This is a genomic window from Paenisporosarcina sp. (assembly GCF_049671445.1).
GTDB lineage: Bacteria > Bacillota > Bacilli > Bacillales_A > Planococcaceae > Paenisporosarcina.
The window spans coordinates 115,344-173,014 of record NZ_JBATUX010000118.1 but is presented as its reverse complement, the minus strand read 5'-3'; the positions used below and the strand labels follow the sequence as shown (position 1 = coordinate 173,014).

The 57,671-nt window shown below is 37.7% G+C and carries 52 protein-coding genes (2 of these 52 cut by a window edge); 5 read left to right on the top strand and 47 right to left on the bottom strand.

The genetic code is table 11. From position 1 onward, the window contains the following. Both WBG45_RS14830 and WBG45_RS14825 read left to right on the top strand, forming a co-directional pair. On the top strand, window positions 1-459 hold the 3' end of the coding sequence (locus WBG45_RS14830; protein ID WP_424415756.1) for a metal ABC transporter substrate-binding protein. 486 nt of this gene lie to the left of the window's left edge; only the last 459 of its 945 coding nucleotides appear in the window; the start codon falls outside the window, past its left edge; the stop codon is at window positions 457-459. Window positions 460-598: 139 nt separating this feature from the next. Continuing rightward, window positions 599-988 (top strand): SET domain-containing protein, encoded by a 390-nt coding sequence (locus tag WBG45_RS14825; protein WP_024534948.1) that lies wholly within the window; start codon window positions 599-601, stop codon window positions 986-988. Between the two features lie 182 nt (window positions 989-1,170). Here the strand turns inward: WBG45_RS14825 and WBG45_RS14820 are convergent, their stop codons facing one another. Both WBG45_RS14820 and WBG45_RS14815 read right to left on the bottom strand, forming a co-directional pair. Next, window positions 1,171-1,428: a hypothetical protein gene (locus tag WBG45_RS14820; protein ID WP_424415754.1), complete on the bottom strand. Its 258-nt coding sequence runs from the start codon at window positions 1,426-1,428 to the stop codon at window positions 1,171-1,173. A gap of 279 nt (window positions 1,429-1,707) precedes the next feature. After that, complete coding sequence (locus tag WBG45_RS14815) at window positions 1,708-2,016, bottom strand: hypothetical protein (protein WP_424415752.1); 309 nt, start codon at window positions 2,014-2,016, stop codon at window positions 1,708-1,710. Between the two features lie 381 nt (window positions 2,017-2,397). Between WBG45_RS14815 and WBG45_RS14810 the strand changes: the two genes are divergently transcribed. Continuing rightward, on the top strand, window positions 2,398-3,216 hold the full coding sequence (locus tag WBG45_RS14810; protein WP_424415750.1) for a protein-glutamine gamma-glutamyltransferase: 819 nt from the start codon (window positions 2,398-2,400) through the stop codon (window positions 3,214-3,216). A gap of 257 nt (window positions 3,217-3,473) precedes the next feature. Here the strand turns inward: WBG45_RS14810 and mutL are convergent, their stop codons facing one another. The 29 genes from mutL to WBG45_RS14665 all read right to left on the bottom strand — a co-directional run bounded on the left by mutL (window position 3,474) and on the right by WBG45_RS14665 (window position 36,552). After that, on the bottom strand, window positions 3,474-5,264 hold the full coding sequence (mutL, locus tag WBG45_RS14805; RefSeq protein WP_424415748.1) for a DNA mismatch repair endonuclease MutL: 1,791 nt from the start codon (window positions 5,262-5,264) through the stop codon (window positions 3,474-3,476). A 24-nt stretch (window positions 5,265-5,288) separates the two neighbouring features. Further along, window positions 5,289-7,865 carry a DNA mismatch repair protein MutS gene (mutS, locus tag WBG45_RS14800; RefSeq protein ID WP_424415746.1) on the bottom strand — a complete coding sequence of 859 codons (2,577 nt, stop codon included), beginning with the start codon at window positions 7,863-7,865 and terminating at the stop codon, window positions 5,289-5,291. 81 nt (window positions 7,866-7,946) lie between these two features. Next, a complete protein-coding gene (gene cotE, locus WBG45_RS14795) occupies window positions 7,947-8,486 on the bottom strand; it encodes an outer spore coat protein CotE (protein ID WP_424415744.1) in 540 nt (179 codons plus the stop codon). A 430-nt stretch (window positions 8,487-8,916) separates the two neighbouring features. Further along, complete coding sequence (locus WBG45_RS14790; RefSeq protein WP_024534955.1) at window positions 8,917-9,351, bottom strand: RicAFT regulatory complex protein RicA family protein; 435 nt, start codon at window positions 9,349-9,351, stop codon at window positions 8,917-8,919. Then, the gene (gene miaB, locus WBG45_RS14785) at window positions 9,348-10,889 is read right to left on the bottom strand and encodes a tRNA (N6-isopentenyl adenosine(37)-C2)-methylthiotransferase MiaB (protein WP_424415742.1); all 1,542 of its coding nucleotides are present in this window, start codon (window positions 10,887-10,889) and stop codon (window positions 9,348-9,350) included. Before miaB ends, WBG45_RS14790 begins: the two co-directional genes overlap by 4 nt. A 248-nt stretch (window positions 10,890-11,137) precedes the next feature. Next, a complete protein-coding gene (locus tag WBG45_RS14780; RefSeq protein ID WP_024534957.1) occupies window positions 11,138-11,407 on the bottom strand; it encodes a stage V sporulation protein S in 270 nt (89 codons plus the stop codon). Window positions 11,408-11,494: 87 nt separating this feature from the next. Further along, a complete protein-coding gene (locus tag WBG45_RS14775; RefSeq protein ID WP_424415740.1) occupies window positions 11,495-12,292 on the bottom strand; it encodes a TIGR00282 family metallophosphoesterase in 798 nt (265 codons plus the stop codon). 59 nt (window positions 12,293-12,351) lie between these two features. Further along, entirely contained in the window at window positions 12,352-13,911 is a 1,560-nt protein-coding gene (gene rny / locus WBG45_RS14770; protein WP_424415738.1) for a ribonuclease Y, read from the bottom strand. Window positions 13,912-14,117: 206 nt separating this feature from the next. Beyond that, window positions 14,118-15,173: a recombinase RecA gene (gene recA, locus WBG45_RS14765; protein WP_108584704.1), complete on the bottom strand. Its 1,056-nt coding sequence runs from the start codon at window positions 15,171-15,173 to the stop codon at window positions 14,118-14,120. 229 nt (window positions 15,174-15,402) lie between these two features. After that, window positions 15,403-16,653: a competence/damage-inducible protein A gene (locus WBG45_RS14760; RefSeq protein WP_424415736.1), complete on the bottom strand. Its 1,251-nt coding sequence runs from the start codon at window positions 16,651-16,653 to the stop codon at window positions 15,403-15,405. Window positions 16,654-16,667: 14 nt separating this feature from the next. Further along, a complete protein-coding gene (gene pgsA / locus WBG45_RS14755) occupies window positions 16,668-17,246 on the bottom strand; it encodes a CDP-diacylglycerol--glycerol-3-phosphate 3-phosphatidyltransferase (protein WP_024534962.1) in 579 nt (192 codons plus the stop codon). A gap of 49 nt (window positions 17,247-17,295) precedes the next feature. Further along, window positions 17,296-18,177, bottom strand: a complete 882-nt coding sequence (locus WBG45_RS14750; protein WP_424415734.1) for a RodZ domain-containing protein — start codon at window positions 18,175-18,177, stop codon at window positions 17,296-17,298. A gap of 16 nt (window positions 18,178-18,193) precedes the next feature. After that, window positions 18,194-18,991 carry a DUF3388 domain-containing protein gene (locus WBG45_RS14745; RefSeq protein WP_024534964.1) on the bottom strand — a complete coding sequence of 266 codons (798 nt, stop codon included), beginning with the start codon at window positions 18,989-18,991 and terminating at the stop codon, window positions 18,194-18,196. 174 nt (window positions 18,992-19,165) lie between these two features. After that, complete coding sequence (locus WBG45_RS14740) at window positions 19,166-19,423, bottom strand: DUF3243 domain-containing protein (RefSeq protein WP_024534965.1); 258 nt, start codon at window positions 19,421-19,423, stop codon at window positions 19,166-19,168. A 44-nt stretch (window positions 19,424-19,467) separates the two neighbouring features. Beyond that, complete coding sequence (ymfI, locus tag WBG45_RS14735; protein ID WP_424415732.1) at window positions 19,468-20,196, bottom strand: elongation factor P 5-aminopentanone reductase; 729 nt, start codon at window positions 20,194-20,196, stop codon at window positions 19,468-19,470. Further along, window positions 20,193-21,497 (bottom strand): EF-P 5-aminopentanol modification-associated protein YfmH, encoded by a 1,305-nt coding sequence (yfmH, locus tag WBG45_RS14730; protein WP_424415730.1) that lies wholly within the window; start codon window positions 21,495-21,497, stop codon window positions 20,193-20,195. Before yfmH ends, ymfI begins: the two co-directional genes overlap by 4 nt. Continuing rightward, window positions 21,478-22,770: an EF-P 5-aminopentanol modification-associated protein YfmF gene (yfmF, locus tag WBG45_RS14725; RefSeq protein WP_424415728.1), complete on the bottom strand. Its 1,293-nt coding sequence runs from the start codon at window positions 22,768-22,770 to the stop codon at window positions 21,478-21,480. Before yfmF ends, yfmH begins: the two co-directional genes overlap by 20 nt. A 122-nt stretch (window positions 22,771-22,892) precedes the next feature. Next, window positions 22,893-23,852 (bottom strand): ABC transporter permease, encoded by a 960-nt coding sequence (locus WBG45_RS14720; RefSeq protein ID WP_424415726.1) that lies wholly within the window; start codon window positions 23,850-23,852, stop codon window positions 22,893-22,895. 1 nt (window position 23,853) lies between these two features. Beyond that, complete coding sequence (locus WBG45_RS14715; protein ID WP_424415724.1) at window positions 23,854-24,903, bottom strand: ABC transporter permease; 1,050 nt, start codon at window positions 24,901-24,903, stop codon at window positions 23,854-23,856. Next, a complete protein-coding gene (locus tag WBG45_RS14710; protein WP_424415722.1) occupies window positions 24,896-26,452 on the bottom strand; it encodes an ABC transporter ATP-binding protein in 1,557 nt (518 codons plus the stop codon). Before WBG45_RS14710 ends, WBG45_RS14715 begins: the two co-directional genes overlap by 8 nt. A 147-nt stretch (window positions 26,453-26,599) precedes the next feature. After that, window positions 26,600-27,664 (bottom strand): BMP family lipoprotein, encoded by a 1,065-nt coding sequence (locus WBG45_RS14705; protein ID WP_424415720.1) that lies wholly within the window; start codon window positions 27,662-27,664, stop codon window positions 26,600-26,602. Between the two features lie 50 nt (window positions 27,665-27,714). Next, a complete protein-coding gene (locus WBG45_RS14700) occupies window positions 27,715-28,443 on the bottom strand; it encodes a GntR family transcriptional regulator (RefSeq protein ID WP_424415718.1) in 729 nt (242 codons plus the stop codon). Window positions 28,444-28,612: 169 nt separating this feature from the next. Then, window positions 28,613-30,943, bottom strand: coding sequence for a DNA translocase FtsK (locus tag WBG45_RS14695; RefSeq protein ID WP_424415716.1), 2,331 nt, complete (start codon window positions 30,941-30,943; stop codon window positions 28,613-28,615). An 82-nt stretch (window positions 30,944-31,025) separates the two neighbouring features. Continuing rightward, window positions 31,026-32,693, bottom strand: coding sequence for a ribonuclease J (locus tag WBG45_RS14690; protein ID WP_424415714.1), 1,668 nt, complete (start codon window positions 32,691-32,693; stop codon window positions 31,026-31,028). Between the two features lie 158 nt (window positions 32,694-32,851). Further along, entirely contained in the window at window positions 32,852-33,745 is an 894-nt protein-coding gene (dapA, locus tag WBG45_RS14685; protein WP_424415712.1) for a 4-hydroxy-tetrahydrodipicolinate synthase, read from the bottom strand. Window positions 33,746-33,759: 14 nt separating this feature from the next. Continuing rightward, entirely contained in the window at window positions 33,760-34,800 is a 1,041-nt protein-coding gene (locus WBG45_RS14680; RefSeq protein WP_424415710.1) for an aspartate-semialdehyde dehydrogenase, read from the bottom strand. An 87-nt stretch (window positions 34,801-34,887) separates the two neighbouring features. Further along, a complete protein-coding gene (locus WBG45_RS14675; protein ID WP_424415709.1) occupies window positions 34,888-35,472 on the bottom strand; it encodes a dipicolinate synthase subunit B in 585 nt (194 codons plus the stop codon). Between the two features lie 10 nt (window positions 35,473-35,482). Next, window positions 35,483-36,286, bottom strand: coding sequence for a hypothetical protein (locus WBG45_RS14670; protein WP_424415707.1), 804 nt, complete (start codon window positions 36,284-36,286; stop codon window positions 35,483-35,485). After that, window positions 36,283-36,552, bottom strand: a complete 270-nt coding sequence (locus WBG45_RS14665) for a YlmC/YmxH family sporulation protein (protein ID WP_024534980.1) — start codon at window positions 36,550-36,552, stop codon at window positions 36,283-36,285. Before WBG45_RS14665 ends, WBG45_RS14670 begins: the two co-directional genes overlap by 4 nt. Before the next feature lie 690 nt (window positions 36,553-37,242). Here WBG45_RS14665 and WBG45_RS14660 point away from each other — a divergent pair. Together WBG45_RS14660 and WBG45_RS14655 are read left to right on the top strand one after the other, a co-directional pair. Then, a complete protein-coding gene (locus WBG45_RS14660; RefSeq protein WP_424415705.1) occupies window positions 37,243-37,449 on the top strand; it encodes a helix-turn-helix transcriptional regulator in 207 nt (68 codons plus the stop codon). Between the two features lie 29 nt (window positions 37,450-37,478). Then, window positions 37,479-37,898, top strand: a complete 420-nt coding sequence (locus tag WBG45_RS14655) for a hypothetical protein (protein ID WP_424415703.1) — start codon at window positions 37,479-37,481, stop codon at window positions 37,896-37,898. A 358-nt stretch (window positions 37,899-38,256) separates the two neighbouring features. On the opposite strand, the gene WBG45_RS14650 is transcribed toward WBG45_RS14655, so the two are convergent. The 16 genes from WBG45_RS14650 to dxr form a co-directional block, all read right to left on the bottom strand. Beyond that, the gene (locus WBG45_RS14650; protein WP_424415701.1) at window positions 38,257-39,495 is read right to left on the bottom strand and encodes a M16 family metallopeptidase; all 1,239 of its coding nucleotides are present in this window, start codon (window positions 39,493-39,495) and stop codon (window positions 38,257-38,259) included. Between the two features lie 74 nt (window positions 39,496-39,569). Next, complete coding sequence (gene pnp / locus WBG45_RS14645) at window positions 39,570-41,696, bottom strand: polyribonucleotide nucleotidyltransferase (RefSeq protein WP_424415699.1); 2,127 nt, start codon at window positions 41,694-41,696, stop codon at window positions 39,570-39,572. A gap of 187 nt (window positions 41,697-41,883) precedes the next feature. Beyond that, entirely contained in the window at window positions 41,884-42,153 is a 270-nt protein-coding gene (gene rpsO / locus WBG45_RS14640; RefSeq protein WP_024534986.1) for a 30S ribosomal protein S15, read from the bottom strand. A 143-nt stretch (window positions 42,154-42,296) separates the two neighbouring features. Continuing rightward, entirely contained in the window at window positions 42,297-43,238 is a 942-nt protein-coding gene (gene ribF, locus WBG45_RS14635) for a riboflavin biosynthesis protein RibF (RefSeq protein ID WP_424415697.1), read from the bottom strand. Continuing rightward, on the bottom strand, window positions 43,235-44,167 hold the full coding sequence (gene truB / locus WBG45_RS14630) for a tRNA pseudouridine(55) synthase TruB (protein ID WP_424415695.1): 933 nt from the start codon (window positions 44,165-44,167) through the stop codon (window positions 43,235-43,237). Before truB ends, ribF begins: the two co-directional genes overlap by 4 nt. 84 nt (window positions 44,168-44,251) lie before the next feature. Further along, on the bottom strand, window positions 44,252-44,689 hold the full coding sequence (gene rbfA / locus WBG45_RS14625) for a 30S ribosome-binding factor RbfA (RefSeq protein WP_424415693.1): 438 nt from the start codon (window positions 44,687-44,689) through the stop codon (window positions 44,252-44,254). A 22-nt stretch (window positions 44,690-44,711) separates the two neighbouring features. Next, window positions 44,712-44,990 carry a DUF503 domain-containing protein gene (locus tag WBG45_RS14620; RefSeq protein WP_024534990.1) on the bottom strand — a complete coding sequence of 93 codons (279 nt, stop codon included), beginning with the start codon at window positions 44,988-44,990 and terminating at the stop codon, window positions 44,712-44,714. Continuing rightward, a complete protein-coding gene (gene infB / locus WBG45_RS14615) occupies window positions 44,987-47,578 on the bottom strand; it encodes a translation initiation factor IF-2 (RefSeq protein ID WP_424415690.1) in 2,592 nt (863 codons plus the stop codon). Before infB ends, WBG45_RS14620 begins: the two co-directional genes overlap by 4 nt. A 4-nt stretch (window positions 47,579-47,582) precedes the next feature. Next, window positions 47,583-47,903, bottom strand: a complete 321-nt coding sequence (locus WBG45_RS14610) for a YlxQ family RNA-binding protein (RefSeq protein WP_024534992.1) — start codon at window positions 47,901-47,903, stop codon at window positions 47,583-47,585. Beyond that, window positions 47,900-48,178 carry an RNase P modulator RnpM gene (gene rnpM / locus WBG45_RS14605; RefSeq protein ID WP_424415688.1) on the bottom strand — a complete coding sequence of 93 codons (279 nt, stop codon included), beginning with the start codon at window positions 48,176-48,178 and terminating at the stop codon, window positions 47,900-47,902. Before rnpM ends, WBG45_RS14610 begins: the two co-directional genes overlap by 4 nt. A gap of 19 nt (window positions 48,179-48,197) precedes the next feature. Next, window positions 48,198-49,373 (bottom strand): transcription termination factor NusA, encoded by a 1,176-nt coding sequence (nusA, locus tag WBG45_RS14600; RefSeq protein ID WP_424415686.1) that lies wholly within the window; start codon window positions 49,371-49,373, stop codon window positions 48,198-48,200. A gap of 23 nt (window positions 49,374-49,396) precedes the next feature. Beyond that, entirely contained in the window at window positions 49,397-49,873 is a 477-nt protein-coding gene (gene rimP / locus WBG45_RS14595) for a ribosome maturation factor RimP (protein WP_424415684.1), read from the bottom strand. Between the two features lie 134 nt (window positions 49,874-50,007). Continuing rightward, window positions 50,008-54,336: a PolC-type DNA polymerase III gene (locus tag WBG45_RS14590; protein ID WP_424415683.1), complete on the bottom strand. Its 4,329-nt coding sequence runs from the start codon at window positions 54,334-54,336 to the stop codon at window positions 50,008-50,010. A gap of 66 nt (window positions 54,337-54,402) precedes the next feature. After that, window positions 54,403-56,115, bottom strand: a complete 1,713-nt coding sequence (locus WBG45_RS14585; RefSeq protein ID WP_424415681.1) for a proline--tRNA ligase — start codon at window positions 56,113-56,115, stop codon at window positions 54,403-54,405. Window positions 56,116-56,153: 38 nt separating this feature from the next. Continuing rightward, entirely contained in the window at window positions 56,154-57,413 is a 1,260-nt protein-coding gene (gene rseP, locus WBG45_RS14580) for an RIP metalloprotease RseP (protein ID WP_424415679.1), read from the bottom strand. Window positions 57,414-57,459: 46 nt separating this feature from the next. Continuing rightward, window positions 57,460-57,671, bottom strand: partial view of a 1-deoxy-D-xylulose-5-phosphate reductoisomerase gene (gene dxr / locus WBG45_RS14575; RefSeq protein WP_424415677.1) — the 3' end only. The gene runs 937 nt beyond the window's last position; the window shows 212 of its 1,149 coding nt (coding positions 938-1,149); the start codon falls outside the window, past its right edge; the stop codon is at window positions 57,460-57,462.

Below are 57,671 nucleotides of genomic sequence, written 5' to 3'. Positions count from 1 at the left end.
ATTAAAGTTGACCCTGAACATGCAGATGTCTATGAAAAGAACGCTCAAGCATACATTGATAAATTAGAAACTCTTCATGAGGAATCAGTTTCACGTTATAACGAAATTCCAAAAGAACAGCGTCTATTAATTACAAGTGAAGGTGCTTTTAAATATTTCTCAGAAGCTTATGATTTTGAAGCAGCTTATATTTGGGAAATCAACTCAGAAAACCAAGGATCTCCAGAACAGGTAAAATCAGTAGTTGATTTTATTAGAACCAAAAAAGATCCTGTATTATTTGTTGAAACGAGCATCGATCCTCGTAGTATGGAAACGGTCTCTGCTGAAACTGGAGTTCCGATATTCGGTAAAGTATTCACTGACTCAATTGGTAAGCCAGGCGAAGACGGCGACACGTATATCAAAATGATGGAATGGAATATTGATACAATTTTCAATGGTTTAACGAAAAAATAATGAATATGGTCATCTGTTTTCCTTGTAGGATTACGATTTAGATTCCACATGTTATACTTGTGACTTGCTGGATGGTTTAAATGCTATATCATCCTGCAAGTAATAAACAATTAACAAACGAATTGAGAAGGTGAACCTTATGATCGAAATAAAAACATCTACATTAAGTGACGGAGAATTAAATCGTGGCGTATTTGCAAAACGAGATATCAAAAAAGGTGAACTTATTCATGAAGCACCGGTTCTCCCCTATCCAAATGAACAACATGAACATGTTGAGAAGACGCTTTTAGCGGATTATGCTTTTGAGTATGGCATCAACCATACGGCATTGGTTTTAGGATATGGTATGTTATTTAATCATTCATACCAACCTAATGCGATGTATGATATTAATTTTGATAATCATACATTTGATTTCTTTGCTTACAAAGATATTAAAGCTGGAGAAGAAGTGTTGATTAACTATAACGGAGAAGTCGAAAATGATGATCCATTATGGTTTAACGAAGAAAAAGCCAACGATTGATTAGCCTATGCTAGTCCTTCGAAGACATTGAATAAGTACACTTAGTTTATCAAAGGGGCTATCCTAAACGTCATAAAATATGACTAAGGGTAGTTCTCTTTTTTTATTTAGTGTTGTAGATTTCCGTTCCATACGTGAAAGTGGAATAAACGAATGGTAATCACGAGTTGTTTGTATGTATATCATGTATGTATGGCTATTTGGCTTATAATAATAATTAATGTTACAAATATAACACCCGCAACAGCACTAACTTTTGCCTGTTTAATTTCTTTTTCAGTAACGTCTACTCCATCTATCGAGTTGTGCCGCCTCCGCCTTTCAATTGCAGCTTTAGGTTGATAATAGATCCTAAGCAAATTTACATGTCCGCTTACTATTGCTTTCTTTGGATTAAAGAATTGCCATATAAATATTATATATAAAGGAATAAATAACAAATAAACTACTATTTAAATCCCCTCGCAATTAATCAAACTGTACTTTAGTTGAATAACTATTAAGCTTTTTTATTATCAATGTAGTATTACTTCTTAGGTTCGTCTTCTAATTCCTTTTCAATTTCTACATTATTATTCCGCAATATTAAAATAAATGTTATTCAATACAACCTGATTTAGGTATTTCTTCGTCCTCCATTCAATACGAGTCTTTCTGATGTCTCACTTATATCTCTTACCCTACTGTGTAACAAATCACTAAAATCTCATTAATCTTCATTATTCAGTTGAGCTTCCTATATTGGAAGTATCGTCTTCAACAGAAACTAAAGCTAAGTCATTACTTAGTTTTACTTCTAAATAGTATTTCTTATTATTATCATTCTGCACGATTACAGAATAGTTTCCGCGACCAACATCATATCTTGTGCCACCATTAGTGAGATTTCCATTCTCATCATATTGGTTTATGACATATTCTTTTGCAAAATTAAATGCAGTAGCTTCGTTTTTTTTTAGATCTATATATAACCAACTAAAAGAAAATATTACTGTGCAAAGTGCAATTAGAGATATTTTCTTCCACATATTTTTTATCCCCTATACTAGCAATTTTCTATCAAAACACATAATTTACCAATTCGAAGTAAAGCATTTCGTTGAGAACTATATTTAATGTCCATCGATCAATAACCAATCTCGTAGTTGAAGAACATCAATATTAAACATAAATATTGACTCTTTTCTAATTCAACTATTTCCCGTGAACATTTGTTTTGTTGAAGGAAAGAATTACTAATGCAGTAATACTTTTTATGATGCAAATAATGGTTTCTATTGTTCTCATTCTTCTCACTTGTTAAATTCACTTGCTTTTTACCTAACTTCTACCTATTTTTTGTGATAGCTACACATTAAAATGATTTTTGAATATGCTAGGTAAGAATGTAAATTGGAAAGAGGTTTATTATGATTCATCTATCGGGGATGCCCTTTCAACAAGGTGACATGTGGTCGTCTGGTAGTATTGAACGCATGATTATTCAACGGATGATTGAAGATACAGTCGTTTACTCGTATCAATTCATAGGTGAATTATCTTTTGAGCTTAAGTTACGAAAAAATATCATATTAAGTGCAAGAGCTATGAATCAAAGCAATGTGCGGTTTGAAAGGTTTTTAAATTCTCGTTGTAATCCTCAATACTGGCATTTGACGAATACCGGAGGGTTTTTGCTGCGGCATGGAGTAAAACCATCAGACGCGATTCAGGATATCTACATGAACAGTTCACAATATGCGTTTGAATGCGCAACTGCAAAGGTTATTATTTATTACCATGCGGTCCTAAACGTTTTAGGCGAATCCTTATTTAATCAATTCTTTCAAAACATGTATTTATACGGCTGGCATGCTGATCCTGACCTTGGAAAAAATGTAACTTACACAACCCATTTTCTGCCTGGAGATGTCGTCTATTTTGAAAATCCGGACTTCCATCCACAAACCCCTTATTGGAGAGGAGAAAATGCTGTTGTTCTAGGAGATGGTACGTTTTTTGGGCATGGATTAGGAATAATGACAGCTGAACAAATGATTCATGCGCTGAATCAAGCGAGAATGCCAGGGACAAATCAATCAGCCTATCTGACAAATATAGTTGCAAGACCATCTTTTAACCATTTGGCGAAACTTTCGATATCGCAACTTGGTTATTCGGTTCATAAATACCAACATATCGTCCATCATAACGAAAGTTCGGTTCCAATTGACCGATATGTGTTCTAATTGTAATCGCATCGTCCTCGACCCATACCGAATAGGCTGCAAACTGATTTCATATCTTCTAATAAAACAGGGACTACCAATTTGATTGCGAATTGATAGTCCTTTTGTGTTTTGTTTTAAGTTTTTGCACCCCACAAGAGAACCCGTTAACAAGTTCACAGTGCTTTTAGAGTGATATTCGATTGGTTATTTCTTTGATTAAAAACCTACGTTTTGCAGATTTTTTGATTCAAAACTTCATGCTATCGTAAAAAAAGTTACATAACCCGTTTAAACATCTTTTCAATCTCATATATGGAGAAATGAACAATCACAGGTCTTCCGTGTGGACATGTAAATGGATGTTCGGCTTGTCTTAAGTCAAATAAGAGCTTCGTCATATCATCTTTTGTTAAATAATGATTGGCTTTAATCGACCGTTTACAACTCATCATTATGGCTGCATCTTCTCGTAACTTCTTCACGTCCGCTTTTCGATTAGTCAATACTTGTTCTACTAATTCTTTGACTATTTCTTCTTCAAATCCTTTTGGAAACCATACTGGATGATCCCTAACAATGAAAGTTGTAGGTCCAAATTCTTCAAGTGATACTCCGACTTCTTCAAGTTGATCAGCATGTTCTTTTAAACGTAATGCTTCATCTGCTGAATAATGCATCGATAAAGGAATGAGCAAAGACTGTCTCTCCCCCGCTTCAACCTCACCAACTTTGTCACGGAAAAACTCATACTTAATTCGCTCTTGTGCCGCATGCTGATCGATTAAATAAAATCCATCTACACTTTGAGCAACGATATACGTACCGTGAATTTGACCAACGATATCAAGTTCTGGGAATGGCTCTTTTGAAGAAACGGCTTGCATGTTTTCAATAGGAGGAACTAATGGTTCTTGATGTTCTTCCGGTTCTTTTACCATTAATGGTTCAGGTGGTTTATTAAATGTATGCATCGATCGATTTTCCGTATGTGTTGGTTGGACCGGTTTTGACTTCCACAAATCCATTTGTTCACTTGAAACAGCTGCTTTTTTAGGTTTTTCAGCAATTTCTGGTGCTCTCATTACTGAACGAATACTACTTCGAATCGTATCTTCAACCAATTGTTGCAACTCTTTTTCTTTACTTAATCGAATATGTTGTTTAGATGGATGCACGTTGACATCAGTCAAATAAGGATCCCCAACGATATTCATGATGACGAGTGGGTACCGTTCAATGGGTAAGAATGTATGGTACGCATTGACAATTGATTGTTGAACACTGTAATGCTTAACCCAACGGCCATTTACAAAAAGCGTCAGATAATTTTTAGATGCACGTGTGATTTCTGGTAGGGACGCATACCCGTGAATACGATAATCAGATGATTCGCCTTCAAACGGAATCATTTTTTTGGCAATTGCCATTCCATAGATAGCCGCGATTACTTGTTGTAAATCTCCACGGCCATTCGTATGAAGCAACACTTGGTCACCGTGTCTTAATTTAAATGCAATTGATGGATAACAAAGTGCCAATCGATTAATTAAATCGATAATATGTCCTAGTTCTGTTTGAATGGTTTTCATATATTTCAATCGAGCTGGTGTATTGAAAAACAGTTGGGAAACTTTGATATCTGTCCCTTTTCGAAGTGCACCGGCTTGTTGTTTTTTTACATGACTGCCTTCAATTTCAATACTTGTCCCAGTAGTTGAACCATCAGAAGTCCATAATGCCACTTTAGATACCGATGCAATACTGGCAAGTGCTTCTCCCCGAAAACCAAGTGTTCGGATACGGAAAAGATCATGTTCATTGGCAATTTTACTTGTCGCGTGTCTTGAAAAAGATAAAATCGCATCTTCTTCATCCATCCCGCTCCCATTGTCGGTGATTTGGATGGTTTGTAAGCCAGCTTCTTCTAGATATATATCAATTGAAGTACTGCCGGCGTCAATCGCATTTTCCACAAGCTCTTTAACGACAGAAGCAGGTCGTTCTACAACTTCACCCGCAGCGATTTTATTCGATAAGGGTTCGTCCATTAAACGAATATATCCCATAGAATCTACTCCTTTCACACAAGCTTATTTACCGATTTTTTGCTGTAGTTCATATAAAAACTGAAGTGCTTTCATCGGTGTGGTCCCAGATATATCTATATCTCTAATAGAAGATAATAAATCGTCCTGCGCAGGTTCTTTTGCTATTTTCTCGGATTCTTCCTTAGATTCTTGGAAGAACGTTAGTTGTTCGTTAACTGTGGTCGAATGATCGTTGTTTTCCTGTTCTTTCACTGACTCAAGTTCTTCCAAAATATCTCGAGCTCGAGCAAGTATTGGTTCAGGTAGTTGCGCAAGTTCTGCCACATGTATACCGTAACTCTTATCCGCAGGTCCACTTTTCACTTTATGTAAAAAGACGACTTTTCCACTTTGTTCTACAGCGGCTACATGAACATTTCGCAATTTATCTAATTGCTGTTCTAGCTGAGTCAATTCATGATAATGTGTTGAGAACAAAGTATTAGCACGAATTTCTGTATGAATATACTCCATCATCGCTTGTGCAAGTGCCATTCCATCATATGTGGATGTGCCTCGACCAATTTCATCAAACAATAATAAACTTCTTTCTGTTGCGTGAGTGATTGCGTAAGTAGACTCAAGCATTTCAACCATAAATGTACTTTGTCCCGCTGCTAAATCGTCCGCTGCTCCTATGCGAGTAAAAATTTGATCTGTAATAGGCAACAGAGCCTCTTCTGCGGGCACATAGCATCCCATTTGACCCATTATAACGGTAATGGCAACTTGTCGCATATACGTGCTCTTACCAGACATATTTGGGCCAGTAATTAATAACATATTTTCTTTAGCCGTAAGTGCACAGTCATTGGGTACATAATGTTGTTTGTTCATCATTTTTTCAACGACAGGATGACGACCGTTAACTATGTTTAATTCCAAGCCATCATGGAACGTTGGTTTTGTTAAGCGGTAATGGTCTGATACTTCAGCGAAACTCGAATACACATCCAGTTCACTTACTTTTGCGGCCAATTGCTGAACTTGTGGAATATATTGTTTTACTTGCTCACGAATATCTACAAAAAGTGAATACTCTAAAGCTAAACTTTCTTCTTCTGCAGTTAAAATTAATGATTCCTTTTCTTTTAACTCATCTGTAATATAACGTTCAGCATTGGCTAAGGTCTGCTTTCGTTCGTAGCGTGTCAAATCAGCTAAATGAATATTTGACTTAGTAATCTCGATAAAGTATCCAAATATCCGATTATATCCGATTTTGAGCCCTTTAATCCCAGTTCGCTCTCTTTCTTTTAGCTCAAGAGCGGCAATCCAGTCTTTGCCGTTTTTCTTTGCATAACGAAGTTCATCCAAGCGTTCATTAAAACCATCTCTAATGATATCGCCTTCTTTAACAGATAGCGGTGGATGGTCCGAGATTGCCTCTTTTAATAAAGTTAGAAGTTCTACACATTCATCTAATTGCTGCGCAGCTTTTATCAATGCGGGCTTCGTGCTTTCTTTCAATTGTTCTTTAATAAGTGGTATTTGAAGAAGTGATTGTCTCAATTGACTTAAATCGCGACCACTGGCAGTGCCAAAAGAAATGCGTCCAATTAATCGTTCTAAGTCATACACTTCTTTCAAGCTTTCTCTAATATCAGCACGAACAAAATAAGCTTCGAGCATTTCAGTAACAATTTCAAGGCGTTCTTCAATTTTCACTCGATTAGCCAAGGGTTGGTGTAGCCACTGTTTTAACTTTCTTCCCCCCATAGAGGTCATTGTTTCATCCAGCAACCAATATAATGATCCTTTTTGATCTCCACCACGAAGTGATTGAACCAACTCTAAATTTCGTTTTGAATGAAAATCAATCGTTAATAATTCTTCTCGCTCTTGGTATTGGAATGCTTGAATGTGATCAAGAGACCGTTTTTGTGTGCGATGCAAATAATTCATTAAGCGGTGACATACTCCGTGAACGTCCTGCGGAATTTGCTCAATAAACGATTCGTCCATAAGGGATTCAATCGCTGTCTCTTCAATTGATAATAAAATCGAATTTGCTTCAGCTAAATCCGACAATAGGACAAATAATTGTTCTGGAACGACGAGTTCACGAATTGATAAGGTTTGTAATTCTTGAATCAGATTTTTTTCTGATCCTGTCACAATAGCGCTTGCACCTTCACCCGTCGATAAATCTAAAAAGGCATAGGCATAACGATTTTCAGCAATTTCTTCAGCAGCTGCAATAAAGTTATTGCTTTTTCCATCCATATTCTTGCCTTCAATAATCGTACCAGGTGTGATTAAGCGAACCACTTCACGTCTCACGACACCTTTTGCTTGTTTTGGGTCTTCTGTTTGCTCGCAAATAGCGACGCGATATCCTTTTTGAATAAGCGTCTCTATGTAATTTTGTGCGGCATGGTGAGGCACCCCACACATAGGGATTCGATCTTTGCTACCCCCATCACGGCTGGTTAACGTGATTTCAAGGATTTGCGATGCACGAATAGCATCTTCAAAAAACAGTTCATAGAAATCTCCTAAGCGGAAAAATAGAAAAGCATCTGTATACTCAGACTTTACCTGTAAGTATTGTTGAATCATAGGTGTATAGGTGGTCATGTCAAAACCTCTTTCGATTACTAGCGATTCTTCCATTATAACAAAATAACAGAAAAAAAAAGCCGGATTTCCTATCCCGGCTTAAGAAGATGATGATGACGACGAACTAGATTCGTCAAATTTTGATGTAGATGATGAACTTTCGTCTCTATAAGACCATTCTTCTTCAACGTCTTGCGGTTGAACTTGAATAACTACTGTTGTTTCGCCTACAACTTCTGCATGTAATTCTCGTTCTACAGTTACTTTAAATAGTTCACCATCAGGTGTAATAATAGCTTCTGTACAATTTGGTTGTTGAACTACACGCACATGCACATCTTCCGCTCCATGCACGTCTTCATCACGGTAATGCAGCTTGATGCGTTCTTTGTAAGGGACTGATTCAGAAAAAACAGATGTTTTGGAGTGATCGTGATGTGCATACCAAACGTTAATTTCATACTTCCCTGTCACTTCAACAAATTTACCCTGCTTTTTCGCCTGGTGACTGTGATTAATAACCCAACACCCTAATATGCTAGAAGGGTTATTTGGTGGACGTAATGTTTCACAAACTTCCGCTCTCTTTTTACCTTTCGCCACGACTGCTTTCGTTACGATTTGACGGACATATTTCAAAGCCATCCTCCTTCGTTCGATTCTTTTTCATGATATGCAGGGTGTGCCCATTAGGTGAACATAAAAGTTTAAAGCTATGTTTTTGTTTTTCAGTGATTTTAAGAAATACGATTCTTTTAGGTATTGGATAGTTTTTACTCCATTCCTAGACCCCTTGGAGGGATTCTAAAGGTTCTAAAGAGTCTTGGTGGGTCGATAACCTATTCTTATAGATGAAACTGGTTTCAAGGTGTTTCAGCGCTATATTGGTTTTGAGTCCAAAGAGTCGGATTTTGACTTCGATAGAAAAGATTTTTGGGATTTTGTACAACCTGGAGTGGCACTTCGTTAACCTGGAGCCCCACTTCGTCAACCTGCAACCTCACTTCGTCAACCTGGCACAATGAAAAAAACTGTTTCCTCAATTAAAAGGAAACAGTTTTTTATGGTTTTATGAACAACTACCTGGCTTATTATTTTGTACTCGTGAACCAGTTTCTCCGCGCAGTACATCACCTTCTGTTGATTCAATAATTTGGTTTGTTACGTTATTTGAAATGGTGTTTGCGACAATTTGTAATAAGTCGTTAACATCACCTTGTGATTGTTTAAACTCTTGAACGATTGGAAGATCATCGATTTCTGCTTCAATTTTCTCGATTTTACCTTCGATTAATGCTAACGCTTTTTCTTTTCCGTATTGTTGGAAATTAACCGCTTGTTTTTGAAGACTTTTTAGACTAGCAATTTTTTCGCGGATTTTTTGATTTTCGTTAATTTGTGCTTCTGCACGTTTGAAGAAATCAACTTCTTCTGTTTGCGCAATCATTTCTGCGATTTCTTTTGCTTTAGTAATTATATCTTCTTTTGTATATTTCGTTGTCATGAGACACCCACTTCTTGGCCGGAAACGACTTCAACTAATTCGCCTTCTAATGACCATGTTTTTGTTTTTGTTATTTTTACTCGTACTAGTTTGCCAATAATGTCATTTCCACCGACAAAATTCACAAGCTTACTTGTTCTAGAATAACCAGCTAGTACCTCTGGATTTCTCTTGCTTTCACCTTCTACTAAAACTTCAACAATTTGGCCATCATAATTACTCATGGCTTTTGCAGATAACTCGTTAACAAGGTTATTCAACCGTTGTAATCGCATTTTTTTCACTTCCATCGGCACATTGTCTTCCATTTTAGCAGCGGGTGTACCATCACGTGGTGAATAAATGTACGTAAACGCGTGTTCGAATTCAACCTCTTTATATAAAGACATGGTTTCTTCGAACTGCTCGTCCGTTTCATTTGGGAAGCCGACAATGATATCAGTCGTTAAGGATGCATCAGGTAAAGCAACTTTGATTTTACGAACTAACTCTAAATATTGTTCACGACTATATTTACGAGCCATTAACTTTAACATGCTTGATGACCCTGATTGAACAGGTAAATGAATATGTTCTACTAAATTCCCTCGTTTTGCAAGAACTTCGATTAAATAATCATCAAAATCTCGAGGATGACTAGTCGTAAAGCGAATACGAGGCAAATCAACTTGACGAAGATCATTCATTAAATCTCCGAGACGGTAAGTAATATCATCAAAGTCTTTGCCGTACGCATTTACATTTTGTCCTAGCAATGTGACTTCTTTGTATCCTTGAGCCGCTAACTGTCTTATTTCTTGAATGATATCTTCTGGTCTGCGACTGCGCTCTTTTCCACGTGTATATGGAACGATACAGTACGTACAGAACTTATCACAACCATACATAATATTGACCCATGCTTTTATTGTACCACGACGAACTTTTGGTAAGCTTTCAATGACATCGCCTTCTTTTGACCACACTTCAATAACCATCTCTTTTGAAAGATATGCTTCATTTAAGATGTTCGGCAATCGGTGAATATTGTGCGTACCAAAAATCATATCGACTTGATTATAAGTTTTTAATATTTTATTGACAACAGATTCCTCTTGGGACATACATCCACAGACGCCAATTAGTACATCTGGATTGTCACGCTTAATTTTTTTATAGTGTCCCAGTTCGCCAAATACTTTGTTTTCAGCATTCTCACGGATTGCACATGTGTTTAGCAAAATGACATTAGCTTCTTGAACATTGTCTGTAGACGTGTAGCCTAAATTCAAGAAAATACCAGCCATCACTTCTGTATCATGCTCATTCATTTGACATCCGAATGTTCGAATAAAAAACTTACGACCGGCTCCCATACCTAAAAATTCAAGATTAATGGCAAAATCTTTATGATACGCGATATCTTCTTTTCCACGTTTTTTTGCTTCTTTTAAAGAGGGCTGAACATAAACTGATTGGAAATATTGACTATAATCTTTTTCAGTTTTATTCTTTACTTCTGTAACTTGCGAGGTATGTATGCGTTGTTCTTCATTCATTTGAAAACCCCTTTCATCAAGTTAATCACATTAGACGAAAACATTATTTCTCTATTATACTGACACCCTAGTCATTCATACAAGGTACTCACTTCAATTGTCGATGTTTCGACAAAGAAACTGTAAATGTCCAAAGAAATTTATCGCCATTCAATTGCGTTTCATTATATATATGTCCGTTTCATAGTTGAAAAACTGGTTCAGAAACAACAAAAAACCCAATCTTTTTTGAGATTGGGTTTTTCAAATTAAGTTCGTGTACGCTTTTCAACTAACAGTTTAATAGCTGTTCGGTCTTCACCAGAGATTACGATATCTGTAAATGCAGGTGAACAAATTAAATCTGACCCACTCGGTGCGACAAAGCCACGTGCTATTGCTACTGCTTTTACAGCTTGATTCAGTGCTCCTGCTCCAACTGCTTGCATCTCTGCATACCCTTTTTCACGGATAACTGCCACTAATGCACCTGCCACTGAATTTGGATTTGATTTTGAAGATACTTTTAATGTTTCCACTACGATTCCTCCTTGTCCTTGCTGACCGTTGGACAATTAATCTGTCCATAAATCACTATATGCAAGTGCAAAGAGGGTTAGAAGACGTTATCCTTTGAATGGATAATCTTCATTAATATAAATACGTTCAAACGAAATAGCTTTTCCTGTTTGATTGTCTAGTTCCACAAAAAATCCGCTAAGTACGGAACGTCCTGATTTTGGCACTTCAAAACGAGCTGGCATATTTGTTTTGAAACGATACAATACGTCTTCTTTTTTCATGCCGAGTACACCATCGTAAGGACCTGTCATACCTACGTCTGTAATGTAAGCCGTGCCGCCTGGGAATATGCGTGCGTCTGCCGTTTGAACATGTGTATGAGTTCCTACAACAGTAGATACTTCTCCATCTAAATGCCAACCCATTGCAATTTTTTCACTCGTTGCTTCTGCATGGAAATCAACAAAAATTAATGGAGATAGTTCCTTCGCTTCTTTTACAAGTTCCGTTGCTTTTTTAAATGGATCATCGTGAGGAGGTAAGAAAGTTCGACCATGTAAGTTAATCACTGATAGCGTATGACCATTTTTTGTCACGCTAGTCATCCCTTTACCTGGTGCATCATCAGAAAAGTTTGCTGGTCGGATTAAATAATCGGTATCATCAATAAAGTCAAAAATTTCTTTTTGATCCCATGTGTGATTCCCCATCGTAACTACGTCAACACCCATAAAGAGCAAATCTTGAAAGATTTTTTTTGTTATCCCACGTCCAGATGCTGCATTTTCTCCATTAGCAATAACCACATCTGGTTGGTATTTTCTTTTTAATCTTGGTAAATAGTCTTCTAATGTATCGCGACCCATTGATCCTACAATGTCTCCAATAAATAATACTTTCATTTTCATTCCTTCTTTCGTTTCAAATAAAAAAAGGCTTCAAAATGAAGCCCTTTTTTTACTTATTTAGCGTATTCAACAGCGCGTGTTTCACGAATTACCGTAACTTTAATATGGCCCGGGTAATCCATTTCTTCTTCGATTCGTTTACGGATGTCACGTGCTAAACGATGAGCAGTAATATCATCGATTTGCTCTGGACGAACCATGATGCGAATTTCTCGACCTGCTTGAATAGCAAATGATTTTTCAACACCATCGTAAGACTCTGAAATTTCTTCCAGTTTCTCTAGACGGCGAATGTAATTTTCTAAAGTTTCACTACGTGCTCCAGGGCGAGCAGCTGATAATGCATCTGCTGCAGCAACTAGAACAGCAATGACAGACGTTGCTTCTGTATCACCATGATGGGAAGCAATACTGTTAATAACTACTGGATGTTCCTTGTACTTCGTTGCAAGTTCTACACCGATTTCAACGTGACTACCTTCCACTTCGTGGTCAATAGCTTTCCCGATATCATGTAGTAATCCTGCGCGACGGGCAAGTGTTACATCTTCACCAAGTTCAGCTGCTAATAAACCAGCTAAAAATGCGACTTCTTTTGAATGTTTCAGTACGTTCTGTCCATAGCTTGTACGATATCTCATACGACCCATGATTTTAATTAAATCTGGATGTAAATTATGAACACCTACATCAAACGTAGTTTGTTCACCGATTTCACGAATTTGTTCATCGACTTCGCGTCTAGACTTTTCAACCATTTCTTCAATACGTGCTGGGTGAATACGGCCATCTTGGACTAATTTTTCAAGTGCCAAACGAGCAGTTTCACGACGAATTGGGTCAAATCCTGAAAGAATAACAGCTTCCGGAGTATCATCGATAATTAAATCAATTCCAGTCAATGTTTCGAGCGTACGGATGTTACGGCCTTCACGACCAATGATGCGACCTTTCATTTCATCATTTGGCAGGTTAACAACTGATACAGTTGTTTCAGCTACATGATCTGCTGCAAAACGTTGTATTGCTAATGAAAGGATTTCTCGAGCCTTTTTATCAGACTCTTCTTTCGCACGTGTTTCAGATTCTTTCGTCATCACTGCGATGTCAGTTGCTAATTCATTCTCTACTTGGTGTAGAATAACGCCTCTAGCTTCTTCACGCGTTAATGCAGAAATGCGTTCTAGTTCTGTTTGTTGTTTGGCAACTAATTCAGCCACTTTGCTTTCCATCTGCTCGATATGCTTTTGTCTCTCAGTTAGAGCATCTTCTTTGCGCTCAAAACCTGCTTCTCTTTTGTTAAGAGCATCATCCTTACGATCAAGGTTTTCTTCTCTTTGTAAGTACCGATTTTCCTGTTTTTGCAGTTCAGCTCGGCGTTCACGGATGTCAGATTCTGCTTCAGATCTTAATTTGTGAGTTTCATCTTTTGCTTCCAGTAATGCTTCTTTTTTAAGAGCTTCCGCTTCGCGCTTCGCCTCATCTACGATGAGAACAGCTGACTGCTTCGCACCAGTCACTTTTGAATCGTTCACATTTTTAATAAAAAAGTAGCTAACTAAGGTACCGACGATAAGACCAAGCAAAGCGGAGATGATAATTTCAGGCAACATTTGAACACCTCCTCTTGCTTATTTAATTTTCATTTTCATTTTCAGGTGGCTCATATATAAAACGATCCAATATACTGCCAAATGGTTTTCATTTAAGAGATTATACAAGTTTAATTGTATAGATGTAAAAATACTCTGTCAAGGATACACAAGTGTTACTAAAGGAAAAATAGCCTGCCGATTTTCGGCAGGCTATTACTTTAAAGTTATTTGTCTAGCAATAACTCAAACTCTTCTTCTTCTTCCTCGTCATGAGCGGCAATTGTATAAGCAGTTGCCATCATACCGTATGCAGCTCTAATCTTTTGAGCAATCTCATTACGAGTCGCATCGTTCTCTTTAAGGAATTGTTTTGCATTTTCACGCCCTTGACCAAGACGATCATCATTATATGCATACCAAGAACCACTCTTATTAACGATATCCATTTCTACACCTAAATCGACAATTTCACCTTCACGTGAAATTCCTGATCCGTACATGATATCAACTTCTGCAGTACGGAAAGGCGGAGCTACTTTATTTTTAACGATTTTAATTTTTGTTTTATTTCCCATAAATTCATTACCTGATTTAATCGTTTCTGCACGACGAACTTCTAAACGAACTGAACTATAGAATTTCAACGCACGGCCACCAGGTGTTACTTCAGGGTTACCAAACATAACGCCTACTTTTTCACGAATTTGGTTAATGAAAATAGCAGTAGTCTTCGATTTACTAATTGCTCCTGATAACTTACGTAGAGCTTGAGACATTAGTCTAGCTTGAAGACCAATATGGGAATCGCCCATTTCTCCTTCAATCTCTGCTTTTGGCACAAGAGCTGCTACAGAGTCAATAACGATAATATCAACAGCACCACTTCGTACAAGTGCTTCTACGATTTCTAATGCTTGTTCCCCTGTATCTGGTTGTGACAATAATAACTCATCAATATTTACACCTAAGTTTTGAGCGTATACAGGATCTAATGCATGCTCAACATCAATAAATGCAGCTTGACCACCTGCCGCTTGTGCTTCTGCAATTGCATGAAGAGAAACAGTAGTTTTACCAGAACTTTCTGGTCCATAAATTTCAATAATACGGCCACGTGGATACCCACCCACACCAAGTGCTACATCAAGTGCAAGTGACCCACTAGATGTCGTTAAAATTTCACGATCCGTTTTTTCGCCTAATTTCATAATTGAACCTTTACCAAATTGTTTTTCAATTTGTTTTAACGCCATGTCTAACGCTGCTTTACGATCGCTCAAGAATGGTTCCTCCTCTAATTTCAAACACAAATTTAACTTCTGTCTCTACTATACTTGGTTTATGAGAAATATACAAGAAAAAAGCGAACGTTCATTCGCTTTATTTTTTGGGCAAAATAAAAATTCGGACCTTAAAAACGGTCCAAATTTTTACTTTAAGCTATTTATAGCCTTCAAAATTAAATTTTGCTTATAAATTTAAAGATAAAATTAATTTTAAAAACTTATTCTAAAGACTTTTATTAGGAGATAACAATTGAATTAAATAATGAAGAGTACGTTTTACAGCTCTTAATCGATTGGTATTTCTGATATCACTTAAATGCAATTCATGAGTAACCACTTCATCGTTTGGAAGAATAATTGCAATCCAAACTGTTCCAGCTGGTTTATTTTCAAGTTCAAGTGGGCCTGCAACACCAGTTAAGGCTACCCCAATATCCGATTTAAACATTGTTTTCACTTGTGTGGCCATTGCAGTTGCACATTCTTCACTAACAACACCATATTGCTCAATAATTTCTCTTGATACGCCAAGTTGGTTCACTTTGGAATCTACCGCATAAGTAACCATGCCACCTAATAAGGTTGACCCAACCCCAGCAATAGCAGCTAATTCTGATTGGAACAAGCCAGCCGTTAAACTTTCTGCTACTGAAATAGTTAAGCCTTGCTCTATTAATAATTTCGTTGTACTTGAAGCAAGAGAATCATCGTTATACCCATATAAGTAATCCCCTACACGAGAAAGCAAAAGTTGTTGTGTTTCATTTATTAATCTCCAAGCTTCTTCTTCGCTTGACGTTTTAGCTGTAACACGTAAAGTGACTTCGCCATCAGAAGCAAGAGGAGCAATCGTAGGGTTAGTTTGTGTTTCTAATAAATCCATGATTCGTGTTTCAAGTTCAGCTTCGCCAATGCCATAGAAACGCAAAACTTGAGAAACGATTATTTCGCCATGATTCAATAAACTTGCTAATAATGGTTTTGCTTCAAATTGAAACATCGGTTCCATTTCTTTCGGTGGACCTGGAAGAAGAATATACGTATGTTTCCCATGTGAATACAACATACCTGGAGCCATACCATTTTTATTCTCTAATACTTTACAACCATTTAATACGAGTGCTTGTTTTTTGTTATTCTCAGTCATCGGACGATTCACACGCAGGAAAAATGCTTCAATTGACAACATTGCCGTTTCGTCCATAACAAGTTCGGTACCTAAATGTCTTGCAATCGTTTCTTTCGTCAAATCGTCTTTTGTTGGTCCAAGACCGCCCGAGAAGATAATTAAGTCTGCTCGGGACTCAGCTAGCTCGATGGACTGTCTTAATCGCTCTGCATTATCACCGACTACAGTGTGATAATACACATTTACACCAAGTTCAGCTAACTGATTTGATATATAGCGAGCATTTGTGTTGGTGATTTGACCTAATAATAGTTCGGATCCTACAGCAATAATTTCAGCATTCATATCCAATTACACCCCTATTTTGAATCAAGTAAAACACGTCGGTTCGCATAGAAATAATCCCAGCCAGACCAGACTGTAAAGAACAACGACACATACAACATAATTGTAGCGAATGGAATGTTGAACATTTCAAAAAAGATATTATGTAGTAACAAAGCAGAAATCGCGACAATTTGCGTCCACATTTTAATTTTCCCAAGTTGCTTCGCGGCAACAACTTCTCCTTCGTCAGCTAAAATTAAACGAAGTCCAGTCACTGCAAATTCACGACTAATAATTAAAATGACTACCCATGTAGGCGCAAACTCTAGATCAACTAAAATAATAAGAGCAGCAGAAACTAATAATTTATCAGCAAGTGGATCTAAAAACTTCCCCATGTTGGTAACTAAGTTATGTTTCCGTGCATAATAACCATCGATAAAGTCAGTAACAGCTGCAAAAATAAAGATAATTGCACCTATCACGTGTTCGATCGGTAAAGTAGCTCCTAAGAAAGAAACCTCTTCCCAACCAAAATCAACAAGCATAAAAACGACAAATACTGGAATCATAATAATTCGTGAAACTGTAATTTGATTTGGTATATTCATTATTTTTCTCCTTTCGATTCAAAGAAAATAGCCATCTTGTTAGAGATGACTATTGCGGTTTAGTAAATTGAATCAGCATATTTTGAGTAACTCTTTCTGTTGGTGGAGTTCCATACTCCACTTTTTCATCATTTACAAACACATCAATTTGCGATGCTGAACCAACTCGAATACGAGCCGATTTTACTTCACTTAAATCAAGGTTAATCGTTTCGCCAGCTTTTAAATTATCATCCAGCAAATCTGCACCTAATTCATTTTTCACGCCAACCCAAGCGTTTCCACGAGCAACAATTTTCACTGAAAATGTCTCTGTTCCCGACAGGGTATAATTCGTTGTTTCACCTTCTATTGTACCCATTTCAATCGTCTGCGTTGGTTCTTCTTCGACAGGTTCTTCTTCGACTGGTTCTTCTTCAACAACTGGTTCTTCTTTTTCAGTATCGTCTGGAGAAGTAGTCTCACCTTTTGTTTCAGGTTCTTCTAATGACAATGGTTGTTCAGTTTCTGTTGCAGCTGGCTCTTCGTTCTTCGCTAAATTTTGATAGAAGACCCAAAAAATTACGATACCAATAATGATAAATAATCCCACCAAGATCATTGGGAAAATATCGCTTAAACTGCTCGAAGATTTAGATAAAGATCTACGTCTTGAAGGAGTTGTTGTAATACTTTGTCGTACTTCTTCCGTGGTAGAAGAAGGAACTTCTTGTTTATATGACTCTAGCAATTCATCTGAATCTAAACCTACTGCGTCAGCGTATTGCTTAATAAATGCACGAACATAAAACGGACCAGGCATCATGCTGTAGTTGCCCTCTTCGATACCGGCCAGATAACGTTTTTGAATTTTCGTGATTTCTTGTAAGTCGTCTAAACTATATCCTTTTGCCGTTCTCGCCTCTTTCAGACGAGTTGATAATTCAGTCAACTAAAACACCTGCCTGTTAAAAATTAAAACCACCGAAGCCTTCAAAATTACCTCTTTCAGACATCATCTGGTTTTTCTCCATCATTTCATACGTTATAACTTCATCTGGGTCATGTCTTAGTTCAATAATGTAGTCAAAGTCTTCAATTGTGTAATCCGATTGTTGTATGAACATGTCTGGATGTTCTACGACCTTAATTGAAGGAAGACGCATCATTTCACGAACTAATTGTAAATGTCGTTCATCTGTTGATTGTTTTGTAACAATTCCATCTAAAATAAAAATATTATTATCGCTAAATTCGTCCCCTGCTAATCGGCTTCTTACTGTTTGTTTAATCATGGTCGAAGATAAAAATACCCATTTTTTATTCGCACTGACACTAGCTGCAACAACAGATTCTGTTTTTCCTACACGAGGCATCCCACGAATCCCTATTAACTTGTGTCCTTCTTGTTTAAACAATTCTGCCATAAAATCAACGAGAAGACCAAGTTCATCCCTAGCAAAACGGAAGGTTTTGCGATCATCGACATCTCTTTGTATGTATCGTCCGTGTCTAACTGCTAAAATATCACGTAATTTAGGTTCGCGGAATTTAGTTACACGAATAGTATCCATTGTAGAAACAATTAGTTCAAAACGTTCAATTTGCTCATCATTTTCTGCACGAAGTAACATCCCTCGTCTTCCCTGGTCCACACCGTTAATTGTAACGATATTCACCCGAAGCATACCGAGTAATGAAGCAATGTCTCCGAGTAATCCTGGTCGGTTTTTTTGTATTTCGTATTCAAAATACCATTCGCGCATAATGTAACGACCTTTCTGTCTATCTTTTTAACAGAGCAAGCCTTTAATCTGAAAAGACTTTAAAGTCGTCACTGTTATGAATGACGCTTTCAAATGCTCTAGGTTCTATCATATCTGATTTATGTACGTAAGAAAAGGAAAAAAGAAAAGAAGGAACAATGTCCTTCTTTTCTTTTACTGCACTTTTTTCTGCTGCACTAATTTTACGACCATGTTTGCAAGCGCATGTTGTTCATCTTCTGACGCAACTGACCACAAATCAGAAAGAACACGCTCTTGTTCATTTTTCGGATCCACATTTTTAGCCAAATAATCACCGATTTCATAAGCTGTAGACTGGATAGCTTTTTTCGACATTCCAGTAGCTTCGGCGTTCATTACGTTGGTACCTAAAAAGTTTGTCCATTTTTGCCAATTTTCAAGTAAGGCCATGTTTATTCCTCCTTTTCACAATCAGTATGTGCAAAAAAGAGAATTTATATGTACCAACCACCATTAACTCGTAACACTTGCCCCGTAATATAATCTCCATTTCCACTTGTTAAAAAAGATACAAGATTTGCCACGTCCTGCGGTTTTCCAATTTGATTTAGCGGTATGTCATTTTCAATGACCTGTCTTTCTTCATCATCCAACGACCTATTCATTTTCGTGTCAATAAAGCCAGGCGCAATTGCATTAACACGTACTCCAGAAGATCCGGCTTCTTTTGCATATGCTTTTACAAATGCATGTTGCGCACCTTTAACAGCTGAATAGACTGTCTCTCCAGCAGCACCAGTCTCACCCCAAATCGATCCTATAATGACAATATAGGATTTAGTAAACCGCCTTAATTTAGGGGCTAACTGACCTATGATTGACATGGGTGACTGGACATGGGTTCGCCAAACTAATTCCATGTCTTGTGAGGAGGTATCTTCAAGCAATTGATAAAGCGCTTGCCCGGAAGCAAATACAATTGCTTGAACTTCAAAAAGCTGTGCGAATATATTATTTACTGAATTTAAATCCCCAAGATTGGCCTGAATAATATAATGATCTTGGTTTGGATAAAGTTCTTGTAGATTCTTCTGCAAGTTTTCCATCGCTTGTTTATTTTCATGGAAATGTAAATATAAACTCCAGCCCTGTTTGGACATCTCTAGGGCTATAGCCTGCCCTATTTCACCTGATGCCCCAAAAATACAGGCGAATTTCTTCATGATGTTTGTTGTTCTTTCTTAGGAAGAACGGAAAAGACTGTCTGCTGCTCTTCACCTTGAATAGAAGTAAAAGCTTCTTGCAAATCGACAACAGTGATTTTTTCTAATGCAGGTACTGCATCGAATAAATCCATATCATTAAAAGCATAGCGCGTAAATTGATTTGCAATAAATTCAACAGAATTTAAAGCTCTTAGGAAATAACCAATTTTTTTCTTACGAACACGATCTAAATCTGCTTGACCAAATGGCCATTTTTCTTCTACTTTTTTCAATTCTTTTTTAATTGCTTCTACTAATTCCTTTGGTTTAGCTGTATCAGAACCAATAATAGCAAATCCATATCCTTTTTCGAGTGTAAAATCAAAAGCATATGATTCATCTATCCAGCCCTTTTCATAGGCTTCTACATAGAAATCTGAAGAACGACCAAAAATCAATTCTAAAGCTAGTTGAATTCCCATTTCATGTTTCATCATGGCGTCGCCTTGTACAGATGTTTCTTTCGCTTTCAAACCTACATATACTTTTGGCTTTTGAACGTCCATGTACAGTTTATTTTCTTGTTTTGCGACTTCTAACGGTTCTTTTGGGAATGAACGCTTAATAGGTTGAGAAGCTGCAAATTCTTTTTTATTTTGATGTTCTCGTATATATGTCATCATATCTTCTGGATTTACTGCACCAACTACAAATAACAACATGTTTGATGGATGGTAAAATGTTTCGTAACATGTATACAAATGTTCTGCAGTAATGTCATCAATTGATTCAATCGTACCTGCAATATCAATCTTCACTGGATGATCTTTGTACATATTTTCAATTGTTCCAAAATATAAACGCCAATCAGGTTGATCATCATACATCGTGATTTCTTGTCCAATGATCCCTTTTTCTTTTTCGACTGTAGCTTGAGTAAAATAAGGTTCTTGCACGAAATTTAATAAAGTTTCTGTATTCTCATATAAATGATCCGTTGCAGAAAATAAATAAGCCGTACGCGTAAATGAAGTAAACGCATTAGCGGATGCACCGTAGCCACTAAACTTTTGAAATACGTCGCCATCTTCTTTTTCGAACATTTTATGCTCAAGGAAATGTGCAATTCCATCAGGTACGGTGATTTCTTCAGAATCTCCAAGAGGAACAAACGTATTGTCAATTGAACCATACTTCGTTGTAAACGTAACAAACGTTTTAGAGAACCCTTTTTTCGGTAAAATATATACGTCCAAGCCATTATCCATTTTTTCATGGTACAGTTTTTCGTCTAATTGTTTAAAGTGAAGCTCCTTCATGTGACATTTCCTCCTTACCAGACAAGAAATAAACGAGTTTTTTATTGATTGACTTCGCCATCTCTTGAATATCATCTTTTGTAACGGTCTCCCATTTAGCTACCCAAGAATCTACTGTGAATTCTTCTCCCAAATCTTTATACTGATCAAAAATCTCGATTTGACCTCTTGCAGAATCAAGCGCTTCTTTCAACTGATTCTTAAGCATAGCAACTGTTTGATCAATTTCATTTTCCGTAATTTCACCGTTTTTCATTGCCTCTAATTGTTCATCAATTAACCGAACCGCTTTTTCCTGTTTGTTTGCGTCAATTCCTGCTAATACAAATAGAAGACCATAGGCTGAAGAGAACGAACTTGACACATAATAAGCCATGCTTTCCTTTTCACGAACATTCAAAAATAATTTCGCATGAGGATATCCGCCAAAAATACCGTTTGTTATTTGCATTTTCGGGAAATCCGGATGAGTAAACGTCACATTTGTTTCATAACCAATGTGTAGTTTTCCTTGCTTCATTTCTTGATATTCATTGACCACATTCTTATCTACAGTCGGATGTTCAACATCTTTATGAAGATCTTTTTGTTTTAATTGTCGAGCTGTAAATGGAAATGCTGACTTCAGTTTTGATGTCATTTCTTCAACATCTACATCACCTACAACATATATATCTAATTCATCTTCTTCGAGCATTTTCTTATATGCATCAACTAATGAATCGGTTGTAATTGCAGTGACGTCATCAATTGTTCCGTTTGCACCAATTGAGGCTGGGTGATTAGGACGTAGTAACTCCACTAAGCGCTGTTGTGCATATCTTGTTTTATCATCATATAGCGATTCAATACGTTGTATAACTGAATCTTTTTCTCGTTTTACAATAGAGTCTTTAAATTTCCCTTGTTCAAAATTTGGGCGGAACAACACCGTTTGTAATAAATTTAGAACTTGGTCTAGTACCCCGTCTGTAGTTAGATACTGATCATTTACCGTTTCAGCGAGCAAAGTAATATTATGATGGCTTCCTTTTTTACTTGAATCCAAATACAGGATTGTACCGTAAAGTTCATCTAAATGACTACGAAATGCAGGATTAGATGGGAAAAGCTCATTGCTGTGCACTAAAACATTTGCAAGTACCGAACGTTCAGATGCAGATTGATTTGTTAATTCATGTTTGAATTTGAAAGAGAAGTTAACCGTTTTAAATTGATCTGTTGGTCGAATATGTAGATGGATACCTGGTTGTAACTCGATGGATTGAAACATTGAAATTCCTCCTATCTCTTTAATATGCCATACCATTACTTTCACTATACATGTTGCTGGTAAATGATTGCAAATAGCCTGCAAAAAAGGACTAAGCAATTTGCTTAGCCCTTTCATATTATTTATCGATTCCCTTTTATATAAGGAGTTCCTAAAGCTTTTGGTGCATTTGCTTTTCCGATGAAACCAGCCAAAGCCAGAATTGTTAAAACGTAAGGTAAAATTAACAAGAATACACTTGGAATTTCACTAATATATGGTAATGACCCACCGACGATACTTAATGCTTGTGCAAAACCAAAGAATAAGGCTGCTCCCATAGCACCAAGTGGATGCCATTTACCAAAAATCATTGCCGCTAAGGCCATAAATCCTTGTCCATTAATAGTCGAATGACCAAAGTCTAATGAAATTGATTGAGAATAAATCGCCCCACCAATTCCTGCTAAACCACCTGAAATCATTACGGCAATATAGCGCATGCGAGTTACATTTATCCCCATCGTATCTGCAGCCATTGGATGTTCACCAACTGCACGTAATCGAAGACCGAATGGAGTATAATACAACACAACCCATGCAAGGATTGCAATCCCTATTGCTAAAATTGAAGTCCAATACACGTTTTGGAACAACATTGGACCTAAAACTGGAATATCCTTCAAGAATGGAATGTCGTCACGTAAGAATCGTTCTTGAACAAAGTCAGTTTGACCTTTATCATAAATCATTTTAACTAAGAACAAACAAAGTGCAACTGCCAATAAGTTAATCGCTACACCTGAAACAACTTGATCTGCACGAAATGACACGGATGCCACTGCGTGAAGTAATGAAAATAGAGCTGCAACTACCATAGCTGCTATAAGAGCCACCCATTCTGTACCTGCTCCAAAAACATTTACGAAAGTTAAATTAAATAATATACCGATGAAAGCACCCATTACCATGAGCCCTTCCAATCCGATGTTAACTACACCCGAACGCTCAGAAAACACACCACCAATGGCTGTTAATATAAGAGGTGCTGCATAAGCAATTGCCGCTGGAACTAGGAAATATAGGATTTCTAAGAAACTCATGTTACTTCGCCTCCTTTTTCTTGCTGAAGCGCTCTAGCAATAAACGAATAACATAACCAGATGCTACAAAGAAAATAATAATTGCTATAATAATAGACACTATTTCCTCTGGAATTCCTGCTTCGTTCGGCATATTTGTTGCACCATATTTTAGTGAGCCAAATAATGTTGCTCCAAATATTACCCCAAGAGGTGTATTGGCACCAAGAAGGGCTACAGCTATCCCGTCGAATCCAATTCCTGTAAATCCACCTTTTGCAGAAGCATATCCAAACGTACCAAGAGCTTCCATTGCACCTGCTAAACCAGCAAACGCACCTGAAATAACCATGGCTAAAATAATATTTTTATTTACATTCATTCCCGAGTATTCTGACGCATGTTGGTTTAACCCAACTGCTTTTAATTCAAATCCACGAGTTGTTTTTTCTAAAATTAACCACATCACAAGTACCATGGCAAGGGCAATGAAAATCCCATAATGTAAGCGAGAATAATCTGTCAAATTTTCAAAAAACTCAGAGCGAAGTGAAGCGGTTGGGTTAATAGAACCCGTGTTGTCGCCACCATCAGAAACTGCTCTAATTAATGCATTAGACGTATGAAGCGCAATGTAGTTCATCATGATGGTTACAATTACTTCATGGACTTTGAATTTAGCTTTTAATAGTCCTGGAATGAAGCCCCATATTGCCCCTGCTAATGCCGCTGCAAGTATTGCAAGTGGTAAGTGAATCATTTTAGGCAAATCATCAAATGTAATGCCAACGTAAGCAGCTGCAAACCAACCTACAATTAATTGACCTTCAACACCGATATTAAAAAGTCCAGTACGGAAAGCAAATGCAACCGCAAGACCAGCTAATATATAAGGTGTAATTTGACGAATTGTTTCACCAATCGTATAGGCATCACCAAAGATCCCGTTCCACAAAGCAATATATCCTTCAATTGGATCGTATCCACTGACAATCATCACAACTGCTCCTACTAGTAAACCTAAAATCACGGAGACAACTGGTACTAAAATGTTAACAAAACGATTAGACATGGGAACTATCCTCCTCTTTCACTTGAGTCGACTGCGCGCCATTTAATGTTTGACCCGCCATTAACAAACCAAGTTCTTGTTCATTCGTTTGAAGAGGATCTAGCGTTTCGACGATTTGACCATCGTATATTACCGCAATTCGGTCAGATACGTTCATTACTTCGTCTAATTCAAATGAAATTAATAGTACGGCTTTGCCTTTATCACGTTGCTCAATCAAACGTTGATGAATAAATTCAATCGCACCTACGTCTAAACCACGAGTTGGTAGTGCCGCAATTAGTAAATCTGGGTCTCTATCAATCTCGCGACCAATGATAGCCTTTTGCTGATTACCACCAGATAATGCTCTAGCCGGCTCATGATCTCCTTGTGTACGAACATCATATTTCTGAATAATTTCATTGGCTTTTTTTGAAATGGCTGAATAGTCCATAAAGCCATTCTTCGAATTAGGACTAGAATAATAGGTTTGTAAAGCAATATTGTGTCCCACTGAGAAATCTAGTACTAGTCCATGTTTGTGGCGATCTTGAGGTATATGACCGACGCCTGATTCAGTAACTTTCCGTGGTCGATGACCTGTAATCTCTTGACCATTCATGAAAACTTGTCCACTTTTCACTTTTCGTAAGCCAGTGATTGCTTCAATTAATTCTGATTGACCATTGCCGTCTATTCCGGCAATCCCTACGATTTCACCTTTGCGAACATGTAAATTAAGTCCTTTAACTTTTTCAATACCACGGTAATCAGTTACAACTAAATCTTTCACTTCTAATACATTCGTTGAAGGATTAGCTTGACCTTTTACCGTTTTGAATTCAACTTGACGTCCAACCATAAGCGATGCAAGGTCATTAGGGTTTGTTTCAGCTGTAATAACAGTGCCAATCCCTTTACCTTTACGAATAACAGTTACACGGTCAGAAACATCCATAATTTCTTTTAATTTATGGGTAATTAAAATAATTGATTTACCTTCTTCAATTAAACGACGCATGATTTGAATCAATTCTGTAATTTCTTGTGGTGTTAAAGAAGCAGTAGGCTCATCAAAAATTAGAATTTCCGCTCCACGATACAACGTTTTTAAGATTTCAACACGTTGTTGCATGCCCACTGAAATGTCTTGAATTTTTGCGTAAGGGTCTACATTCAAATTATAAAGTTCGGAAAGCTCCTGAACTTTCTTTGCAGCTGTCTTTACCGAAATCATACCGCCTTTAGTTGGCTCACTACCTAGAATAATATTTTCCGTAACGGAAAAATCTTCAACTAACATAAAATGTTGGTGAACCATCCCAATTCCGAGATTATTCGCTACATTAGGATCTGTAATCTTTACTTCTTGACCACGAACACGAATTTCTCCGCCTTCTGGTTGGTAAAGACCAAATAATATGTTCATTAACGTTGATTTCCCTGCACCATTCTCACCAAGAAGGGCATGAATTTCACCTTTTTTTAGTTGAAGGGTAATGTTGTCATTAGCTACGAAATTTCCGAATTCTTTTCGGATATTAAGCATTTCAATAACATGTTCCAATATATTTCACTCCCTTAAGTTTTTAAAGAAAAAAATTAATACAGGAAAGGTTTCACTCATAAAACCTTTCATCTATTAATTTGAAAGGGCAAGAAAAACATCATAGAGACCGGGTACCCAGTCTCTATGATGACTTAGTTAAATTATTTATTCTACAGTTTCAGGAACTACAACATCGCCATCAGCGATTTTCTTAGCATATTCATCAATTTGAGCTAATACATCTTCAGGAATTGCTCCACGAGAATCCGCTAATGCAACGCCTTCTTCAGCTAAACCGTAAACAGTTGTTTCCCCACCTGGGAATTTGCCGTCCATAGCCAATTTAGAAAGGTTTTGTACAGCAACGTCAACGCGTTTTAACATTGAAGTTAAAGTTACGTTATCTTCGCCAACTGCACCTTCTTCATATTGGTCAGAGTCAACACCGATTACCCAAACGTAAGAATCAGGATTTTTAGTTTTTAATTCTTTTGCTTCTGCGAATACACCATTACCAGTACCACCAGCAGCGTGGAAAATAATATCTACGCCTGAAGAATACATACGGTTAGCAGTTGTTTTACCAAGTTCGGCTTTGTCAAATGCACCAGTGTACTGAACATCAACTTTAATGCTAGGGTCTACAGCTTTAACGCCTTCTAAGAAACCAGCTTCAAAACGCTCAATTACAGGAATTTCCATACCGCCAACAAAACCGATTTTTTTCGATTTAGTCATTAATGCAGCAGCAACACCAGCAAGGTAAGCTCCTTCTTGCTCTTTAAATAATACTGAAGCAACATTTGGTTGATCTACTACAGCGTCAATAATAGCAAGTTGTGCTTCTTTTTGTTGAGCAGCGATATCATTAACAGACTTCTCCATTAAGAAACCAATACCGAATACTAAATCAAAATCACGACGAACTAATTTGTTTAGGTTTGTGTTATAGTCAGCGTCAGATTTCGACTGTAAATAATCAATTCCGCCGTCGCCTTTTTCAAGACCATTGTCAGCGCCAAAATCTTGAAGACCTTTCCAAGCCGATTGGTTGAATGATTTGTCATCAACTCCACCAATATCAGTAACCATTGCTACAGAAAAATCATTTTTTTCTGCATCTCCACCATTACCTGTTTTAGTTTCTTCTTTGTCAGCACCACATGCACCTAAAATTGTGCTAGCAGCTAATACCATCGATAAAGCTAAACCAAATTTACGCTTTGTCAATTTGAGACCCCCCAAAAAATGTTTTTTCATATTAGCAGGAAGTTGATGTTTTACACCCTTTTACGTACTACATGGAAACTGAATTTGTCAGCTCTAAAATAGTTTTTTGAATATAATACTACTTGATCTTTGTCATTATAATGTAATTGTTTCAGAACTAGTAACGCCGTTTCAGGTTCACACTCTAAAATCGGAGATGCCACTTCGTGATAGCCTGTTGGGTCGATAAAAGCAACAGCATGAGTCACACGGATTTCTCCGGATTCTTCGATTGCTGTAAAAATCGAACCTTCTTGCCTACTTAAAAAATCAGAAGGCAAAAACTTTGCGGGAACTTTGTCCACACAATATACAACTGGTTCACCATTTGCTGTTCTTACTCGTTCAATTGTAATGACAGATTCGTCTACTTCGCATTGAAAACGTTTTATGTCATCTTCTGACGGAAGCGCTTCCATGGAACTCAAATAAATTGTACCAGGTTCCATTCCAGCTCTCCTTATCATAGAAGAGACACTTGTTAAATGCTCGATACCGGAAGTGAAAACCGGTTTCGAATTAACAAATGTACCTACACCATGACGTCTTACGATAACATTTTCTTCTTCCAACAGTCTAAGTGCTTCACGTAGTGTTGCACGACTGATTCCAAGAGATTTGGCGAGTTCAAATTCTGAAGGAAGTTTCTCCTTCTCTTTGAACACACCTTTTGCAATATCGTCTTTTAGACGATCGATCACTTGAAGATACAAATGACGATGATCTGATTTTATTGTCATACTAAACCACCACCAACAGCAGAGATCAGACATCTGATGTAAAACTTTCCTACTAATCAGACATACTATACCACTTTTATTTGTTTAAATAAATAGATTTATGGGTAATTAGGCAAAGATTCGTAAAATTTTTAATTATTTTGTAATGTTTTTGTCATAATTACCCATTTCAATCCATGTCATCATGTTTCGCTTGAAGCACTTGCCTTGGTTTACTTCCTTCATACCCACCGACAACTCCACGCATTTCCATTTGATCGACTATACGTGCCGCCCGAGAGTATCCAATACGAAATCTTCTTTGTAAAAGTGATACGGAAGCTGTTTGCATATCTGTGACAAGTTGCACAGCTTCATCATACAAATCATCCGTTTCTTCATCTCTTGATACTTCTTCAATTTCAGATGGTATCATTTCTTCTTGGTATTGAGCCTTCTGTTGAGCAATGGCAAAATCCACAACCTTTTCAACTTCTTGGTCCGATAAGAAAGCTCCTTGAACGCGAACAGGTTTGGATGCTCCAGCTGCTAAGAATAGCATATCTCCACGTCCTAACAATTTTTCCGCTCCTCCCATATCAAGTATAGTACGAGAGTCAATTGAAGAGGATACCGCAAATGCAATCCTTGAAGGAATATTGGCTTTGATTACTCCTGTAATAACATCCACACTTGGTCTTTGTGTAGCAATAATCAAATGAATACCTGCTGCACGAGCCATCTGAGCTAATCGAGTAATAGAATCTTCCACATCATTAGATGCAACCATCATTAAATCAGCTAACTCATCGACGATAACAACGATATATGGAAGTTTTGGATGTTTCTCATCATTTTCTTCATTCCACTTTCTTATGTGGTCATTGTAACCTTCAATGTTTCGCATACCAGTATGCGAAAACAAGTCATACCGACGTTCCATTTCTGACACTACTTTTTTGAGTGCTTGTGATGCTTTTCTTGGGTCTGTCACAACTGGTGCCAACAGATGAGGAATACCATTATAGACATTTAATTCAACCATTTTAGGGTCAATCATCATCATTTTGACTTCATGTGGTTTCGCTCGCATGATAATACTGACGATTATGCCATTAATACAAACACTCTTCCCACTTCCTGTTGAACCAGCAACAAGTAAATGTGGCATTTTATTTAATTCTGCTAGAACCGCTTGTCCCGTAATGTCTCGACCAAGACCAATCATTAATTTAGAATCAGGTTTATTGTTTTCTTTTGCGTCTAATACCTCGCGTAAACTCACAATCGCTACTTCTTGATTTGGCACTTCAATTCCTATTGCTGACTTCCCAGGAATTGGCGCTTCAATCCTAATATCACGTGCTGCAAGTGCTAAAGCTAAGTCATCACTGAGACTAACAATTTTACTGACTTTCACACCAGTATCTGGCAACACTTCGTACTTCGTGACGGCAGGACCTAAATGGACTTGTGTAACGCGAGCTTTGACACCAAAGCTTTGGAAAGTTTGTTCTAATTTTTTTGCATTTGCTTGAATTAAAGAATATTCACCACTTTGATCGCTATGAGGCGGTTCATTTAATAAAGATGCAGATGGTAATTGATAATCTTTATTTTCTAAAACGGCTTCTGATACAGCGTCAAACACTTTTTCATTTAACTCTTCATTTTCTTCTAGTACTGGTTCTGGCTTAGGTTTTGTTTCCTCTCTTTTTTCAACACGTTCTGTGAAAGCAGAAATAATAGGTGAAACATGTACAATTTCCGGTTCCGGTTGTCGTTCCTGCATCGTTGTTGCTACTTCCATATCTTGCGCAGTTGTAGAAATACTTGCTGTTTTTTTACGTTTGTCACTTCTAGTCTGTACTTTGGGTTTAACTGTTGCTTTATTTTTTTTCTTTTGTGCTCTCATTGCCAACCAATTATTTTTCCATTGTGGAATTTCACTAGCTAAAAATGGGACGAGTGCTTTACCTGAGAGAAGGATAAAACCTATCATTAGTAATATCCAAGCTGCGATGGTTGCGCCTCCAGAATCAAACAACACATGAAATGAAGCGAACAAAAATGCCCCCATCATTCCTCCGCCTAAAGAGCTATCGCGATTTATAATCCCATTGCTATCAATAAGGATTCTCCACGTTTCTCGAAGAACCGAATCACTAACTAGACCCCCACCTTGAAACAATTGCTCAAATAAAACTAAATGACTGAAAAGAGTCATACTTGCCAAAATACTTAAACATCCAGCAATAATTCTGTTATTAAATCCAGGCACCGCTCGTTTAATCATCATAATAAGTGCAATAACAATACATAATAACGCAACCGCTACATGCCAATTCCCGAAGAAAAATCGGGCAACAGACGACAAACCGAATCCTACAGAACCTAATTCAAAAAAGGTAATGATCCCGAGTCCTATTAACAACAGGCCTGAAATTTCAAACATTAGTGGATGTGTTTTTTCAGGTGGTTTTTTTCTTGTTTTAGTCGCCTTTTTCTTTTTGATTGTCATACTTGTCACCTTCTTTCTTTATCAAAGAAAAAGGATTTCCTGCCGGTACAAATGGCGTGGAAATCCTTCCGCTTTTATCACCTTAATATTCCATAATAATCGGGATGATCATTGGACGTCTTTTCGTTTTTTGGTATAAATACGAATTTAAAGTGTCACGAATTTCTTGTTTAATGTTTGTCCATTCAAATGTTTCTTTGGCAACATATTTTTCAACTATTTTCTTAACAAGTTCAGTTGATTCATCCATTAGTTGTTCTGACTCACGAACATAGACAAATCCACGCGATAAGATTTCTGGACCTGAAGCAATTTTCTTCTGTGCACGATTCAATGTTATCGTAACAATGAAAATGCCGTCTTGTGAAAGAAGTTTACGATCGCGTAATACGATGTTCCCTACATCACCAACACCAATGCCGTCAATTAAAACGTTACCAGCTTGTACACGTCCACTCATACGCATTTTTCCGCCTTTGTACTCAACGATATCACCTTTATCAGCAATAAAGATTTGAGTTTTAGCCAAACCAGTTGATTGAGCGAGTTTCGAGTGAGCCATAAGCATGCGGAATTCCCCTTGAATTGGAATGAAGAATTTCGGCTTCATTAAGTTTAACATCATTTTTAAATCTTCTTGACTACCATGACCAGATACATGCACTTTTTTACTAGCAGTTAAGACTTTTGCTCCAACTTTTGCTAATTGGTTCATCGTCTTAAACATTGCTACTTCCATACCAGGTGATGGTGTAAAAGTAAATAATACTGTATCTGTATCTTTAATTTTCACATCTTTGTGATGTTTTCTTACCATTTTTTCAAGGGCTTCTATTGGCTCTCCTTGAGTCCCAGAAACAATAATTACTACTTCATGGTCTTCATAGTTCCCAATATCTTTAATTGAAATTAGCGTTTCTTCGTCAACTTGTAAATAGTCTAATTTCTTACCTACTTCAAATACAGTTTCTAACGTCTTCCCAACGACAGCCACTTTACGACGCGACTCAATTGCCGTGTCAAATACTTGTTGAATTCGAATAAAGTTTGAAGAATATAACGATACAAGAATACGACCTTTAGCTCCGTGGAACGTTTCAGATAAATGTTCTTCAACAACAGATTCAGATGTCGTGTAACCTGGACGTTCTGCTTCTGTTGAATCTGACATCAAAATAAATACGCCTTCTTCACCAAGACCAGCCATTTTTGCTATGTCTGGACGATAGCTACCTTTTGCTGCTTGATCGAATTTAAATTCACCCGTGTGCACGATTGCACCTTCCGAAGTATGGAATACAATTCCTAAAGAATCTGGGATACTATGCGTTGTGTGGAAGAATGTAACGTGTGTAGATTTGAAATTCATACGGCTTTTATTTGTCACTTCAAAGAATTTCACAGGTTGTGGAGCTGGTAATTCTTTCAAATGTTCTTTAGCTAATGCAATCGTTAACCGAGAGCCATAAACTGGTGCTTGAATCTTATTTAGCAAATATGAAATAGATCCAATTGCATCTTCGTGTCCATGTGTTAAAAAGATTCCTTTAATACGAGCTTTATTTTCTTCTAAGTACGTTACATCTGGAATAACTATATCAATTCCAAGCATTTCATTTTCAGGAAACATTAGTCCGCTGTCTACGATAAATATTTCTTCATCAATTTCTACTACATACATTGCTTTTCCGATTTCCCCAACTCCACCGAGGGGGATGATTCGAATGGTTTCGTTTATTGTTTTTGTCACTTGCTTTCCTCCTAAAAATTAACCCGAACATTGTCCACTTCAATCCATTATATCGAACCGCTGACAACAGTACAATAATAAAAGTCGAAAGCGCGACTTTAGATCAACTCATGCGTTAAACATAAAAAAAGGCCAGTTGTGAACTGACCTTCAGAATATTACTTGAAAAATTTACGTTTTTCTTCAAATTCCGCCCAAGCTTGGTCAAAATGTTGTTTCTCTTCATTCGTCATATCCACGAGTGGCAATCTGACAGAACCGACATCTAGCCCCAAATTAGCAAGAGCATATTTCACAGGAACAGGATTTGGTTTTTCAAAGAGAGCGCGAATGAGTGGTAATAATGCATGATGAATAGTTGCAGCATCCGCATGTCTCCCCTCTTCAAATGCACGAATTAACTTTTGCATATCTTCTCCTACAACATGGGAAGCGACTGATACAACGCCAGCTCCTCCTATTGATAATAGCGGTAAAGTTAAACCATCATCTCCGCTATACACTGCGAAATCATCTTGACAACCCGCAATGATATCTGACATTTGCTCTAAGTTTCCACCAGCCTCTTTAATGGCCTGTATGTTTGAAATCTTACTTAAAGCCAATACAGTTTCTGGCAGCATATTAACTACCGAACGGCCCGGAATATTATAAAGTAAAACAGGTAATTTAGTTGAATCCGCAATCGTTTTAAAATGTTCATACATTCCACGTTGATCAGGTTTATTATAATACGGAGTAACGAGCATGATACCATCTACACCCGCTTCCTCAGCAACTCTTGTAAGTTCAACTGAAGCTCTCGTACTATTACTACCCGTACCTGCAAATACAGGAATTCGGTTATTTACCGATTCAACAGTAAAACGAATTAAGTCAGCTTTCTCTTGACTCGTTAATGTTGGTGATTCGCCAGTTGTTCCACACACGACAACTGAATCTGTTCCTGTTGCAATTAAATGTTCAATCAATTTTGCGACCATTTCAAAATGAATGGAGCCATCTGGTAAAAATGGTGTGACCATAGCTGTAGATACACGACCGATATGCATAAGAATCTCCCCTTTTAAATGATACCTTCTTCTATCATTGCTTCTGCAATTTGAATTGAGTTTAGTGCTGCCCCTTTTAATAAATTGTCTGACACAATCCACATATGGAAACCTCTATCATTTGATAAATCTTTTCGAATTCGTCCTACAAATACTTCGTCTTCCCCTTCAGCAAACAAAGGCATAGGATATTGTTGTTTCGCAGGATTATCCTGTACTTTTATTCCTTTAGCCGCTTCTAATACAGCACGCATTTCTGATACACTGATGCCATCTTTATCTACTTCAATAAACACTGATTCAGAGTGACCTGAAACGACTGGTAAACGAACGCAAGTTGCCGCTACTGAAAGGTTTGGCATGTGCAGAATTTTCTTCGTTTCATTAATCATTTTCATTTCTTCTAATGTATAGCCATTGTCGTCAAATATATCGATTTGAGGAATAACATTAAACGCAATCGGATAGTGAGTAGATGCACTTTTGACTGGCAAAACGTGTGCATCTGCATTTTTCGTTTCGCCAAAAGTACCACTTTGATCTTTTAGCTCATTAATTGCATCTGCTCCAGCACCAGATACTGCTTGATACGTAGAAACGATGACTTTATTTAAGCCAAAAGCTTCTTTTATTGGTTGTAGTGCACACACCATTTGAATGGTAGAGCAATTCGGGTTCGCGATAATCCCTGAGTGTGATTTAAGATCCTGTGGATTCACTTCTGGTACAACCAGTGGAATATCCTCTACCATACGAAAAGCACTCGTATTATCAATTACGACTGCTCCTCGCTTGGCAGCTTCTGGTGCGAGAATTTTTGAAACTGAACCACCTGCACTAAATAGTGCAATGTCAACTCCATCAAATGCTTCTGGTGTTGCTTCTTCTACCTTATAGAACTGACCTTTAAATTCAATACTTTTTCCAGCTGAACGTTTAGATGCCAAAAATTTTATATGTTTTATCGGAAATTTTCGTTTCTCAAGTTGTTCCATCATTTTCTCGCCCACTGCACCGGTTGCACCGACGACAGCGACTGTGTAATTCTTTGACATGACACTCACTCCCTCTAGCCAACTAATTGGTCATAATGACGGTATTGTATCATAAAATTGCGGGATTGTGCATGAAAATTAATCCGACTATTTGTGTTGGATTAAAACAGGTTGGAGTTGTTGATGTTCTAATGCCTTAACGATCGTTGGTACAATGAGATTAAAATCGGAGATAAGGGAGTTAGGTTTTTTAAACGGATCATCTTGACCAAAAGGAATGAAATAAATATGTTTAGCATTTAACAATCTCATGACATTGACGCCATTTAACCCGAGTGCATCATTGGTCGAAATACCAAGGACTACAGGTTTACCTGTTCGCATCGTCGCCTTGGCAGCCATCAGTACTGGAGAATCTGTGGCAGCATTCGCAAAGCGACTAATTGAATTGCCGGTCATCGGTGCAATGACCATGCAATCAAGCGGCGCTTTTGGACCTAGTGGCTCAGCATCGGCAATGGTTGAAATGACTTTTGCTCCTGCAGCTTCTTCTATTTTTCTAACCCATTCGTCCCCAGTACCAAAGCGAGTAGCAGCTACCAAAACGGAATGGGACACTACGGGTACAACAATAGCACCTTGGTCTCTTAATACAGTGATTTTTGGCACCACTTCTTCATACGTGCAATGTGATGCAGTGATACCAAATCCTATTCGCTTTCCTTGTAACACAACGTTCCTCCTATTTGATGTTTTTTACTGAATCTGTTACACACTTAAACAGCAGTTTAGCCGCATCTTCTTTTAAAAATTGTCCTGGTAGAGACGTGTACATTCTGTAGGTATGTGAAAAGTCTCCATCTAGGGCTAAACACCCTGGTGAAGACGCAACATCATAAAATCTTTGGCACGTTGTTAATAACGAGTGATAGTCTGCTGTGAGCCATTTCGCCGGTATTGTGTTAATAAATATCGCTTGTTCACATGAAATGCCATGCTCTAATTTTTTCACTTCATAGCCCATGGCTTGTGCTTCTGCTAATTGAGCAGTGGATCTCACAACAATTTGTGGATAGGCATCCATGCGTTTTAACTGCCATGCTAATAATTTTGCTACGCGTCCGAATCCAGAAATCATGAAATGTTTACCAGCGACCGTTTGGTGTTCTTCTAAATAATATGCCGCAATAAATCCTTCGGCAGTTAATTTTGCATTTAGCCAAATAAATTGTTCATTCTCGAGATATGGTTCAATGTCGATTTCACTTGCTTCAAAAAAGCGTGTCCATTCAGGAGATAATTTTCCGACGAAACATTTTTGAACGTTTTCAAAATAATCCAATCCTATTGCATCTGTCACTATTTCTAGTGGTTGTATCGGTAGCACTAAGATATGTGGTTCGAATGCCCGTAACTCTCTTTCAACTTGATAACTCCATGCTTTGGTTTGTAGGTATAGGACTTGCACATTTAAGTTTTTCAATAATATCGAGAGTTTTTCCATCCGTGGATCTGTACCGATGATGCACCATTTTAGATTCCTCATATGGTCTGATCCGAATGTAAGTGAGATGTTTTTGTAAAGAGAATGCGATCTTCACCGATGAGGATGATGTCTTCCCAAGCGATATAGACGTTTTTTTGTGTTGATTTTGATTTAAATGGCCTGTTTCCCTGTTCTTTTAATACAAGAAATCCAATGATTTTTCCACTGGTTGGTTCAAAGAGCAATTCGGTATCTGCAAGTAATCCAAAACGTTTGCCATCTTCAATTTGAATTAATTCTTTCACTGCCATTTCTGATAGCAACATATGACTCCTCCTCCATGTTCATCTCCTTAAATATATGCAAAGAAAGAATCACATGTTCACTGAAAAACAACTTAGAAGAGGTTGAGTAACATTTTGCATTGATGAGTATCTCAAAATTTAAAAACTGATATCCATATTACATTCTCTGAGGAAGACAGATTTCCACGTCGCTTCGAACGCTTTACCTGCCGCACATTGATCTAGAGATTAATGTTTTTGGGCGTGTGACTTCGTCACTTCGCCCAACCTCTTTTTTCAGATCATCCTGCGGCTGGTGTACGTCCTTCGCTTTCTTGCAACCTGGACTCACACAGAAATGATGATTTGGTTTACTAGAGAATTGTTGATTTCTTTATGTAGATGTTCGGCCGAAGATGCAATTTCGGCCTTTTCCTGCTTCAATATTTTTAAGACTACTTAACAGAGGTGGAGCAACATTTCGGAATTCACATTGATTGCATTCGCTGAGAAATACAGGTTTCCAGGGGTTTATTTGAGAATTATTGGTTTCTTTAAAGGGGATGTTCAGTTGTTTATATTTTGGCTCTGTTAATGGAAAAGGTTGTTTACTCGGAATACAAAATGGTATTTGGTTTTCCTGATTTTCGAAGCATGTAAGGTTTACTTGACACACAAGTTTTTCTATTGGTATATTATTTGTAAGGTTAACCTTACAACGGAGGAACTACAGTGAAAAGTAAATTAAAGGAACTAAGAGAACAAAGTGGACTTACTCAAACAGAATTAGGAAAAGCAGTAAATGTATCACGACAAGCAATTAATGCAATCGAAAATAATAAATTTGATCCGTCTATATGGTTGGCATATGATTTAGCTCGATTTTTTAATAAAACAATTGAGGACATTTTTATCTTCGAGGAGAGTGAACGTAAATGAATTTAGTTAAGCATTCAAGTTTCAATCTGATGTTTTTAGTTGTAATGTCATTTCTTTATTCATTTTTATTTATTTCCACTTCAAATCACTTGGAATTCACAAGATTACTTTCAAAGAATACAACTCTTAATTATCCTTTTTGGAATAGTTGGACAGATTTTATTCGAGCAGGGAATATGAAATTTGTTGGTTATTTCATCATTATTTTAACGATTATTATTCTAATTTTAGCTTTCATAAAAAGAGCTGAAGTATTTGATGAATATCAAGTAAGTATATTAACAAGAAGCGTATTGATAGCAGGGATATTATCCATTGGGCTAGTACCCATCGTTATGATTATTATTTTGAGTGATCCTAATAATACGATTGCTGTAATGTTTTTATTTGCTACGATTCAGTGGTTTGGTGTGTTAGTAACGTACTTTTTTAATACACTTAAAAATTAAGTGTAAGTTGCGTACCCTTCCATATTTCTTAGTCAACTCACATCAACATTAAATTAAAATAGACCGATTAAGATTTATTATATTGCTATTAGTTAAGCTGATCTAAAATCCTCTCGAAGGAAGAAAGAAACCAATGTAAAGAAATGCAGTAGCCGCCGAAATTGTATCTTCGGTGGCTTGGATTGTTAAAGGTTGTGGCGATTCTTTAGTAATTCAAGGTCAAAAAACAATTTCCACAATGGTGATGTCACCCCCCTCTCCTACTCATTCTTTAGGTAAATGTAAAACGCTTTCCAGAGCTCACCGAAAACTTGAGTGAAAATAGTAGTTCAAATCTAATAAATATAAAAAAAGACAATCACAATGGATTGTCTTTTTTGGGTGTAATGATGGAAATAGCAGGCTTATTCGAAAAAATATCAGTGATGAGTTTTTGTACTTTATGGATGTGTACTTCATCAATTGACTGCAGTACTTCATCATACGTTTTGTGTTCTTTAAAAATAAGCTCGTTTTTACCGTTACGATTCATACGTGCATTGGTACTTTCTAAACCGAGCATTAAGTTACCTTTTAATTGTTCTTTTGCATCATTCACTTCGGTTTCTGTAACTCCATCATCAACCACTTTTTGAATGGTTTCATGGATAGTATCTTGGAGTTCTTGCAGTTGATTACTTGAAGTTCCTCCATAGATGGCTACTGATCCAGAATCTACGTAAGACGAATGGTAAGAGTAAATAGAATAAGCTAATGCTTTTTCTTCACGTACTTCTTGGAATAGTCGAGACGACATATTTCCACCTAAAATGTTATTTAAAACGACTAAATCATAAATATTCTTATCTTTAACGCTTAGTCCTGGATAGCCTAGACAGATATGTCCTTGTTCCGTTTCACGTGACTTATGTGATTCACCTGAATTAAATACAGGCAAGGATGAAGCATGACGATCAGCAAGTTGTGAACTGGATCCGAATTGACCAAATAACGAGTCAATGTAGTCAATTAAACCCTCCGGAATATTACCAGCTACTGAAATGACAATATGTTCAGGTCGATAATGATGATCCATAAATTGGTGAATGGAATCTTTATTGAATGTTTCAAGCGACGCTTTTGTACCTAAAATTGATGCGCCTAATGGTTGATTTGGATACATGACATTCCATAACTGTTCGTGGACATCATCGTCAGGAGTGTCTTCGACCATTAATATTTCTTCTAAGACAACTTGACGTTCTTTGTCTAATTCTTGTTCATCAAATTGAGAATGGAAAAACATATCGGCCAATACTGATATGGCATGTTTCGCATGATGATCTAATACTTTCGCATAGTAGCATGTTTGCTCTTTTGACGTAAATGCATTGACATACCCACCAATGCGATCAAATTCTTCAGCTATTTGACGTGCCGTTCTAGTTGCAGTTCCTTTAAAAAGCATATGTTCAATGAAGTGAGTTAAGCCATTCTCTTCTGGTGTTTCATGTCTCGAACCTACATCAACCCATACACCTACAGCTACTGAACGAACGTGCGGAATATGTTCATAGACTATTCGTACACCATTTTGACTTGTTCTTTTTTGTAACACAGTAAATCAAACCCCCAGTATTTCGAAAAAAAAGGTTGCCATCTAAGCAGTTGGCAACCTTTTTTCATTGTTTATTATTCAGCTTGAGTTTGAGCTTTCTCAGCTGCTTCTTTTTCTTCTTTTACGACGATTTTACGTGATAAGTTTACACGGCCTTGGTTATCGATTTCAATAACTTTAACTTTTAATTCGTCATCAAGTTTAAGTACGTCTTCAACTGCTTTTGTGCGTTCTTCTTGAATTTCAGAAATGTGCAGAAGTCCATCTTTGCCTGTAAAGATTTCTACGAAAGCTCCGAATTTTTCAATACGTTTCACTTTACCCATGAAGTATTCGCCAACAACAGCAACGCGTACAATATTTTCAATAATCTCTTTAGCACGTGCAATCATGTCTTCATCAATTGAAGAAATATAAATTGATCCATCTTGCTCTGTATCAATTTTAACGCCTGTTTCATCAATGATTTTATTAATTTGTTTACCACCCGGTCCAATGACGTCACGAATCTTATCAGGATTAATTTTAACCATGACAATTTTCGGAGCGAATTTAGACAACTTCGTGCGTGGTTCAGAAATTGTAGCCATCATGCTTTCTAAAATATGCATACGGCCGATTTTTGCTTGTGTCAATGCTTCTTCTAGAATGCTGCGTGATAAGCCATCGATTTTAATATCCATTTGGAGTGCAGTAACACCTTTAGCTGTACCTGCAACTTTAAAGTCCATATCGCCTAAGTGATCTTCCATTCCTTGAATATCCGAAAGAACAGAATAGTTTTCACCGCGTTTGATAAGACCCATAGCAATACCTGCAACTGGAGCTTTAATTGGAACACCTGCATCCATCATAGCAAGAGTTGATGCACAAATACTTGCTTGAGATGTAGAACCATTTGATTCAAGTACTTCTGATACTAAACGAATTGTATATGGGAATTCTTTTTCGTCAGGAAGTACTGCTTTTAGTGCACGTTCTCCTAGAGCACCGTGACCGATTTCACGACGACCTGGACCACGTAATGGACCTGTTTCCCCAACACTGAATTGTGGGAAGTTATAATGATGCATGAAACGTTTAGATTCTTCAATTCCTAAACCATCAATGATCTGAACATCACCTAATGCACCTAAAGTAGCAATACTTAGTGCTTGAGTTTGTCCACGTGTGAACAATCCTGAACCGTGTGTTCTAGGTAAGACGCCTGTCTCAGATGATAAAGGACGGATTTCGTCTAATTTACGACCATCAGGACGGACTTTATCTTCAGTAATTAAACGGCGAACTTCTTCCTTCACCATTTTATCTAAAATTTGTCGCACTTGTTTTAGTGTTGCATCATCTGCTTCACGTTCAACGAATGTTGCTACAACTTCATCTTTAACTTCATTTATCGCTACTTCACGTGCATGTTTTTCATACACTTGAATCGCGCTGTTTAATTTCGTTTCGCACATTTCATTAATCTCAGTAGAAAGTTCAGCATCAAGCTCATAAAGTTTGATGTCTGTTTTTGGTTTGCCCATTGCAGCGACAACTTCTTCTTGGAATGCGATTAATTCTTTGATATTATCATGACCAAACATAATAGCTTCTAACATCACTTCTTCAGTTACTTCAAGAGCCCCTGCTTCAACCATGTTAATAGCATCTTTAGTTCCAGCAACAATTAAATCAATTGTGCTTAAAGCCAACTGGGCTTGTGTTGGGTTAATGATAAATTCACCATCAATTAATCCTACTTGTACGCCTGCAATTGGGCCATCGAAAGGAATATCAGAAACTGATAATGCTAATGAAGATCCTAACATTGCTGCCATTTCAGTAGTACAATCTTGGTCTACTGACATAACGATTGAAATAACTTGTACTTCATTACGGAATCCATCAGGGAATAAAGGACGGATTGGACGGTCAATTAAACGACTAGTTAAGACTGCGTTTTCTGATGGACGTCCTTCACGTTTAATAAAACCACCTGGAATTTTCCCTGCTGCATAAAGACGCTCTTCGTAGTTACAAGTAAGTGGGAAGAAATCTAAAGGCTTAGGATGTTTTGAAGCTGTTGCTGTTGAAAGGACAGTAGAATCTCCGTAACGGACCATAACAGCACCGTTTGCTTGTTTTGCATATTTGCCTACTTCAACTTGTAATGGACGACCTGCCCACTCGAAATTAAAAATTTGTTTTTCTGTCATTGAATGAACTCCTCTCGTACTATAAATCCTATTTAAATTAGTTGTATGTATCATTAGTAGTGTATCAAAAAACCGCATATCATGCGATAAATTATAAAAATGTCAATTGAGAGTGGATTATATACAGAGAAATCTTTTTGAACATAAAGAAAAAGCGGGACGAATCCCGCTTTCACTAAAATGCATTTTATCGACGTAAACCAAGTTTAGCGATCAAGTCACGGTAACGTGATACTTCGTTTTCACGTAAGTATTTTAACAAGTTACGACGACGACCTACCATTTTGAATAGACCACGACGTGAGTGATGATCTTTCTTGTGTGTACGTAAATGTTCGTTCAAGTTGTTAATATCTTCTGTTAACACAGCGATTTGAATGTCTGCAGAACCAGTGTCGCTTTCATGAGTACGGTACTCAGCGATAAGTTCATTTTTACGTTCTTGTGTAATTGCCATCCGGTTCACCTCCAATACTCTCATAATATCCCCAATTACCGAGCAAGCGTTGGTGATTCGCACTGCCAAGCAACGGTTAGGCATATCTCTATGCACTTAAAAATAGTAGCACATACACTACTTCTTTGCAACTCTTAAATAGTCTATTGAAGAAACGACATAGCAGTTTGTTTGTCTTTTTCAATTTGATGTTTTAAAGAATCAATACCATCAAATTTACGTTCATCTCTAATATGGTGATACCAGTCAACGAAGACCTCTTCTCCATAAATGTTCTTATCAAAATCAAATAAATGAACTTCAATCGTCAGGTGTTTCTCATCAGGGTTTTTAAACGTCGGTTTATAGCCAACATTGCAAACACCATCTACCCATTCGTCTTGAACTAACATTCTAACTGCATAGACACCAGTAGCAGGGATGTAAAATCCTTCTTTTGCTTGGATATTGGCCGTTGGGAAGCCGATTGTTCGACCCCTCTTGTCTCCATGAACAACAATTCCTGGAATTTGAAATGGCCTTCCTAATAATTCAAGAACATTCTCCATGTTGCCTAACGTTAATGCTTGTCTGATACGAGTGGAACTAATTTTTTCATTTTCTGACGATTTCTTTTCAACGACTGATACATCAAAGTCGTTATGGGATAATTTTTTCATTACATCCATATTGCCTTGACCAAAAGCACCAAAAGTGAAATCGTACCCTGCTGTTACGTGTTTTACATTCAATTGACGAATGAATGTATCAACAAAATTTTCTGGAGTTAACTGGGCAAAATCAGATGTAAATCGAACCACAAATGTTGTATCAACACCTATTGATTGAAGCAATTCTAATTTTTGTTCAAGTGGTGTAATATAAAATACTTTTTCATTTCGTTTTCCTAGTACAATCGAAGGATGAGGATCAAAAGTCATAACAGCTAACTTTAATCCTCGCTCTTCCGCTACTCTTTTAGCATGTCCAATGACTTCTCGATGGCCTAGATGAACCCCATCAAAAAAGCCAATCGCTAAAGAAAAGGGACCAGTAATTGTAGAATCACCAATGTGATGTGGATAGGATAAATGTACAGTGTTCATTCCGCATCTCCTTCTTTTGGTAATCGATTAAACATTTTTTCTGGCTTCATCTTACCTTCCTTTGTAGGATGGTTGACATAGACCGCAACTGCTTGACCATCTCTAGTAAAAACAATTCGTTCATGTGACTGAAGCGCATGTAATGCATCTAATACTTGTCCATTTTGAATTGCTTTTTCTAGGTCAGTGGGAACGTCAAATTTTGGCATGTCTTCAAGAGCGTAATCTAATTCAAATAAATTAGCTGTTAATGCATGTTGATCTACTAACTCTTGGACTTGTTGTAAAGTGAAACAATTGTCAGCTTTAAATGTACCAGACGCTGTACGGACTAATTGCGACATATGGGCAGGAAAACCAAGTTTCTCGCCTATTTGAACAGCAAGTGTACGAATATAGGTTCCTTTACTACACGATACTCGAATGTTAAATGTCACTCGTTCACCAGAAAAACTACTCTCTTCACTTAATAGTGTAAGTTCGTAAATGGTTACTTGTCTTGTTGGTCTTTCAACTGCCATTCCAGCTCGTGCATATTCATATAGTTTTTTTCCATTTACTTTTACGGCTGAGTACATGGGTGGTGTTTGTTCGATTGTGCCAGTTAATGCATATAAAGCAGCAAGGATTTCTTGGCGTGTGAATTGTTTGTGTGAATCATCATGTTCCACAACGTCGCCGTCAGCGTCCTCTGTAGACGTGGATGCGCCAATCGTTACTTCAGCCTCATAAATTTTTCCCGCGTTTGTAAGGTACTCCGCTACTTTTGTCGATTCTCCTAAACAAATAGGGAGAACTCCTTCAACACTCGGATCGAGAGTTCCTGTATGGCCAATGCGTTTCATTTTCAATATTTTACGTAGTTTAAAGACGCAATCGTGAGACGTCATCCCTTTTTCTTTCCATAGCGGAAGAATGCCGTTTTGCATTCGGTCCCACTCCTTTATACGTATTATGTAGTTTGTAAATAGTAAAGAAGCCTGCTAAAACTAAGTTTCGCAGACTTCTTTTGGTTATTCAACTTCTTTAATTTTGTTATCTTCATTCTCAACTTCAGTATTGATTTCCTCAATCTCAACTTCTTCAGTATTGATTTCTTCAATCTCAACTTCTTCAGTTTTGATTTGTTTAAGTAGGTTATCAATTTTGTTCCCGTAATCGAAAGACTTATCAAGTTCAAACATAAGTTCTGGTGTCTTACGTAAACGAATTCGTTGACCTATTTCAGTTCGCATAAATCCTTTAGCTTGAACTAGACCTTTTAACGTTTCTCGACGTTTTTTATCATCTCCGAGAACGGTAATAAAGACAGTTGCTTGTTGTAAGTCACCTGTAACCTCAACGTCCGTTACAGTGACAAACCCAATACGCGGGTCTTTTAGTTTACGAGCGATGATTTCGCCTAATTCTTTTTTCATTTGTTCTGCTACTCGATTTGAGCGATTCGCCATGTTGGCTTCACCTCTGTTCTATCTATAAGTGTTCACGGATCGTTTCCGTTCGTTCCCACTCTGGATTAGATTCCAAGTAATGAATGGCGTGGGTCAGCTCACGGTCGCTTGCATCGCTAGAAGAAGCAACGCAGACAATCGCAATACGGGTCCTTTGCCATTTATCTTGGTGATCAACTTCAGAAATTGAGACGTTAAACTTTTGCTTCGTTCGAGTAAGCATGCGCTGCAGCACAGCGCGCTTCTCTTTTAACGAATGGGACGTCGGAATGATGAATTCACACTCCGCATACGAAATCATTTGCGTTTGATCTCTTCCATTACGAATGACTCAATAATGTCGCCTTCTTTGACATCATGATAGTTTTTCACAGTTATCCCACATTCATACCCTTTTGCAACTTCTTTTGCATCGTCTTTGAAACGTTTAAGTGAATCTAATTCACCTTCAAATACGACAATGCTGTCACGAATGACACGGACGCCACTATCTCGGGCAATTTTACCTTCAGTCACATAACTTCCGGCAATTGTACCAATCTTCGTAACTTTAAATGTTTCACGAACTTCAGCTTGACCAATGATTTTTTCTTGGAACTCAGGATCAAGTAACCCAGTCATTGCAGCTTCAATTTCTTCTATTACTTTATAGATAATGCGGTGTAAACGAATGTCTACGCCTTCAGCCTCTGCTGCACGTTTAGCATTAGTATCTGGTCGTACGTTAAATCCAATAACAATTGCATTTGAAGCTGCAGCAAGTGAAATATCAGATTCTGTAATTGCGCCAGCACCAGTGTGAATGATACGTACATTTACGCCTTCAACTTCAAGCTTCATAAGAGAAGCTGCCATAGCTTCTACAGCACCTTGAACGTCAGCTTTTACAATGATGTTTAACTCTTTCATTTCACCTTGTTTCATTTGGTCAAATAAGTTGTCAAGAGTTACTCGAGTTTTCTCTGAACGTTGTGCTTGTAGAGCTGTAGATGCACGAGACTCTCCAACTTGGCGAGCTGTTTTCTCATCTTCAAATACTACGAAACGATCTCCAGCTTGTGGCACATCATTTAATCCAGTAATTTCAACTGGCATACTTGGACCCGCTTCTTTCACTCGACGACCTAAATCGTTAACCATCGCACGAACACGACCATACGTATGACCGACTACGATTGGATCTCCGATTTTAAGTGTTCCATCTTGTACAAGAAGTGTTGCGACAGAGCCACGACCTTTATCAAGTTGAGCTTCAATAACAGTACCAATTGCACGACGTTTAGAGTCAGCTTTTAGCTCAGCTACTTCAGAAACCAATAGGATCATCTCTAATAAGTTATCGATACCTTCACCATTTAAAGCTGAAATTGGTGCAAAGATTGTTTCTCCGCCCCATTCTTCAGAAACTAAACCGTGTTCAGTAAGTTCTTGCATTACACGATCAGGGTTAGCTGACGGTTTATCCATTTTATTCACAGCTACAATGATTGGAACTTCAGCAGCTTTTGCATGGTTAATAGCTTCAATCGTTTGAGGCATTACACCATCATCAGCAGCAACAACCAAGATTGTAATATCAGTCACTTTAGCTCCACGAGCACGCATCGTTGTAAAGGCTGCGTGACCAGGTGTGTCTAAGAATGTGATTTTTTTGCCGTTTTCTACAACCTGGTAAGCACCAATATGTTGAGTAATCCCGCCAGCTTCGCCAGCAGTTACTTTAGTTTTACGGATTGAATCTAGAAGAGTTGTTTTACCATGGTCAACGTGCCCCATAATCGTAACAACTGGTGGACGTTCTAGTTGAACACCAGGTTTTTCTTCTTCGCCTTCGAAATATCCTTCTAAATCAGAAATATCCACACGAATTTCTTCTTCTACTTCAACACCGTAGTCTGTACAAATCAATTCGATAGCATCTTTATCTAACTCTTGGTTAATTGTTGCCATTACCCCAAGTAAGAATAATTTTTTAATGATTTCAGATGGCTCTCTACCTAATTTTTTCGCCAGTTCTGCAACTGTTAATGATTCATAGAATGTGATTTTTTCTGGTAATTCTTTTTCTTTTCTTGGTACTGGTGGTGCTACTGGTTGGCGATTTTGTTTCCCTTTGTTTCTGCCTCCAGCGCGATTACCAGTCCCCGGACGGTGATTCCCGCCGCCAGCACGAGGGTTAAAACTTGAACCCGGTGCACGGTTTGGACCAAAATTCTTCGTTTTAGCCTGATCACCTTGTTCTTTACGACCTTCACCTGAAGTTGCTGTTACAGGTTTTGTCTTATCGCGTGATGGAGTAGAAGCATTTGCTACGCCACGACTTTGTCCCACTGGTGCTTTTGGTCCAGTTGATTGAGGACGATCACCTTGTGGACGGTTTCCTTGATAACCGCTACCTTGTGGACGATTCCCTTGAGAACTGTTGCCTTGAGAACCACTGCCTTGTGGGCGGTTTCCTTGGTATCCAGAACCTTGTGGACGATTTCCTTGTGAACTGCTTCCTTGAGAACCGCTACCTTGTGGACGGTTTCCTTGGTATCCAGAACCTTGTGGACGATTACCCTGAGTACTAGAACCTTGTGGGCGAGTACCTTGTGAACCTGATCCTTGTGGACGATTAGACTGGGGACGATCGCTTTGCGGACGATTGCCTTGATAACCCGATCCTTGTGGGCGGTCGCCTTGTGGACGATTAGCACTTGATGATGCAGGTTTTTGAGTAGTAGAAGATGTTTTTTTATAGACAGAGTCTAGTTTAGAAACAGCATCTCCTTCTAATGTCGACATATGATTCGTCACTTGTACATCTAATTTACCTAATTGCTCGATAACTTCTTTACTTGTTTTATTAATTTGCTTTGCGTATTCATGAACCCGTAGTTTGGTCATTAGGTCACCCCCGATTAAATTCGTTGAGTAGTTCGGAAAGTTTTTTCGCAAAACCTTGATCGGTTACTGCGAGTACCACGCGGGCATCTTTTCCTGTAGCATGTCCGAGATCTGAACGATCACCGAAAACATGTAACTCAACGTTGTAAGACTTACATTTATCTTGAATTTTTTTCATCGTATTAGCAGAGGCATCAGATGAAATAATAACAATCTTCGCTTGGCTATTACGTATAACTTTTACGACTAATTCTTCACCAGAAGTTAACATTCTCGCACCGACTGCTAAACCGAGAAGTTGTAAGATTTGTTGCTTTTGATTCATTTTAGTTGCTCTCTTTCAATCACAGTTAACAAATCTTCAAAAATGCTCTCTGGTATTTTTGCTTCTAGATGGCTATCTAAAATTTTGCGTTTTTTTGCAAGTTCAACTGCTTGTTTAGTTTTAGAAACATATGCTCCTCGACCTGACTTTTTACCAGTTAGGTCAACTGAAACTTCGCCTTCTTTTGAACGAACAATTCGAATCATTTCTTTTTTAGGAAACATTTCACCTGTCGCAACGCATTTTCGTAAAGGTATTTTCTTTTGACTAGACATCAAAATTCACCCTCTTCGTTTATTCTTCATCTTTGTATAAATCAAAGTTTTCATCATCATTATTATCATCGTATTCTTCTTCATCTACGTGGTTAAAGCTTTCAGAAGCTTGAGATGGATAAATACCAAGTTCGCGAGCGTCTGTTTCGCTCTTAATATCAATTTTCCATCCCGTTAACTTAGCTGCTAAACGCGCGTTTTGTCCACGTTTACCTATAGCTAAAGATAATTGATAGTCTGGCACTACGACTGTCGTCGATTTTTCATCTTCATTAATTTGTACATCTAACACTTTTGAAGGGCTAAGTGCATTAGCAACAAAGATTACCGGATCTTCAGACCATTCAACGATATCAATCTTTTCACCATTTAATTCATTAACGATGGTTTGTACACGAGAACCTTTTGCCCCAACGCAAGAACCAACTGGATCAACATCTTCGTTATGTGCAACAACTGAAATTTTCGAACGATCGCCAGCTTCACGAGCGATAGATTTAATTTCGACAATACCATCATAGATTTCAGGTACTTCCATTTCAAACAAGCGGCGTAGTAAGCCTGGATGTGTACGAGACACAAATACTTGTGGTCCACGAGTTGTACGTTCTACTTTCGTAATATAAACTTTAATACGTTCATGAGGACGGTAAGTTTCCGTTAGAATTTGTTCATTCACAGGTAATACAGCTTCAACTTTGCCAAGTCCAACATAAATATTACGAGCATCTAAACGTTCCACGATTCCATTGACAATATCTTCTTCACGGTCAACATACTCATCATAAATCAAACCACGTTCTGCTTCACGAACACGTTGAGTAACAACTTGTTTAGCTGTTTGAGCTGCGATACGGCCAAAGTTTCTCGGCGTCACTTCTTGCTCCACTACGTCTCCAAGTTCGAACGCCGGATTTACTTGTTTAGCGTCTTCCAATGAAATATGTAGACGATCATCTAGTACTTCCTCCATTACATCTTTACGTGAAAATACTAACATCGTACCGTTATCTAAATTTAAATCCACACGTACATTTTGTGCTTGATTAAAATTGCGTTTATATGCTGTAACAAGCGCTGCTTCAATCGCCTCAATCAAAACTTCGCGCGAAATTCCTTTTTGCTTTTCAAGAGCCAATAACGCATCTAGCAATTCATTTGCATTTGCTTTAGCCTTAGCTTTTGCCTTTGCCATTTTTCTTCACTCCTACATTCACATTATGCAGAGAAATTGATTGCTAACCGTGCCAACGCAATTTTCTCATGTGCAAGTTGAACTTTAATTTTTCTGGTTTTAACTCGATATTCCACTTCTAGACCTTGCTCACTATAAGCCGTTAGTATTCCTTCAAACTCTTTCATGCCATTTACTGGCTCATATGTTTTCACGAATACGAATTGACCAATTGCTCGAAGATAATCACTTTCTTTTTTCAATGGACGTTCAGCCCCAGGTGAAGAAACTTCTAAAAAGTAATTTTGTTCAATTGGATCCTTAGCATCTAACACTTCACTTACGCGCTCGCTTACAAGTGCACAATGTTCAATGTCAATACCACCTTGAGGTGTATCTACATAAATACGTAAGAACCAATTTCTTCCTTCTCTAACGAACTCTAAATCAATGAGCTCCAATTTCAATTCTTGAACTATTGGCGTTACAAGCTTTTCTACTTCGATTAATATACTGCTCATACATGCCTCCCGAAGCGACTTATTTTCGACATAACAAACAGAAAAGAGCGGGAAATCCCACTCTTTTGCCGTAAATCTATCAACAACTTGTTATACAAATGATACCATACGATAGCGTTCAGTGCAAATCAGGTCTAGAACAGTGACAATTGGTTGGCATCTGGCATTCCTTCTAAACAGCCAAGTTGATTCATGTACTCAAGTAATGTTTTTGAAACACGACCACGTTGACCTAAATCCTCTTTTGATAAAAACTCACCATTCTTGCGAGCTTCAACAATTGTTTTTGCAACGTTTGTTCCTAAACCTGGGATCGCATTGAATGGCGGAATTAGTCCCATACCATCAATCACAAATTCCGCTGCTTTTGATTCATATAAATCCACTTTTTTAAAGTGATAGCCGCGTTCACACATTTCAAGAGCAATTTCAAGTACAGTTAGTAAGCTTTTTTCTTTAGGAGCAGCATCAAGCCCTTTGGCATTGATTTCATCTATTTTTGCACGGATAGAAGCTGGACCTTTTGTCATGGCATGTAAGTCAAAGTCTGCTGCACGGACGGTAAAGTATGCTGCATAGTATAAAATCGGAAAATGCACTTTGAAATAAGCAATACGAACAGCCATTAAAACATAAGCTGCTGCGTGGGCTTTCGGGAACATGTATTTAATCTTTTTACAAGAATCGATATACCAGGCAGGTACTCCATTTTGGCGCATATCTGCTTCAAACTCTGGAGTTAATCCTTTACCTTTACGAACAGACTCCATAATTTTAAATGCCAGTGATGGATCGAGCCCTTGGTAAATTAAATAAACCATAATATCATCACGACACCCAATAACATCAGACAATTGGCATGTACCGTTTTGAATAAGCTCTTGTGCATTGCCAAGCCATACGTCAGTTCCATGAGACAGACCAGAAATTTGTACAAGCTCTGAGAAAGTTGTAGGTTTCGTTTCTTCTAACATCTGTCTTACGAAACGAGTACCAAACTCAGGAATTCCTAAAGTACCCGTTTTACAGCCAATCTGTTGTTGGGTCACTCCAAGAGATTCTGTTCCAGAATAAATCTTCATGACCTCAGGATCATCAATTGGAATCGTCTTTGGATCAATGCCTGATAAATCTTGTAGCATCCGAATGACTGTTGGATCGTCGTGTCCAAGAATATCAAGCTTCAATAAATTATCGTGAATGGAATGGAAATCAAAGTGAGTGGTTTTCCATTCAGAGTCTTGCGCATCTGCTGGGAACTGGATGGGTGAGAAGTCGAAAATATCCATATAGTCAGGTACAACGATAATTCCACCTGGATGTTGTCCTGTCGACCGTTTAACACCTGTACAACCTTGTACAAGTCGGTCAATTTCCGCACCTCGGATGGTCAAGTTATGATCATTGGCATATCCACGGACATAGCCATAAGCCGTTTTATCTGCAACTGTACCAATCGTACCTGCTCGATATACATTGTCTTCACCAAATAAAATTTTCGTATGATTATGTGCTTTTGATTGATATTCACCACTAAAGTTCAAGTCGATATCCGGTACTTTATCCCCTTTGAAACCAAGGAACGTTTCGAAAGGAATATCTTGACCATCTTTTTTGTATGGTGTTTCACATTTAACACAGACTTTGTTTGGCAAATCAAATCCTGAACTTACAGATCCATCATCAAAGAATTCTGCGTGTTGACATTGCGGACATATATAATGTGGTGGTAAAGGATTTACTTCAGTAATCTCCATTAGTGTCGCTATAAGCGAAGAACCTACAGAACCACGCGATCCTACTAAATAACCATCGTCTAACGATTTCTTAACCAATTTGTGAGAAATCAAATAGATAACCGCAAAACCATGACCAATAATCGACTTCAGTTCTTTCTCCATACGCGCTTCTACAATTTCAGGAATTGTTTCTCCATAAATTTGTTTTGCCATATTATAGCTTAACAAGCGAACTTCTTCGTCGGACCCTTCAATCTTCGGTGTATATAAATCATCTTTGATTGGTTTAATATCTTCGATTCTAGCGGATATTTTATGGCTATTCTCCACTACGATTTGTTTTGCTGTTTCTTCACCCAAGAAAGAAAAAGCATCTAACATTTCATTTGTTGTGCGGAAATGAACTTTGGGTAATTTATGACGGTTTAATGGATTGGCTCCACCTTGTCCGCCAATTAGAATTTGTCTGAAAATCGCATCATTTTCATTTATATAATGAACATTACCAGTAGCTACAACTGGAAGATCTACTTTTTTACCTAGCTTAATCATTTTGCGAATAATGTCTTCAAGGTTCCATTCATCTCTTACAAGTTCCATTTCAATTAAATGAGCATAAACTTCTTTTGGATGAATTTCTAAGTAGTCATAAAACTTCGCAATGTCTTCAACTTCTTCAGGAGACTTTTGCATCAAGCCTTCAAATACTTCCCCTTTATCACAGCCCGATCCAATTAGTAGCCCTTTACGGTGCTTCACTAAAACAGATTTAGGTATACGTGGAACACGGAAAAATGTATTCATATGAGAAGAAGATACAAGCTTAAACAGGTTTTTCAAACCTGTTTCATCCGTGGCAAGAAGCGTACAATGTGAAGGGCGTGCACGTTTATATGAGTCTCCATTACCTGTTTGATGATTAAATTCATCATGGTAGTGTATGCCTTTTTGTTCTGCTTCTTTTAATAGATTTAAAAGTAAATCACCCGTTGCTTCTGCATCATAAATCGCTCGGTGATGCTGTGTGAGGTCAATATTGAATTTTTTAGCCATCGTGTTTAAACGATGGTTTTTCATCTCAGGGTGCAAAAAGCGGGACAGTTCAAGTGTATCAATAACAGGATGTATGGTTTGTTCTAACCCACATCGTTTATACCCTACATATAAAAAGCCCATATCGAAGGAAGCATTATGAGCTACTAAAATACTGTCACCAATCCAGTCGTGGAATCGTTTAATGACGTCATCTATTTCTGGTGCATTTCTAACCATATCATCCGTTATGCCAGTTAAGTTAATCGTTGTGGCAGATAAAGGATTATGCGGATTTGAAAAACTTTCAAATTTATCTATCACTTGCCCGTTTTGTATTTTCACAGCAGCAAGCTCGATTATGCTATTGTACACAGCAGATAACCCGGTGGTTTCTACGTCAAAGACGACATATGTGGCGTCAGCTAATGCACGATGTTCTTCTTCATATGCGATCGGCACTCCATCATTCACCATATATATTTCTAAACCGTAAATGATTTTTATTCCATATTTTTTCCCGGCAGCATATGCATCAGGGAAGGATTGAACAACTGCGTGGTCGGTAATCGCGACTGCAGGATGTCCCCATTTTGCGGCTTGTGCAACTAATGCATCCACTGAGGAAACTGCGTCCATTTGACTCATCGGTGTGTGTAAGTGAAGTTCAATGCGTTTCTGATCCTCAGGTGAAGTATCTTTTCTAGAATCTACTTTTATTTCCATGATGTCTTGTGCCATGACAATTAAGTCACGGACAAACGTATCATTTTGAACAGAACCTCGGACTTTTAACCAAGTTCCTTTTTTAAGCAAACCCATGAGTTCAGCATCTTCATTATCTCGTGAAAACATTTTGACGAGAATTGAGTCGGTATAATCAGTGACTTTGACTGTTAATAAGGAACGACCGCTACGTAATTCTTTTACTTCTACATCAAAGACAAATCCTTCTATCGTGATGCGACGTTCTTCATCTTGGATTTGTTTAATTTCAAGAATTGGTTCATCCGCTTTAATAGGAGTCCCCAATTGGAATGGACCGTTCAAAGTCGCTCCTGGATTTGCTTGGCGTTCTGTTTCACGTTTCTGCATATCCGCTAATGCTTTTTTGCCTAGTTCATCTTCTTCTAGTTTTCGTTGCTTCATGAAAGCTAATTGGGCTTCTGCAAGCTCTTCTTTTTCCTCGATTAATTTGAAATCAATCGGCAACACTGGAAAACCAAACGAGCAATAAATATCTGATATCTTAGATGCATATTTATTTTTAAATGTACGAAACTCAATTTCTTGCGCACATGTAAATTGGACTGTTTGTCCATTAAACGTAGGAAGTTGTGTCATCAAACGATCTCTAAGTGGTGGGGACATATCGTCAATTTCTTGCAATATGAAGGGCCAGTAAGCAGCAATGGTTTCTTCTTCTACTTGTGGCTGTACACATGTAATCGATAATTTTATATCTGCAATGCCTGCGAATTTTTCTCTCAAACGCATATGAAATAACTGAAACATATTAAAAGGTAGGAGTTGTTCTACTTGTATGGTAAAGCGCCAGACACGTTCTTTTTTATGTACGGTCATGCGACTCAAGGATGCAGATTCAAAATGTATCATGTATTCATCAGCTGTCAGTTCTAACTGCTGCAATAATAGTTGCAACCGTCTTTTGGCATCTTGTTCGATTGTCATACGCAATGCCTCCTTTCATTCATGAGAAAAAGAAAGGAAGACCCGATTTCAAGGTCTTCCTTTTGATTAATCGTTTATTGACGAAAAGAAAGATTGAAGTTGTTCAAGGACCTCTTCTTTTTTCCATTCAAATACTTCGCCAGTTTTTCGTATTTTCACTTCAACTAAACCTTCTGCAGCTTTTTTACCGACTGTGATGCGAAGTGGTAATCCAATTAAATCAGAATCGGCAAATTTTACTCCTGCACGTTCAACACGATCATCGTATAAAACGTCATAGCGATTAGATTTTAATTCTTTATATAAATCATCTGCAAGTGTTACTTGTGATTCATCTTTAGTATTGATTGGCACTAAATGTACGTCATATGGTGCAACTACGTGTGGCCAAACAAAACCTTTGTCGTCTTGGAACTGTTCTGCTACTGCAGCCATTACACGAGAAACACCAATACCATAACATCCCATAATATATGGCTGAGAACGACCATTATCATCTAGGAAAGTTCCATTCATAGGTTCAGAGTAAGTTGTTCCAAGTTTAAAGACATGCCCCACTTCAATACCTTTTGCGAAGACAATGGTTCCGTTCCCATCTGGAGAAGGATCTCCTTCCATAATAAAACGTAAGTCTTCAAATTGATCTACCGCAAAGTCGCGTTCTGAATTTACATTCACTAAATGGAAGCCAGCTTCATTTGCTCCACATACGCCGTTACGAATTGTCGCAACTGCATGATCAGCAATTACTTTAATCCCCATTGGAATGTTAACTGGACCAAGAGATCCAACTTCACAATTTAACAACTGGTTAACCTCTTGTTCAGTTGCAAACTCTACCACTTTTGCTTGTAACGCGTTTTTCACTTTAATATCATTGATTTCATGATCACCACGAGCCAAAACGATTACTAATTCTTCGTCCACGTTGAACACTAACGTTTTGATGCATTGTTTTGCATCTTTATTTAAGTATGAACCAACTTGTTCGATTGTTTTTTGGTCTGGTGTCGCTATTTTCTCGACATCCATCATTTCTTCTGTTGACGACGTATATGAAACATTTACTTCTGCCATCTCAATATTTGCTGCGAAGTCTGATGCATCTGAATAAGCTATCGTATCTTCACCTATTTCAGAGAGTACCATAAATTCATGTGTATCTTTTCCTCCGATAGCGCCTGAATCAGCAATAACTGCTCTGAAATTCAGCCCTAAGCGAGTAAAAATATTTGAATATGCTTGTACCATATCTTCATATGTTAAATCTAAACTTTCACGTGTCGCATGGAAAGAATAGGCATCCTTCATAAGGAATTCTCTACCACGAAGCAAACCAAAGCGAGGACGCTTTTCGTCACGGAACTTCGTTTGAATTTGATACAAAGTCAACGGCAATTTCTTATATGACTTAATCTCATCACGTAGCAATGAAGTAATAACTTCTTCATGTGTTGCGCCAAGTGCAAACTCACGATTATGTCGATCTTTAAGACGCATTAATTCAGGTCCGTATGAGTACCAGCGTCCAGTTTCTTGCCACAATTCCGCTTGTTGCATAGCAGGCATTAATACTTCAACACCATTAATTGCATCCATTTCTTCACGGACAATACTTTCAACCTTTTGTAGAACGCGTTTACCTAGAGGTAAAAATGAATAAATACCACTTGTATTTTGACGAATAAATCCTGCGCGAAGGAGCAGCTGATGAGACTTAACGTCCGCATCAGCTGGGGTTTCACGAAGGGTCGGGATGAATGTAAGACTTTGTTTCATAATTTAAAAGCTCCTCATAGCATTCGCATATTTATTAGTTAAAAGAAGAATCTCTGAATATCATTCCACGTAACAACAACCATCAGTACCATCAACAACATGATTCCGACGAAATGAACCATTCCTTCTTTTTGACGATCCACAGGTTTTCCACGCACCGCTTCAATTAAGAAGAATAATAATCTTCCGCCATCAAGCGCTGGTAATGGAAGTAAATTCATAATACCTAAGTTAATACTTAGAATCGCTGCCCAATTCATTAAATTAAAGACGCCATATTGAGCCACTTGTTCAGTTGCCTTATAAATCCCAACAGGACCAGACAAAGCGTCAATTGTAAATTGACCAGTAATCAACATACCAAGCAGTTCAAAAATCTTAGCAATCCAAGTAACGGTTTGTTCCGCACCAAAAGCTACAGCTTTTAACGGATTTTTTTCAACCGGACTTTCATATAGAACACCGATTTGACCAAAAGACTCACCATCTTGTTCGACAGATTTCGGTGTAATGGTTGAATTAATAACTTCACCATCTCGAACATATTCGAATGTTAAAGCTTCACCAGCACTTTCTTGTACTTTCTCAGCGAGTGCTTGCCATGTATCAATTGATTGCCCGTCAATTTTCGTTACTAAGTCCCCTTCTTGCATACCAGCATCCAAAGCAGGACCATCTTCTGCTACACCTGAAATAATTGGTTCATAAGTTGGGACACCTTGTAACAAGCCAATCATTAGAAAAATGAAAAAAGCTAAAATAAAGTTAAACAATGGACCCGCAAATATCGTGATGAAACGATTACCAATTGATTTCGAACCGAATTGACGGTCATGAGGTGCAATCAATGTATCTTTCCCGTTTTCCGTAATCACTGCTTTTCGGGAAACATCATATCGTACTAATCGCTCTTCTTCATCATAGCCTTCAATCCAAAGACCTTTTTCTAAGTCAGCACGTTCTGTTTCTAAAAACAACATATCTTGTTGTTGTTTATTTTGATTTAATACAATTTTCACAACTTGTTCTTTAGCATTTAGAACTAAACCTACTCTAAATCCAGGTTGCAATTCAACTGAATCCATGTCTTCTCCAGCCATTCGAACATATCCACCAAGTGGAAGTAAACGAAGTGTATAAAGTGTCTCGCCTTTTGTAATCGCAACTATTTTTGGCCCAAAACCTATTGCAAATTCACGAACCATGATTCCTGCACGTTTAGCAAAAATAAAGTGACCTAATTCATGAAAAAATACAAGTGAACCAAATATTAAAATAAAAGCAATGGTTGTCTCCATAAAGTCCCACCTTTTTTACAGCGTTTTGCCGTCATCAATCTTGCAATCATTTTACCATGTTTTGAACAGCTTTTCTTGTAATAGCATCTACTTGTAAAATCGTTTCTAGATCAGGTGTACGTATCATGTCATGTTTGTCCATCACACGCTCGATTAATTCTTCGATTTGTAAGAATCGAATGTCCCCATTTAAAAACAATGCAACCGCCGCTTCATTCGCAGCGTTTAACACGGTTGTCATCGAACCACCTGCTCGTC

What these genes read in the sequence shown, in the direction of transcription:
- WBG45_RS14680 (WP_424415710.1), bottom strand. Translation starts at nt 34,800, where the DNA reads ATGTCAAAGAATTACACAGTCGCTGTCGTCGGTGCAACCGGTGCAGTG.
- WBG45_RS14610 (WP_024534992.1), bottom strand. Translation starts at nt 47,903, where the DNA reads ATGAATCAAAAGCAACAAATCTTACAACTTCTCGGTTTAGCAGTCGGT.
- truB (WP_424415695.1), bottom strand. Translation starts at nt 44,167, where the DNA reads ATGCAAAACGGCATTCTTCCGCTATGGAAAGAAAAAGGGATGACGTCT.
- WBG45_RS14585 (WP_424415681.1), bottom strand. Translation starts at nt 56,115, where the DNA reads ATGAAACAAAGTCTTACATTCATCCCGACCCTTCGTGAAACCCCAGCT.
- WBG45_RS14700 (WP_424415718.1), bottom strand. Translation starts at nt 28,443, where the DNA reads ATGACAATAAAATCAGATCATCGTCATTTGTATCTTCAAGTGATCGAT.
- nusA (WP_424415686.1), bottom strand. Translation starts at nt 49,373, where the DNA reads ATGGCAAAGGCAAAAGCTAAGGCTAAAGCAAATGCAAATGAATTGCTA.
- WBG45_RS14775 (WP_424415740.1), bottom strand. Translation starts at nt 12,292, where the DNA reads ATGAAAGTATTATTTATTGGAGACATTGTAGGATCAATGGGTCGCGAT.
- mutL (WP_424415748.1), bottom strand. Translation starts at nt 5,264, where the DNA reads ATGGGATATATTCGTTTAATGGACGAACCCTTATCGAATAAAATCGCT.
- WBG45_RS14715 (WP_424415724.1), bottom strand. Translation starts at nt 24,903, where the DNA reads ATGTCTAATCGTTTTGTTAACATTTTAGTACCAGTTGTCTCCGTGATT.
- rimP (WP_424415684.1), bottom strand. Translation starts at nt 49,873, where the DNA reads ATGAGCAGTATATTAATCGAAGTAGAAAAGCTTGTAACGCCAATAGTT.
- rseP (WP_424415679.1), bottom strand. Translation starts at nt 57,413, where the DNA reads ATGGAGACAACCATTGCTTTTATTTTAATATTTGGTTCACTTGTATTT.
- WBG45_RS14670 (WP_424415707.1), bottom strand. Translation starts at nt 36,286, where the DNA reads ATGAGGAATCTAAAATGGTGCATCATCGGTACAGATCCACGGATGGAA.
- dapA (WP_424415712.1), bottom strand. Translation starts at nt 33,745, where the DNA reads ATGCATATCGGTCGTGTATCTACAGCTATGGTCACACCATTTTTACCA.
- pgsA (WP_024534962.1), bottom strand. Translation starts at nt 17,246, where the DNA reads ATGAATATACCAAATCAAATTACAGTTTCACGAATTATTATGATTCCA.
- WBG45_RS14665 (WP_024534980.1), bottom strand. Translation starts at nt 36,552, where the DNA reads ATGTTGCTATCAGAAATGGCAGTGAAAGAATTAATTCAAATTGAAGAT.
- rnpM (WP_424415688.1), bottom strand. Translation starts at nt 48,178, where the DNA reads ATGTCTAGTCAAAAGAAAATACCTTTACGAAAATGCGTTGCGACAGGT.
- miaB (WP_424415742.1), bottom strand. Translation starts at nt 10,889, where the DNA reads ATGAATGAAGAACAACGCATACATACCTCGCAAGTTACAGAAGTAAAG.
- WBG45_RS14695 (WP_424415716.1), bottom strand. Translation starts at nt 30,943, where the DNA reads ATGACAATCAAAAAGAAAAAGGCGACTAAAACAAGAAAAAAACCACCT.
- WBG45_RS14745 (WP_024534964.1), bottom strand. Translation starts at nt 18,991, where the DNA reads ATGCGCGAATGGTATTTTGAATACGAAATACAAAAAAACCGACCAGGA.
- rpsO (WP_024534986.1), bottom strand. Translation starts at nt 42,153, where the DNA reads ATGGCAATTACACAAGAACGTAAAAATGAACTTATCGCTGAGTACCGT.
- yfmH (WP_424415730.1), bottom strand. Translation starts at nt 21,497, where the DNA reads ATGAAGGAGCTTCACTTTAAACAATTAGACGAAAAACTGTACCATGAA.
- WBG45_RS14760 (WP_424415736.1), bottom strand. Translation starts at nt 16,653, where the DNA reads ATGAATGCTGAAATTATTGCTGTAGGATCCGAACTATTATTAGGTCAA.
- mutS (WP_424415746.1), bottom strand. Translation starts at nt 7,865, where the DNA reads ATGACCACCTATACACCTATGATTCAACAATACTTACAGGTAAAGTCT.
- infB (WP_424415690.1), bottom strand. Translation starts at nt 47,578, where the DNA reads ATGACCAAACTACGGGTTCATGAATACGCAAAGCAAATTAATAAAACA.
- pnp (WP_424415699.1), bottom strand. Translation starts at nt 41,696, where the DNA reads ATGACAGAAAAACAAATTTTTAATTTCGAGTGGGCAGGTCGTCCATTA.
- rny (WP_424415738.1), bottom strand. Translation starts at nt 13,911, where the DNA reads ATGTTGCCTGAAATTATCATCTCCGCTTTGCTTGGTCTTATCGTCGGT.
- WBG45_RS14815 (WP_424415752.1), bottom strand. Translation starts at nt 2,016, where the DNA reads ATGTGGAAGAAAATATCTCTAATTGCACTTTGCACAGTAATATTTTCT.
- ymfI (WP_424415732.1), bottom strand. Translation starts at nt 20,196, where the DNA reads ATGAAGAAATTCGCCTGTATTTTTGGGGCATCAGGTGAAATAGGGCAG.
- ribF (WP_424415697.1), bottom strand. Translation starts at nt 43,238, where the DNA reads ATGAACACTGTACATTTATCCTATCCACATCACATTGGTGATTCTACA.
- WBG45_RS14655 (WP_424415703.1), top strand. Translation starts at nt 37,479, where the DNA reads ATGTTTTTAGTTGTAATGTCATTTCTTTATTCATTTTTATTTATTTCC.
- yfmF (WP_424415728.1), bottom strand. Translation starts at nt 22,770, where the DNA reads ATGTTTCAATCCATCGAGTTACAACCAGGTATCCATCTACATATTCGA.
- WBG45_RS14810 (WP_424415750.1), top strand. Translation starts at nt 2,398, where the DNA reads ATGATTCATCTATCGGGGATGCCCTTTCAACAAGGTGACATGTGGTCG.
- WBG45_RS14825 (WP_024534948.1), top strand. Translation starts at nt 599, where the DNA reads ATGATCGAAATAAAAACATCTACATTAAGTGACGGAGAATTAAATCGT.
- WBG45_RS14590 (WP_424415683.1), bottom strand. Translation starts at nt 54,336, where the DNA reads ATGACAATCGAACAAGATGCCAAAAGACGGTTGCAACTATTATTGCAG.
- WBG45_RS14740 (WP_024534965.1), bottom strand. Translation starts at nt 19,423, where the DNA reads ATGGCCTTACTTGAAAATTGGCAAAAATGGACAAACTTTTTAGGTACC.
- WBG45_RS14720 (WP_424415726.1), bottom strand. Translation starts at nt 23,852, where the DNA reads ATGAGTTTCTTAGAAATCCTATATTTCCTAGTTCCAGCGGCAATTGCT.
- rbfA (WP_424415693.1), bottom strand. Translation starts at nt 44,689, where the DNA reads ATGGCGAATCGCTCAAATCGAGTAGCAGAACAAATGAAAAAAGAATTA.
- WBG45_RS14790 (WP_024534955.1), bottom strand. Translation starts at nt 9,351, where the DNA reads ATGACAACGAAATATACAAAAGAAGATATAATTACTAAAGCAAAAGAA.
- WBG45_RS14620 (WP_024534990.1), bottom strand. Translation starts at nt 44,990, where the DNA reads ATGATTTCGTATGCGGAGTGTGAATTCATCATTCCGACGTCCCATTCG.